This is a genomic window from Bryocella sp. (assembly GCF_058498515.1).
The window spans coordinates 1-54,573 of record NZ_JBMHYI010000043.1 but is presented as its reverse complement, the minus strand read 5'-3'; the positions used below and the strand labels follow the sequence as shown (position 1 = coordinate 54,573).

Genomic DNA, 54,573 nt, shown 5'->3' with positions numbered 1-54,573 from the left:
CCCGTTCGGACTCGGTGGCCAAAGGTGTGCGCTGGCTGATCGAGCGTCAGCAGGGAGACGGTAGCTGGTCAGAGCTCGCAGCCAATCGCAATGGCGAGAGCTACTACACCGGCACGGGCTTCCCGCGGGTCTTCTATCTCGGGTACCACCTGTACAAGCAGTACTTCCCGCTCCTCGCCTTGACGACGTACAAGAAGGCGATCGAGAAGGAAGCTGCAGAGGCGCTGTAGCCGATTTTGTTTCACGGCAAGGCATCATCCGCAATACCCGCTGACAGCACACTTGCTGAGGCAAAGTCAGTAAACTAGTACGAGCACTCCGAAGGAGCCCAAACCGGCATGGCAGTTCCCGTATCCCAGGCATTTACCGTTGCGACCTACGTCCTGAAGCAGAAGCTGATGGGCCGCAAGCGCTATCCGCTGGTGCTCATGCTGGAGCCGCTCTTCCGCTGCAATCTGGCGTGTGCGGGCTGCGGCAAGATCCAGTACCCGCCGCACATCCTGAAGGCGCAGTTGACGCCGGAGCAATGCTTCAAGGCGGTCGATGAGTGTGGCACGCCGATGGTGTCTATCCCCGGCGGCGAGCCGCTGCTGCACCCTGACATGCCCGAGATCGTTGCGGGTCTCGTGGCGCGCAAGAAGTACGTTTACATGTGCACCAACGCTCTCCTGCTCAAGGAGAAGCTGCACCTCTTCCAGCCGTCCAAATATCTCTCGTTCTCCGTGCATCTCGATGGCGAGAAGGAACACCACGACCTCGCGGTCTGCCGCGAAGGCGGGTGGGACATCGCGATGGAGGGCATCCAGGCAGCGGTTGATGCTGGCTTCCGCGTAACCACCAACACCACGCTCTTCGACGGCGCGGATCCGAACTCTGTGCGGCGTCACTTCGATCAGCTGATGGCCGCAGGTGTGGAGTCGATGATGGTCTCGCCTGGCTACACGTACGACAAGGCGCCGGACCAGCAGCACTTTCTCGGCAAGGCGAAATCGCGCCGTCTGTTCCGCGCGATTCTCTCGAACCGCAAGAAGGAGTGGGAGTTCAACACCCACCCTCTGTTCAGCGAGTTCCTGATGGGCAAGCAGAGCTTTGATTGCACGCCCTGGGGTATGCCGACGTACTCCATCTTCGGCTGGCAGAAGCCTTGCTACCTGCTGCAGGATGGCTACGCCGATACCTTCGACGAGATGATGGAGTCGACCAAGTGGGAGGAGTACGGCGCGAAGAGCGGCAACCCGCGCTGTGCGAATTGCATGGTGCACTCCGGCCACGAGGCCTCGGCGGTGGACTACAACTTCTCTTCGCTGAAGGGCTTCATCGAGACGGCGAAGAAGTACATGTTCCGGCCGACCTACGCTGACGATGGCGCGATGAAGATCCTCAATGAGTGGCAGAGCGATTCGCACGGTCCGCTGGTGCAGATCAGCAATGGAGCGAACCCGGTGGTGGTGAACACCTCTGTCAACGAGTCAAGCGCCCACGTCGCCGGCGACTAGGCTTTCGCCGTCGCTTGGTTGACAGACCACTCCGAATCTATCTCGCGTCCATCGCGACGCATCGAGGACTGATATGGCTACTGCCCAGCAGGAACATCTGAAGATCGAGCAGCTCCAGCAAACCTCCGCCGATGATATTGAAGTCATCGCAGGCCGCGACCGCGAGAACCTGCAGGGCTGGATTCCGGAGCTCGCCAGCGAAGGTGAGATCCGCGAGGCGCTGGAGAAGGCCTTTGACTATCGCGGCGATGTCACTATCACGCGCAAGGACGGCTCGATCGTCGAGGGCTATCTCTACGACCGCTTCAACGCGGCGACGCTGGACGGATCGCGCGTACGCATTATTCCTACGCCGAAAGAGGGCGTGCCGGTGGAGCGTGTGAACATCCCATACTCCGAAGTCGCTCGGCTTGAGTTTACGGGCGCGGATCGCGCTGCGGGCAAGCGCTTCGAGACCTGGGTGAAAGAGTACTGGGAGCGCAAGGCTGCCGGGGAAAAGAACATCCAGATCGCTCCGGAGAAGTTGGACTAGAGCATCGAGAGGTATCGCATGGCTGCGCATCCCATCGTTACGATCCACGACGGCAAGGTAGAGATTCCCGATGAGCTGAAGGATGATCCGCGTTTTTGTGACGGCGCGAGGCTGGAGCTGGTGCCCCGGCCCGAGCACAAACCGCAGACGAATGCGGAAGCCTGGGAACGGTTTCGCGAGTTGCAGGGGATCTTTGCAGACTACCCCGGAGATGCAAACCTGACGCTGGAAGAAGAGCGACAGGCGGAACTCCGCCAGGAAGAGCAGTGGAGCCATGGCTGACACCCCGCCTCGGGTGTTAGTCCTTGACGCTTGGCCCATTCTTGAATGGTTGAAGCACAAAGAGCCGGCATCGTCTGCGTTCGATGAGCTCTTGGTCCAGGCGGAGTCAGGAGCCGCCCGCTTCGTTATGTGCCGGCTTAACTTTGGTGAGATCGTCTATACGATCCGCAAAGAATCGCATTGGCCGGAGGCAGAAAAGCAAAGAACTCTTGCAGTAATTGCTCTTCTCCCAATTGAGCTCATTTCTATTTCCGACCAACTCGTCGATGCAGCTGTGGATCTGAAGTCCCGTTATCGGATCTCTTACGCAGATGCGTTTGCTGTCGCACTCAGCAGGGAATTACGGACGTCTTTGGTCACAGGGGATAACGAGATTCGTACGCTTGAGGCAGACCAGGTTGTGCAGCTTCATTGGGTAGGGCTATGAAGCTCTTTCTGACGGGTTCAACCGGATTTGTCGGATCGCATGTGGCTCACCGTGCGGCGCTCGAAGGAGCGTCGCTTCGACTTTTGGCGCGGCCTACTTCGAAGATTGACCACCTGCCGCAAAGCGCCGAGCTGGTCATCGGTGACCTTCGCAATCCTGTGGCGTTTGCCTCGGCTTTGCGTGGCTGCGATGCTCTCGTGCATGTGGCTGCGGATTATCGTCTGTGGGTCCCCGACCCTGCCGAGATGTACAAGGCCAATGTCGAGGGTACGCGCGAGCTGCTGCGCCTTGCGCGCGAGGCGGGTGTGCCGCGTGTGGTCTATACGTCGAGCGTGGCGACGATGGGCTTCCACGGCAACGCGATCGTGGATGAAGACACTCCAGTGAGTGAGGCCGCAATGATCGGCCACTACAAGCGATCGAAGTGGCTGGCTGAACAGGTGGCGCTGGAAGCGGCGCGCGCGGGGCAGAACGTCATCCTGCTGAATCCCACGACGCCCATTGGGTCGATGGACGCGAAGCCCACACCGACAGGGCGCATCGTCGTTGACTTCCTCAACAGGAACTTCCCGGCATACGTCGATACAGGCCTGAACCTCGTCGATGTCGAGGAGATCGCGCGGATGCATCTCGCGGTGCTGGAGCCGAACGAGGTCTGCCGGCCGCGTCCGGGCGAGCGGTACATCCTGGGCGGTGAGAACCTGACGCTGAAACAGATCCTCGACCGCCTGGCCATGATGACGTGGCTGCCTTCACCGAAGCACAAGGTGCCGCATGCGGTAGCGACGGCGTTCGCGTTCTTCGATGAGACGATTACCGGCAAGCTGCTCGGCAAGGAGCCACGGGCTACCGTCGAGGCTGTGCGCATGGGGAAGAAGATGATGTTTGCCTCGAGCGCGAAGGCGGAGCGCGAGTTGGGCTTCCATGTGCTTCCTGCAGACAATGCGCTGCGCGAGGCGTGCCGTTGGTTCCTCGCGAATGGCTACGCTCCGCAGCCGCCGAAGAGCGTATAACGGCGCATCCTGCCGGACGCCTTGGGCATCTGTTCGAGAGGCACTCGAAAGAGCTGTGCCGCCCGCGCAACGTAGAGGCTAGGATCAAGATCAATGCAGACCAGGCTCGCCATCATCGCAGCTCTGCCACGCGAGATTGCCTCGCTGGTGCGGGGCCTCAAGCCGCACCCGGCGTTTCGGCCACGTGCGGTATTCCTGTACGAGATTCCTGGTGCCATCGTCGTCGCTGCAGGCATGGGGCGGGGCCGCGTGACGCTTGCCCTCGAAGCGGCGCGGACCATTGCTCCGATCGAGACGGTCATCTCGACGGGACTGGCCGGGGCCTGCACCGCGGAACTGCTTCCGGGAACGGTCGCGGGTGCGTGCACCATCATCGATATGCACACCGGCGAACGGTTCTTTGCGAGTGAGCCTTCGCCGCACACGCTGGTGACCAGCGACAGCATTGCGGGGATCGTGGAGAAGAAGCGATTGGCTGACACCTACAGCGCGGCCCTGGTTGACATGGAGGCCGCGACGCTCGCGCGCCTGGCGCACGCACATTCGCTACGCTTCCGCGTACTCAAAGCCGTCTCCGATGGCCATGACTTCGAGCTGCCTTCGCTCTCGCTGTTTGCCGATCGCGATGGCCACTTCCGCACTGGCGCCTTTGCGCTGCACACGGCACTGCATCCCAGCGAGTGGCGACGGGCTGCGCTGCTGGGGCTCGAGAGCTCGCGGGCGTTGAAGGCGCTCGACGTTGCGCTGCGCGCGACCATCGCGGAGCACGAGTAACGGTCTCCCCGCGTCGATCTAGAAACGGTCAGCTAGTAGATGGTCCGCGACGCGAATGGCGTTGGCGATGATCGTCAGCGATGGGTTCACCGCACTCGACGAGGGGAAGAAGCTGGCATCGACGACATACAGGTTGTCGAGCTCGTGCGCTTTGCAATTCTCATCGAGCACGCTGGTGGCGGGGTCGTGGCCGAAGCGGCAGGTGCCGTTCTGGTGGCCCACGCCTTCGAGCGGAATGCGCTTCTTGAAGTAGGCGTGGAAGGGAAGCGAGGCGTCGGCGTGGCCGGCGCGCTTGAGTACATCGACCCAACGGTCCTTGAGGCGCTCGAAGCTCTTCGTGTTGTTCGGCGTGTAAGTGAGGCGGATGTGGCCTGGCGTCGCGGTCGTGACCGCGGAGGCCATGTTGGAAGGACTCTTGCCTGATGCGGGATGCGCTCCCGCGACGCCGGGGGAGATGTCGGTGTGGGAACTCGGGGATGCGTTGCGGAGCGTTACGCGATTGTTGGGATCGGGAAGGTCCTCGGTGGTAAGCCACCAGGGAACGGCGTGGTGGCGCATGCCTTCGAGGACGAACTCCGGCGTCATGGGCGGAGCATCGCCTTTCATCATCTCGTGATGAAAGCTGCCGACGGGCTGCACCTGGCCGAGGGGATATGGGTACGCCGGATCGGGATCACGCAGGTAGAAATCGTTGGTGCCCCAGGTCTTCATGTAGGCGTCTTCGTTGATCTTGGTGGAGATCGCGAGTAGGGCATCCGCCTGGTGATACATGAAGTTGCGGCCTACCTGTCCGGAGCCGTTGGCAAGGCCATTGGGGTGCTTGTCATTCGCGGACTGCAGCAGGACCACGGCGGAGTTCACGGCTCCGGCACAGAGCGCGACGATGTGGCCTTTGTACTGTTCGATGCTACGAGAGTCGGCGTGCTGGACCTCGACCGCGGTGACGGCCGTGCCGCTGGCGTTGGTGATCAGACGGAGCACGCGGGCGCCGGTCAGCAGCGTCACATTGTCGAGGTGCATGATCTCGCGAATGCAGTTGATGTCCGCATCGGATTTAGCGTGGACGAGGCAGGGGTAGCCGTCGCAGGTGTCGCAGCGCACGCATTTGGAGGCCACGGGATCCGTCGCGTCGCGTTTGAGACCCAGCGGGATCGGGAAGGTGCGCACGCCCAGCTTGCGGACTTCGGCCTCAATGGCGCCCATGCGGTCTTCGTTGCTGAAGGCAGCGTAGGGGTAGGGCTTGGAGTGAAAGGGTTCGGTGGGATCGAATTCGCTCAGCTGACCGCCGGCGACGTGAGCGCCGTTGCCGAGGTCGCCATGGACGTGGAAGAGTTCCTCGGCACGAGTGTAGTACGGCTCCATGTCTTCATAGCGGATGGGCCACGCTGGCGAGATGCCACCCTGGTGGATGACTTCGCCAAAGTCTTCGGCGCGCATGCGGAACATCGCTGCGCCATAGACCTTGGTCTGCCCGCCGACGAAGTAGGCCTGCTGAGGGTGAAGCTCCTTGCCGTCGCGGTCGTGCCAAACCTCGTGGGTGTGGTAACGGTTGTCGAGGAAGACAGCAGAGGTGTCCCAATTCAGCTTCTCCTGAGGGAGAAACGGACCTCGTTCGAGGATGAGGATGCGTTTGCCTGCGCGTGCCAAGTGCAGCGCCAGCGTGCCTCCGCCTGCTCCGGAACCGATGATGATCGCGTCGTACGGATTCGCCATAAAGGCTCAGATGCAGGTCGCGGGGTACGTCGTCGAGTTCACGGCGCTCAGTTCACGAGCCAGTCATACTGTTCGTCGCTGAGCGGCACCACGGAGAGCCGGAACTGACGGAAGAGCAGGGAGCCCTGGAAGACGCCTGCCTCGCGGATCTCCGCGAGCGGTTTCTCGCGCTTGAGGCGCTTGCCAGCCTTCAACGTGACGATGGGCGTCTTGCCATCCTCGGCGAGCTTCACGGAGACGACCTTGGCCGTGCCGATGGCAGCCTTGCCTACGTTGGAGTGGTAGATGACGGCCATCTCGCCCTTCTTCATGTTGCGAAGGGTGATGAGCGCTTGCGGGTTCTTGATGCCATCCCACACGGTCTCGCCGTCGCGCAGCAGGTCGTCGTAGGAGTACTTGTCGGGCTCGCTCTTGAGGAGGTAGTGCATGGGTATACGTTATCCGTTATGCGTTATGCGTTGTACGTGTCGAGGCTGCCTGCGGGTCACTCTACGCACAACGTAGAACGTATCACGCACCTCGCTTTGGCCTTCAGCCACCGAGATCGAGCAGAGTGACTGGCGGCATGGGCCGCCCAAGGAAGTGGGTTCCAAGCCGCTGGAACTTCTCGACCGAATCCGTAGCGAAGCACTCGAAGGTTGCGGGAGCGAGGGGAGTTGCAGGCCCGTGGGCTCCGAGCGCATGCGACGTGACCTCCGCGGTAGCATGCGCGGCATCGACCACCACAGCATCGGAGCCAAGTTCGCGAAGGGCAGCCTCGATCGCCGGCGCGATCAGCGGGTAATGCGTGCAGCCGAGGATGACTGCCCGGGGAGCGCAACGGCTTAGAGCCTCGGCGAGGTAGATCCGAATCACGTCGCGGGTTACGTGATGGTCCGTCCAGCCTTCCTCGACCAAGGGCACCAGGAGCGGACAAGCGACTTCCACGGCGCTCAGGTCAAGCTCCGCGCAGGCTTCCAGGTAGGCGTGGGATTGCACCGTTGCAGTGGTGGCCAGGACAAGAACCTCGGGGCGCGTGGCTTCGATGCTGATCCCGGCGGAGCGGATGAGATCGTGCGCGGATTTGGCTCCGGGCTCGATGACCCCGATGACGGGGATCCGCACAGCGGCGCGGATGTCTTCCAGCGCGAGGGCCGTGGCGGTGTTGCAGGCGATGACCAGCATCTCCGCGCTGCGGGATTCGAGGAAGCGCGCGGCCTCCACGGCATAGCGCGCGATGGTGGCCCGGGATTTGGCGCCGTAGGGAAGGCGTGCGGTGTCGCCCAGGTAGACGTAGTGCGCGTTGGGGACGAGCGGCAGCAGGGCGCGCAGCACCGTGAGGCCGCCAAAGCCGGAGTCGAAGACGCCAAGAACGGGCATCGCGCTAGTGACCTGAGGCTGCGGTGGTGGTGTCGCGCACGGGATACAGCCGCAGGAGGTCCGCGTGGCCGGCAAGCGTCTCGCGCGGCTGGCCGTCGACAAGGAAGCGCACCTGTTCGATCTGCGGCAGGTTCGCATGGAGCGTGCCGATGATCGATTGCAGCGTGAGCTGCTCGACCTCAACGCCTGAGGGGTGCGAGTTCACGAAGGAGCCGCGAAGGTTGATGACCGCGAGCTCATCCCCGGGAGATTGCGGTTGCAGCGCGCCGGCTTCCGGCGCGACGAGGCTGGTCGGAGTGCGGCCGTCAGCTCCGGTTTTGGCGGAGGGATCAATGCTGTAGCCCACGACCGGCAGCGGGACGAAGAAGACATCGTCCACCATGGCGCCCGGAGACAGCGGATGCGACGAGCCTTCAAGCGCATATTCCGCGGCAAGATGGTCGAGCAACGCGCGGGCGCGGGCCGTCACTTCGCTGGGCAGAGCGATCTGCCGCTGCTGGGCAGTGATGCTGCCGTCGTCGTCGCTGGCGAGGTCCATGGTGATGGACTCGGTGGTGGTGTAGGGGGCGTCGATGGGGGTGTTGTCCGCCAGCTGCGAGACGCGGTCGCGTGCCTTCTGGCGCTCATAGAAGAGCAGCAGGCCCATGCCTACGATGCACGCGACCAGGCACCAGAAGACGATTCGCTGATGTCGCTGGATCATGGATTGCTCTCCGCCGGTGTCGTCGTGGCCGGGGTTGCGGTCGGAGCGGGCGCAGGCAGAAGGCGCACTGGCGGCTGCGCCTGGTGCTGCCAGAAGACCATGGCTCCGGCGATCGCCTCACTGATCTTCTGTTGATACGAGGAGTCGGTGATGGTGGCGGGGTCGTCACCGCTGGGAGCCAGTTCGACGACTACGGCGGGGCAGGTCAGCGAATCGACGGGGCGGACGGCGGCGTTGCTCGAGACGAGGACCACGCGGGAACGATCCAGTGCTGTGGCGATCTGCCTCCCGAGCTTGCCGCTCTCGCCAACCCAGGCGGCCTGCGCGGTGAGCCAGGGCTGCAATGCGAGTTCCCCAGCGGAGGGCGCGATGTCCGAGGTGTAGAGGTGGACTCCCGAGCCGGCCCCTGTAGCGTGCAGTAGAAGGCAGGCGACGGGGCGCTGGTGGTTGGCGATGCCGGCACGGTCGTCAAGCGAAAGAGGAGTCGAAGGGGAGCTGGGTGAGGTCGCCGCATCGCTGTCGCGGGTCATCACGACCGTGAAGCCGCGCGAGGTGAGCAGCGAGCGCAGCTTGAACGCGAAGGCCAGCGTCACGTCTTTCTCCACCAGATTGTCGCTGAGGCGAGACCCGCTGTCGATGCCGCCATGTGCGGGGTCGAGCACCACGACGCCGCGGTTCATCGGGACGGAGACAGGCTGCGCAGGCGCGGCGCTGGATGCAGCCGGACTCACTGCCGGCGTCGCGTTCTGCGCGAGCAGCGCCGTCGAGGCGATCAGGAGTAGCAGGAAGGCGGCCGGTCGGCGCTGGAGGTCTGGGAAGGGCATGCGGGCGTCGGGTTGATTGTAGCGGGTTACCTCCCGTTTGGATGCACATCCGGCTCCGGCCGCTGCCAGCGCCCGGTAGAGTCCGTTAGACTCGTCCCTATGCGGGTCTTCGGTGTCGATTGCGGGACGGAGTTCACCGGCTACGGCGTGGTGGAGACCGACCGCGAGTCTCGCATGCCGAAGCTGCGCCCGCTGTGCTCCGGAGCGGTGCGGCTGAACAAAAAACACACCACGGCGGTACGGCTCGCACAGGTGTACGCCGAGCTGACCGCGCTGATGCAGCTGTGGCAGCCGGAGATCGTGGCCATCGAAGAGGTCTTCTTCTCGGCGAATGCGAAGTCGGCGCTGAAGCTGGGGCAGGTGCGTGGCGTTGCACTGCTGGCTGCCGCCAACTGCGGGTTGCCGGTTGCGGAGTATGCTCCGCTGAAGATCAAGAGCTCGGTGGTGGGCTATGGCCTCGCGGCCAAGGAGCAGGTGGGATTCATGGTGGCGCGGCTGTTGGAGCTCGATGAAGTGCCGCAGCCGGCGGACGCTGCGGATGCGCTGGCGATCGCTATTTGCCACATCCACCATGCGCAGACGGCCGAGGCGCTCAAGCGATGAAGGCCTGCGTCGCTGTCGCGGGTGGCGCGATGCTGCTGGCGCTGGCTTCGCTGGCGCAACAGCCGATGTCGCAAGAGATCCCGTTACCGCGTAATCTTTCGACGACGCTGCTGCTTCCCATCGACACCATCGTCTTCGACTTTCAGCGCGCCGAACTGGAGCCGAGGCGCTGGGGGTTCGAGATTCATGCCGATGGACACGGTCGCTACTACGCGCAGGCTGCGGAAGCGATTGCGGCACCTTCCTGGCAAGAGGTGACAGCGAGCAAGCCCACGATGGAACGGCTGCTGGCCGGAGCGCAGCACGGCGAAAGCTGCGAGACCAGGGCAAAGCACATTGCCAGCACCGGGCAGAAGACCCTGAGCTATGTGCATGGCGACGCGTGGTTCACCTGCACGTTCAATTACTCCGATAATGACGCGGTGATGAAAGCATCGGACGCTTTTCAGGCGATGGCAGCGACGATCCAGTTTGGCGTGCGTTTGCAGCGGGAGCAACGATTTGACCGGTTGGGCCTCGATGCGGAGATGACGAGCCTGGAGGATGAGGTCAAGGCGGGCCGCGCGCTGGAGCTTGCGAACATCGCTCCCGTGCTGCGCTCGCTTGCGGAGGATGCGCGTGTCATCGACCGTGTACGCCGCAGGGCCGCGCGCATGCTGGAAAGTGTGGCTGCGGAGCAAGACAGCGCGAAGGAGGCGCCGGCGCGATGAAGAGGATGATGTGGCTGCTGCTGGCGATGGGGTTGACGGCGCTGGGTGCTCGGGCTGGACGCGCGCAGGAGACGGTTTGTCCGTTGCATGGGACGGGCACCGAATCAGCCCACACAGACCGTTGCCTCTACTTCACCATGGAGCGCTTCGGCGTGATGGTGCCTGCATACACCGTTGCGGTGCGTGAGGATGGCAAGCTGAAGTACTGGGAGAATGCCGATGCGGGCTCCGCCCTTGCGCAGCGCAATCCATGGCTGCCGTTGAGTGCTGGGACGACCCAGCTGCTTCTGGCTGCCGAGGCCAACGTACGCTCCGGGGCCTGCATGGCGCATGTGCGCAACCTTGGCTTCGGCGGCAAAGCAACCATGATCGCGTGGTCTTCCGCAGGGCGTGCGACCTGCAGCTTTGTGAGCTCCAGCGATCCGGCGGTGAGCTCGGCTGCGACTACGTTTCAGGCCATCGCGGAGATGCTGCAAGGGGGCGAGCGGCTCGACCGCGATCATCACGGCGACCGGCTCGGCATGGAGCGGGACCTTGATGAGCTGATCGAAAAGGCGAAGGCGGGGAAGGCCATCGAGCCGCAACTGATCGCGGTCGCATTGGAGTCCATCGCCAACGACGATGCGGTGGTCGACATCGTGCGCCAGAAGGCCTTAGGGCTGCTTCATCCCGCCGCAGCTTCGGCTTCGAGCGCGCGATAAAGCTTGGCCATCAGCTCCAACGAGACAGCCTCGGAACGCACCTGAGACGCCAGTTCGGCAGGCCAGGCTGCGGCGAGTTGCTGCGACGTGTAACCCGCAGCACGCAGGTTGTTGGTCAGCGTCTTTCGCTTCTGCGCGAAGCTCGAGCGCAGGAATTTGTTGAAGCCTTCGGGCTCGACCTGCAGCTCGTCGAAGCGCGGGGCGAAGTCCAGCCGCAGCACCGTGGATTCGACTTCTGGCGGCGGCGAAAAGCTATTTGGTCCAAGCGTAAACAGGTTCACGACGCTGGCGTGCAGCTGGGTGAAGGCCGAGAGCGGACCGTAGTCGCTGGAGCCGGGGCCCGCAGCGATGCGCTCCGCGACCTCGCGCTGCATCATCACGATGGCTCGCCGCAGCAGGCCTTTTCGTGCTGCGGCGAAGAGATGCAGCAGGATATCCGAGGTGATGTAGTAAGGCAGGTTGCCCACAACATCGATCGTCCCGGTGACACCGTCCGAGTCCTCGGGAACAAACGCGTTGAGGTCCGTTTCCAGCACATCGCCGTGGTGGATGGTCACGTGCGGCTGCTCGCGAAAGCGGAACGTCAACTCGCGAAAGAGCGCGTCATCGAGCTCGATGCAGTGCAGGCGCTGAGCGCGCTCGGCCAGCAGCGCGGTGATGGCGCCGTGTCCGGGGCCAATCTCGACGACGGTACGGTGACTGATATCGCCGAGCGAGCCTGCAATGCGGATGCATGCGGCCTCATCGACGAGGAAGTTCTGGCCTAGCTTCGGCTTCTTCACATCTATCAGGATAGTTCAGGGCGTTTCACGATAGTGGAGTCAAGGGCTTGCGGCGAATCCCATAGTACGCGGGGATTCCCGCGAGGATCACTCCGGCTCCGAGCGTGGAGGTGAGCGGCTGGTCGAAGAAGCTGAAGACCAGCAGCAGCGCGGCCGCTGCGATGAACAATGCTGGCACCACGGGATAGCCGCTCACGCGATACGGGCGCGGAGTGTTCGGCTCGCGATGGCGAAAGACAAAGACCGTCGCGGTGGTGAGGGCGTAGAAGAGCCACTCCGAGATGATGGCCAGCGAGAGCAGCGCCTGAAAGCGCCCCACTACGAGCAGGAGGATCGTGCTCAGCGCAGCTTGCAGCAGCAGGCTTACCCACGGTGTGCGAAAGCGTGGCTGAATGCTGGCGAGCGCCTGGGGTAACAGGCCGTCCTGCGCGGCAGCGAAGGGCACGCGAGCCCCCGAGAGGGTGCTGCCAACGAAGGTTGCGGCAATGCTTACGGCCATGCCGATGCTCACGAGCGCCGCGCCCCAGGGACCTGCGACGAGTTGGAGTGCCTGGACTGCGGGCCGCTGCGACTGGGCGATCACGCTGGCTGGAAGCACATACTGGATAGCCGCGTTGGTCAGCATGTACAGCACGCCGACGAGCGCGACGCCTCCTACGAGGGCGCGGGGGAGCGCACGTTGGGGATCTCGTACCTCGCCTGCAAGCTGCGAGACGTCCGACCAGCCGTCATAGGCCCACAGGGCCGCGACCAGGGCGATCATGAAGCCGGCGAAGCCGCCGCGCGCGCCTGCGAAATGCGTGCTGAAGTTAGCGAAGCTGCCGTGTGAGCCTGCGGCAAAGCAGAAGCCCGCTATAGCCAAAATCAGGGAAACTTTGAGCCATGTCAGCAAAGTCGCCAGATTTGCAGACTCCAGCGTGCTGACGATGTTGAGGCCGGTGATGAGCCATGTCGCGGCGATGGCCATGACCTGCGCCCAGGTCATGTGCAGCGCTGCATTGTGTTCGAGGAAGGCGAAGGCAGGGAAGTTGCCGAGCACGCGCATCAGCCCGGCTGCGATGGTGGCGATGGACGCGGGCTTGGCGATCAGCGTCCACGTCCACGTATAGAGAAAGGCTGTGAGCGGGCCATAGGCGTCGTGGAGGAAGGCGTACTCACCGCCGACGCGTGGCTTCATCGCGGCCACTTCGGCATAGCTCATCGCGCCGAAGAGCGAGAGCAGGCCGCCGACGATCCACACCGCGTAAACGCCGCTGGAACTGCCTACCGCGGCCATCATCTCGCGCGGGACGAGGAAGATGCCCGAACCGATGATGATGCCGACAACGATGGCCGCGGCGTGCTTCGTCGTCAGCAGACGCGGGAGTTCGTTGTGGCCGGGGCGCTCGCTCATGCTGGTCGGAGGAATCAGCTTGAGGGTAGCACGCTGTCCTCGGGACAAAGCTAGATGTAGAAGCGTTCCTCCTTCCAGTCAAATGGAGCCGAGGGCTTGCGGCCGCGCAGGAGGTAGATGTTGTGGTGCTCGAAGGGCATGGAGTAGGCGTCCTCCATCTCGCCGACGATCGTCACGGAGTCGTACTTCTGGGCGAGTTCTTCGGGCTTGTCATGAATCAGTGCGATGACGAGGTTGGGATCGCAGCCATGCGTGCCCCAACCCCAGTAGCTGTTCTGTCCGCTCAATGCGGGCGGCAGGCCGAGGTGGTCCTTGCGACTGAAGAAGTCAATCGCACCGGCTTCGCCATAGTTGCTGCCGAAGATGCACACCCGCTTTTGATCGGCAGCGGAGAGTGAGTCATACGTGCGCTTGACGATGCCGACTTCGCGCTCCCAGCCGAAGCGGTCGGCATAGAACTGCGGTAGCGGCCCGGTGGCGGAGCGTTCCGTGTTGTCGTGCGGCAGATGCATTGCTGTGGTGTAGCGGACCCAGGTGGCCGGTGCAAGCACAGGGCTCGCCATGGGAAGGATGAGCAGCGTGGTCACGATGAGCACGGTCGTGAAGATGGGGAATCCGACAAGGCGTTGCTCTCGAACCCGCGTGGTGTCGCGGAAGCGATGCTCCCACGCAATCGCGCCCGCCGCGAAGAACGCGGGGTAGATGCCCTCGAGGTAGTAGTCCTTGGCGTGAGCAGCGAACATGATGGCGTAGAAGAAGAGCATCGTTGCGCCGAGCCAGCGGCCATTGCGAATCGATTTTCCGCGCAGAAGCGCCACCACGCCAGTGATCCAAAGCAGCGCATTGACTGGCTGCATCGTCGAGAACTGGGCAAGGAAGAACGGGATGGGGCCGAGGATGACGTTCTTGTGATGAAGGCGACCGTTTTCGAGAAACTCAAGCGTGGGCCAGTGGTTATGGATCTGCCAGAGGACGTTGGGTAGAGCGATCAGCAGCAGGAGTGCGACGGCGAGTGCGGCCCAGCGAGTGAAGAGGATCTTTCGCTGTGGTGTAACCAGCAGGCCCAGCCCCAGCGCTACCAGGAAGAACGTCATTGAGGGTTTGTTGAGCAAGCCGACGCCCGCCACGATGCCGAAGAAGGTCCACCAGCCTGCGGATGATTCTCCGCGCAGGATCATGATGATCGCGAGTACGCACGCAGACCAGAACGAGGCCTCGCAGGAGTTCATCGAGAGGAAACCATCGACGCCGATGTACTGAGGTGTGAGCATCAGCCCCAGCATCGCGAGCGCCTGCGCGGGACGATGGCCGCCCAACGCCCAACAGATCATGCCGCCGAGAAAGACCATCACCGCACCGGCGCAGGCGGACAGCACCCGGATACCGAAGACCGAGGTGCCGAAGAGCATCTCCGTGAGCCGCGCTTGCACCGCGACGATGGGGCCCTGGTCGACATAACCCCAGGCGAGGTGATGCCCGCAGGCGAGGTAGTAGAACTCGTCGCGGAAGTAACCGTAGCCTATATGCGTGCTCCAGAGGGTGAGCGCAAAGGTGAGGAGCAGGTTCGCTACGGCAAAAGTTGCGGCGAGACGCAACGCTGCACTGCGCTCGAGGTCGTAGGGGCGCACAACGGTGGAAGAGGCCATCACAAGAGAGAGTACGCTGACGATGCGCGGAGGTTCCGTAGGAATTTTTGCAAGCCCTCTGGCGCATCCTACAATCGACTGGCAGCGCATCCCCTTGCATTCAAGGGGTGAGGCACGGAGGTAAGGCATGGAGTGGACGCCCGGAAACATGAGCGGGGACATTGAGGACCGTCGCGACGACTCAGGAGGAGGCTCGGGAGGTGGCGGATTCGGGTTCGGTGGGGGAATCGGGATCGTCGGCTTCCTTGTGCTGCTCGTCATCAGCCTGTTGACCGGTCGCAACTTCCTGGGGGCGTTCCTGCACGGTGGCTCGGTGGCTCCGGTGGAACAGACGCAGCATATCTCACCAACGCCCCGGGCGGGGACCGGCGAGGATCGCGATGCGCACCTCATCAGCTTCGTCCTTGATGACGTGCAGAAGACGTGGACGCAGGAGTTTGAGCAGCAAGGCAAGACCTATCGCCACGCCAAGCTGGTGCTCTTCCGCGGATCTACCTACTCCGGCTGCGGTACAGCTCAGGCTGCCACGGGTCCGTTCTACTGCCCGGCCGATGAGAAGGTCTACATCGACCTCGACTTCTGGGATGATCTGAAACGCTTCGGCGGAAGCACGGCCGACTTTGCGCAGGCCTATGTCATCGCACATGAACTGGGGCATCACGTGCAGAAGTTGCTGGGCACGGAACAGAAGGTGACGCGGCTTGAGCAGCAGGAACCATCCCAGCGTAACCATCTCTCGGTTGACGTGGAGCTACAGGCGGATTGCTATGCCGGTGTTTGGGCGCACTCGGCGCAGCAGCGAGGCATTGTGGATCCGGGGGATGTTGCGAATGCGTTGAACGCGGCTGCGGCGGTCGGCGATGACCATCTGCAGAAGATGTCCGGGCGCGCTGTAAGTCCGGAGAGCTGGACGCATGGATCAAGCGCTCAACGGCAGCACTGGTTCACGCAGGGTTTCCAGAGCGGCCAGATTTCCAGCTGCAACACCTTCGGTGGGAGTCAACAGTAGTCACGAGGATGCGCCTCGCCGGCGCCATGGGTAGAGAACCGTGTAGGAGGGAATCGCCGTGGCTGTGGCTTTCCGGACGCTGAGCAGCTTCCGCTTCACGAGCCACTGCACGGAACTCTGCGCCGAGCTGCGTGACAACCCCGTGCTCTCCGCGAGCTCCTGATAGCTGATTGCGACGGTTGCGGTCCGTCGGGCAGTCTCCCCGGCTAGCCACAAGTACACGAGGAAGGCCGCAGGCTTGCGGTCGTGGCCGGTGAGGTCACGGAGCAGTGTGTCCAGGACGTAGTGATCTATGGCAACGGTCTTGTCTGGAAAGGCAGTTTTGTCTGGCATCGCTATACCGATTACGAGTATAGCGATGATTGGACAATTGCGGCGATGCGAAGGCGCCCCTATTCTCCAGTTCAAGGAGGAAGGCATGATTCGTGGCATCAAATTTGTAAGCGTTCCCGTTCGCGATCAGGACGCAGCGCTGGAGTTCTGGACGGAACGGTGTGGGTTCAAGGTTTCGACCGATCAGCCGTTCAATGAGAAGCAGCGGTGGATCGAGCTGCTCATTCCGGGAGCCGATACCGGCCTTGTTTTGTTTACCCCGGAAGGACACGAAGATCGTATCGGAGGCTTTCAGCCGATCTCATTTCACTGCGATGATGTGTTCGGTACAGCGGCGGCGATGAAGTCGAGGGGCGTGGAGTTCGCTAAAGACCCCAAGAAAGAACCGTGGGGCACGAGCGCGATCTTCAAGGATCAGGACGGGAACATGTACGTACTGAGCAGTCGCTGAGACCACGCTGCGGTTCTCGATGCTAGGATGCAGCCATGCGATGCCTTCTCCTCTGGATCATGGCTGGCGCGGCATGGTCTGTATGTTCGGCGCAAACCATTACACGCGTCATCGTCTTCGGCGACAGCTATTCGGACATAGGCCGCGGCTATGTGGATGGCAATGGTCCTACAGCGGTCGCGTACCTCGCGCAACACCTTGGCTCGACGATGGTGCCGTCGAACGCGAAGAAGCTCCAGGGCAAGAGCGTGAACTTTGCCGTGAGTGGCGCGCAGACGGGCGAGGGGAGGGGCTTCGACACCGGTGGCTTCCTGCTCGGCTTCGGCATGCAGGACCAGGTGCAGGAGTTTGCGGAGATGTTGAAGAAGGGAAGCCTGACCTTCGATCCTGCGACGACACTGTTCTTTCTCGCGGGAGGGCTCAACGACGGAAGGCGCACCACCGACGACACCGTTAGTAACCTGACCGGCGAGATTGCGATCCTGTATTCATTGGGAGCGCGGCGATTCGAGGTCGCGGACTTGCCTGTGAGCATACCGGGGTTTCACAACGTTGCCGCGCGCCTGAACCCTTCGCTGGTCATGATTCCAGCGATGATGAAGCCGAAGCTGCACGATGCTGTCATCCGCAACTCGCAGTGGGGAGACTTCTTTGATGAGGTGATGGCACATCCAGCGAAGTATGGAATCACTAACACGACGGACCGCTGCGCCGGCCGCGAGATTCGTCACGAAGACACCACGCCGTGCCCGCGCCCGGATACGTACTTCTACTACCACGCCGAGCATCCCTCGACGGCGACCCATCGGGCCGTGGGCGGGATGTTGTACGAAGAGCTGAAGCGGTACGGAGACGTTGCGTCGAGATAGCCCGAGGAGCGCTAGCTTTGGATATTCACCAACTCGCCTGCGCCGTTTCCGTCCTCACGCTCGGCGAAGTGCCGGCGGATCTTCTCCGTCGTCGCTTTGTTGGTGACGGCGAGTAGAGCGTCTGGGTTCCGCTGTGCGGCCTGCTGCAGCGCACGCACACTGCCGAAGTGCTCCAGCAATCGCTGCCGCGTGATGGCGCCCACGCCCGGAATCTCATCGAGTTCGCTGGTGCGATCGCGCATCTCGCGCCGCTTGCGGTGATAGTTGATGGCGAAGCGATGGCTCTCGTCGCGGATCTTCTGGATGACGTGCAGCACCGGCGACCGGCGATCGAGAATGACCGGCTCATCCTCCTGGCCATAGACGTAGATGATCTCTTCTCTTTTCGCGATGGAAGCCAGCGGCTGCGTGGTCAGGCCTAGCTCCTCGAGCGCGTCCGCCGCAGCATGCAGTTGCCCCAGGCCACCATCGATGAGGATCAGCGACGGCAGCACGGAGTCCTTACCTGTGGGCTGCGCTCCGTTGGCGAACTTCGCATAGCGGCGCAGCAGGATCTCGTGCATGGATGCGAAATCATCGACCCCGGTAACCGTCTTCACCTGGAATTTGCGGTAATCGGCCTTCTTCATCGCGCCCTTTTCCCACACGACCATCGACGCCACGGTCTCGGCGCCCTGGATGTGCGAGATGTCGAAACACTCGATTCGCTCAGGAAGTTCTGGCAGCGTGAGTGCGTCCTGCAGCGACTCCTGGATCGCCTTGATCGACGGTTGCAGCACGCGGAAGCGCTGATCGTAGGATTGCTTTGCGTTCTGGCAGGCGAGGTCTACGAGGGAGCGCTTGTCGCCGCGCTGCGGCACCGCAAGCTCGATCTTGCTGCCGACGCGTTCGCGGAGAGCCTCGGCCAGGAGATCGCGGTCCGGGAAGTCCACTGGAGCATAGATGTGCTTCGGTACGTAAGTCTGATCGAGATAAAGCTGCTTGAGCAGGGCAGAGAAGAAGGTGGCTGGAGAGAAGTCTGATTGAGTTGGGAGCGGAGAGTCTTGAGTTGCGAGTTGATTTCCTGCTTCGAAGGGCGAGGCGAGCACGGAGTGTTCTTCGCTGATCTCGGAGTCAGCGGCGATCTCAGGTGCACTGTGGTCAGGTTCGGGTTCGAGCGCGCGGTCGCTGGTAAGGTCGGAGTCTTCGGTGCTATCAGAGAGTGCGTCCTCGTCGGAGATGAGGCTGATGTCGGCGATCTCTGGCAGCTCTTCCCAGAACATCTCGCGACGGTCGACGATTTTTCCTCCGCGCAGGTGAAAGAGGTTCACGGCGAGCATCTGGTTCTCGAAGTGGAAGCCGAAGACGTCGACGTCTTCCTCGTCGGTGGAGGCCACGCGCTGTCGGTCCTGCGCCTGCGATACGGTGATGAGCTGGTCGCGCAGGCGGGCTGCGAGTTCGAACTGCATGTTCTCCGCGGCGACCGCCATGCGCTCGTGGAGGCGTGCTTCGAGCTCCGTGGATTTGCCTTCGAGGAAGAGCTGCACGTCGCGGATGGCTAGGCGGTAGTCCTCGGTAGAGATCAGATCTTTGACGCAGGGCCCGAGGCAACGCTTGATGTAGTACTGCAGGCAGGCGCGCGGGTGATAGCGATTCAGGTCAACCTTGCAGCTGGGGATGAGAAAGCTGCGATGGATCAGGTCGACGAGCCGATGCGCGAGATTGCCGGGAAAATACGGGCCGAAATACGCGGAGCCATCTTTGCGCAGACGCCTTGTGACGAAGACCTTAGGGTGACGGTCCCCGAGCGTGAGCTTGATGTACGGGTAGGTCTTGTCGTCGCGCAGCAGGATGTTGAAGCGCGGCTTGCGCTGCTTGATGAGGTTGTTCTCGAGCCCCAGCGCCTCGCGCTCGTTGCCAACGAGGATGTACTCGATGTCGACGGCTTCGCGCATGAGCGAGCCGGTCTTGGCGTTGGCCTGGGAGGCCGCGAGGAAGTAGCTGCGCACGCGGGCGCGCAGGTTCTTTGCCTTGCCGACGTAAATGACCTCGCCCTCGGCGTTCTTGTAGAGGTAGCAGCCAGGTCCTGTTGGCAGTGTCCGGATTTTAGCGAGCAGGTCCACGCGTCGTCAGCCCATCTTCTAGTGTAGATGGGGCTGCGAAAAGTCGCCTATTCAGAGCGCAGCTGGAGATACACGATCCACAGAAGCGCCGAGGTCACGATGACCCAGGCGAGCTGGTACCAGTAGAAGAAGGGGAAGCCCAGCAGTGCGGGCGTGGCGCGGTTGTACATCTGCGGGAAGCAGAGGAAGACGTACGGGAGCGCTAGCAGAAAGGCGATAACACCCTTCTGCGTAGCGGACTTCTTCGCCCTGGTGGGTTCGCTCATCGTCGACTCCGTTGCGTCCTTCCCCAGCAGCTTACCATCCGCGCAGCCCACGGCTGTACGATGGAAGAGATGAAGGAACAGGAACTTCCGCGCGATGCGGAGCTCGAGGCCAGCCTGGGGCGTGCGGCAGCGATCATGGCCCGGTTACGTGCTCCGAATGGCTGTCCCTGGGATCTAGAACAGACCTTTGACAGCATTAAGCGGCACACGCTGGAGGAGGTTTACGAGGTCTTCGACGCGATCGAGCGGCGCAACTTTGCGGACCTCAAGGATGAGCTCGGCGACCTGCTGCTGCAGGTGTTGTTCTATGCCCAGATAGCCTCGGACGAAGGCCGCTTCACGCTGCGCGAAGTCGCGGACAACCTGAGCGCGAAGCTCATTCGCCGTCACCCTCACATCTTCGGCGATGTCGAAGCAGCAACGCCCGATGCGGTGCTGCGGAACTGGGAACAGATCAAGGTTGAGGAGAAGAAGGCGAAGGGTGAGGACGCCGACGGCCCACGCTCGCTGCTGGACGATGTTCCTCGCTCCATGCCCGCGATAATGGAGGCGACGAAGATTGGCTCGAAGGCCGCGAAGGTGCACTTCGACTGGCCGGATGCGCAGGGTGTGCTGGCGAAGGTGGATGAGGAGCTGGCGGAGGTTCGCGCCGAGCTCGAGGCCAACGATCGCGAGCGCATCGAATCCGAGATCGGCGATCTGCTGTTCTCGGTGGTGCATCTTGCGCGGCATCTCAAGGTCGATCCGGAGCAGGCACTGCGCGGGACGAATGCACGGTTCCGCGCTCGATTCGCAGCCATGGAGCGCGCTGGCGAGGCGAAGGGGATTGAGCTCGCGGGAATGAGTGCGGATGAGCTCGAAGCACTCTGGGCTGAGGCCAAGCGTGGCCTCGCGAAAGATCAAGCTGTACCAAAAGAAGGAGAGCGCGCATGAGCGCTATGGAAGCGGCTCAGACCGCTGTTGAAAGATCGTCGCCGGAGATCGAGATCCGCGCCGTTACAAGGCTGGACGAGTGCCTGGAGTGTCTGGAGATCGAGCGCGAAGTGTGGGGCTACGATCCAGAGGATCTGATCCCGTCGCGCATGTTCCTGCTGGCGTCGCGCATCGGTGGGCAGGTGCTGGGAGCCTACGTCGATGGCAAGCCAGCGGGCTTTGCGATGGCTTTGCCAGGCGAGCGCAATGGCCACCCGTATCTGCATTCGCACATGCTGGGCGTGCTGGCTGAATATCGCAACCTGCGCATCGGTCAACGGTTGAAGCTGGCGCAACGCGACGAAGCCTTGTCACGCGGTTTCGAGCTGATGGAATGGACCTTTGATCCGCTGGAGATCAAGAACGCGCACATGAACATCACTCGCCTGGGCGCTGTGGTGCGGCGTTATGCTCCGAACTTCTATGGGCCTTCGAGTTCACCGCTGCAGGGTGGGCTGCCCACTGATCGTGTGTACGCCGAGTGGTGGCTGCGCTCGGAGCGTGTGGAGCGCGTGCTGCGGGACGATGCGCCAACGTACGAGATCGTCGAGCGAGTTGAAGTGCCGAGCAAGATCTACGAATGGAAGGCGCAGCCGGAGCATCGCGACGAGGCGCTGGCGGTACAGAGCCGCAATGCGAATGCGCTGCAGGCGGCATTTGCTCGTGGGCTTGCTGTGGTTGGATACGATCGCAAAGCTGACGGCGATGGAGCGTATTTGCTGGGCGTGTGGAGCGATGCTCCAGCCAATGTCGCGGACTACAGCAAGTAAGTGCTGAACAAGATCGAACGTAACGAAGGAAGTTGGGGAGAGACCATGAAGATCGATGCCATCCACATGCGTGAGCTGAATATGCCGCTCGCGCACCCGTTCGAGACAAGCTTCGGTGTGACCACCGGCCGCCGCGTGTTGCTCATCGAGATTGAAGCCGACGGCCTGAGCGCTTGGGGTGAGTGCGTCGCCGGCGAGCACCCGTACTTCTCCGACGAGATGATCGACACGGCGTGGATCATCACCGAGACCGAGCTGATTCCGCGGCTTCTGAAGGCCGAGATCGGCAGCGGACGCGACTGCCCAGCGATCTTCGAGCAGGTGCGCGGGCATCGCATGGCCAAGGCTGCGCTGGAGAACGCGGTGTGGGAGCTGCACTCGCTTGAGCGCGGTATCCCGCTGGCGAAGCTGCTGGGCGGCACGCGGGAGAAGATCCCCTGCGGTGTGTCCATCGGGATACAGTCCTCACCCGAGAAGCTGATGGAAGTCATTGCGCGCGAGGTTGCGGCGGGTTACCAACGGATCAAGCTGAAGTGCAAGCCGGGTTGGGACGAGACCATCTTCGCGATGGCTCGCGAGCGCTGGTCGAAGATCATGCTGAGCTGCGACGCAAACTCCTGCTATCGGCTCGAGGACGCAGACCGCATTGCCAAGTGGGATCGCTTCAACCTGCTGATGATCGAGCAGCCGATGTGGTACGACGACTTCTACTTCCATGCGACGTTGCAGAAGAAGATGAAGACGGCGATCTGCCTGGATGAGTGCATCCGCAATCGCCGCGATGCGCGAGCTGCGCTGGAGCTGGGTAGCGGCAAGATCATCAACATCAAGGTAGGCCGCGTAGGCGGATTCACGGAAGCCATCGCCATCCACGACATCGCGCGAGAGAAGAACATTCCCGTGTGGTGCGGTGGGATGCTGGAGACCGGCATCGGTCGCGCGCAGAACATCGCGCTCTCGTCGCTGCCAAACTTCTCGCTGCCGGGCGATGTCTCCGCGTCGGCTCGTTACTGGTCGGAGGACATCATTGAGCCGGCTGTGACCGTGAGCGCGCAGGGTGAAATCGTTGTGCCGACGACGCCGGGCCGTGGCTACGAGATCGTGCGCGAGCGCATCGAGCGCCTAACCGTGCGTCAGCGGACCTTGCGGCGCAATGCCGCGGTCAGCGCATAAATCGAGAGACGTTATCGCGTCGCCACCTGCATGGAGAGCAGCAGCTTCACCGCTTCTTCCATGCTTACCGGTGCGGGAAGCGCTTCGAAGTCGCTGGCGGTCATGCGGTCGTTCATGGCGATGCTCTTCACTACCACGCGCATGTTCAGGTGCATGTCCAGGCGGGAGTAGACCCAACGGTCTCCGGCGGGATTGGCCTGCTCCAGCGCGAGCGTGCCGCCGGGATAGATCTTGCCCACGATCCCCCAGCCAAAGCTGACGGGCTTCAAGACATGGGCTTCGATGCGGACGACGCGACCTGATCGCGCATCGATCCATAGGCGGCCTTCAATGCCAGTGAGCATCTCCGCAGCCATCGACGGTGGGTGGAATGCCGGGTTCGGCTTGAAGTCGATGGCGACTTGTAGCCCCGTGTACCCCTGCCATTGCGGTTGACCGGGCACGTAGCTAAAGAGCATGGCGGCAGGCATCTGCTTGACCAGCGACAGTGTGTCCTGGCGGGTGCCAGCGTCGCGCTTGTGATGGCGCGCGAACTCGGCAGGATGATCCAGGACGTCGCGCAGGCGCTGCTGCTCTGCCGCATCCTCCGTGGCCGTCAAGGGCTGGCCGTTGCGTTCCACCAGCCGTGCCACGCCGCCCTGAGGAGTCTCGATCTCCACCCGCACAGTGTCGGACTTGGCGTCGATTTTATGGACGCGGAAACGCAGCGGCTGGTGGCCGTCATCGTCGATCACCTTGAGTTCATGGGAGACGGCGGCGTCCACCCAGGAGCGTGGCGGTCTGCTGAGTGGACCTGACGATGTGGGTGCATTGGCTTCCTGCGCGGCGCGCTCTGCACCTTGCAGGAAGAAGCCAGTCGCCCAGGCGACGTGTTGCGCCAGGATGAAAAACATTGCGGTACAGAGAACTCCAGCCGGGGTGCAGAGACCCTTTCCAGTACGGACATCCTCACTGCGAGCCAAGGGAATCTGCTTCGAATCGGTCAACCCAGCGTGCCTCTCTCTTAGTTTGACGCATGATCGCCGCCGAGGACGGATTGTGCGCACTTGCTCTGGGGCAGTATAGTTGCGGCAACAGCAGTCCTGCGGAGACACCTTCAGCCTTGCGGCTGTGACGGTGCCGTCGCCCCCGGCGCACGGGCCGAGGGGGAAGTGTGCCTGACGGCAACGCAGATTGCATCCAACCTCTCGGGCGGGTCCACCTCCGTGAGTCACAGGGAAGGGCGAAGTCGAATGAACTCAACCGAAGGCGCGACGATCATCGGTGCCAACACAAAGGTCCAGGGAGAGTTGAGCGGTACGGAGAGCCTTCTGGTCCAGGGAGAAGTCGAAGGCACGATCAATCTGCCTGGCGGCATGGTCACCATCGGGGAACAGGGCCGCGTACGCGCCAACATCTTTGCGCAGGACATTCTTGTCTCGGGCCGTGTTCACGGCGACCTGCTGGCCACTGGCTCCGTGCAGCTCCGCTCCAGCGCGATGGTCCTGGGTGATATCACCTCTCCGCGATTCACGATCGAGGAAGACGCCATGCTGCGGGGCCATGTTGAGCCCGCTGTAGCCACCGGTGTCGCCGTGGCCGAGACTGCAACACATCACGAAGGTGGAACGTTGCCGGCGGCTCTAGCTGCGGCGGAACGCCAGATCCACGAATCGACCACAGGTGCATCGAGCGACCACGATGGCGACCTGTTCACGACTGGCGGGAGCGACGCTCCCTCGCACTCCTGATCGCGGGCTACGCTTCGCGGAGGCAACGATCGCATGTTGGGGATCTTTCGTAGGGATCAGTCCAATGCTGCCAGGCAGCCGGAACGCTCGTCGCGGCATTCGCGCGGATGGACGGGGCTGCACAAGCATCTGCAGTCGCACGAGTCATTGCGGGTGCTGGACTTCGGGGCGACTTCGCCCTCGAACATCAACTATCTGACGTCGATGGGGCACAGCGTTTACATGGCCAACATCGTGCAGGACGCGAGCCGCCCGGAGTGGTTCCTGCCTGCAGTCGAAGGCGCAGCGCCGGAGTATGACGTCGAGCGCTTTGTCGCGTCGAATCTGGACTTCTCCGGACGCGACTTCGATGTGATTTTGTTGTGGGATACGGCGGATTACCTGCCCAAACAACTGGTGTCCGCGGTGTTTGAGCGGTTGCGCGAGGTCCTTCGTCCGGATGGCCGCCTGCTGGCGTTCTTTCATGGCAAGGCGGACGGTCCGGGCACTGGATTTTCGCGGTACCAACTCACCGACACCGAAAATCTGGACTTGATCGAGACCGGTGAGTTTCCCATCCTGCAGGTGTATCCGACGCGCCAGATCGAGAAGTTCTTTGAAGGCTATGCCAACACGCACTTCTATCTCGGCAAGGACAACGTGCGTGAGGTTATCGCGGTCCGATAGTTGGAACATGGTTCCCCGGACAAGAAGAAAAGCCGCCAGAAACGGCGGCTTTCGTTCCTGATCGAAAAAACTAAAGATTACTTAGCCGAGGAGTCAGCCTTGCTGGTCTTCTTGCGGCTCTCGGCCCAACGACGCTTCTGAGCCTCCGCGATGCGCTTGCGTCCCTCCGGCGAAAGCTTACGAGTGCGCTTGGTGGTGGGCTTGGGTGCATTTGTGCTTCCCTTTGGCCGGCCGCGGCGCTTGGTAACAGTGACAGTGGTGCCGCTGATAGTGACCAGAGCCGATCGGGCCTCTTGCAAACGCTTAATTTCGGCGTCGATCTCACTCAAAATCTTGCTTACATCCATTGGAATTCCTTCCAGAAGTCGATATTTTGCAATCCAGCTCCGCCAAATTTTGCAATGACATTAACTCTATGCCAGCTGCACGGCATGCGCAATGAGGTGGAACCTAATCTTATCCCTAATAAGACGCGGGTGGGGCGTAGTGAGTTAGCCGCGAGATACGTTTTTGTCACGGGATGCGGTTCGGCATGCTTTGTGGAGGTGCGAGACGACTCGACTATCCCCCGTTCGGCCGTTGAGCGGCAGGTGTCATCCAGAGTGCTATTCTCAACGCGATGCGTGCGATACCTCTTCGAGTCTGGCTGCTAACAGTGCTCTCCGGAGTGCTGCAGGCTCTTCCGTTTCCCATGGAGGGCGCAGTGCCAATATGGCGCAGAGCTTTCTGCTGGGTCTGCCTGGTGCCGCTCTTGCTTGCGGTACGAGAGCTTGTGCGTGTGGGTGAGAGTTTCCGCTGGTTTCAAGCTGCAGCGGTTGGCTATGTGTGCGGCGTGGTTTGGTACTTTAGTAATTGCTACTGGATCCAGGGCACGATGCAGCTCTATGGCGGTCTTCCTGCGCCAGCCTCCTGGGGCGTGCTGCTTCTCTTCTCGCTGTATCTCGGCCTCTATCATGCACTGTTTGCGGCTCTTTTGTGGCAGGCGCATCGGCGTTACGGCTGGTCAAGCTCTCTATTGCTCTCTCCCATGCTTTGGGTCGCGGTGGAGTTGGCGAGGACCCAGATCACGGGCTTTCCCTGGGACTTGCTGGGTTACACGCAGGTGGACCATCTTCTTCTCAGTCGATTAGCTCCGATCACCGGCGTCATGGGACTTTCGCTTCTCGTCGCCGCGGTAAACATCCTATGGTTGCTGCCTTCCGCGCGGGGCATGTCGATCACCGGCCGAAGGCTTGGATTCGTTGCTACATCCGCGCTGGTCTTGCTGCTGTCGGTTTCGGCGCGATGGTTTCCGCCGCCGGTGGATCCCCAGGGACATTCTGCCGTGTTACTGCAGGACAACCTGAATATCGGAGGGGTGGCGCAGCCACTTAACGGTCGCGAGGAGACCAGGTCGCAAATGTTCGAGTCTTTTGTGGCCCTCAGCGAGTCTCCGGCGGTGAGCGCGCAGACACAGGACCACGCGGGCTATCCGGACGTAATTCTCTGGCCTGAGGCTCCAACAGACTTCTTTGACGAAGATCCGCAGTTTCGAGCGATTCTAAGATCGCTGGCGGCGAACTCGCATGCCACGGTCATCGCTGAAGATGTAACTGCAGCGCCCACCGATCCTGACGGCACTCGTCACCTGTATAACTCGGCGCGCCTGACGCCTCCAGCGGCTGGCGATGGCGGGCGCTACGACAAGATGCACCTGGTTCCGTTTGGCGAGTACACGCCGTATAAGCCATTGTTTTTCTTTGCTGGCAAGCTGCTCGATGACCTCCCCTTTGTGCCCGGGCAGTCGCGCCATGCACTGGAGAGCCAGGGGCACCGCTATGGTGTCTTTATCTGCTATGAATCGATCTTCGGGGATGAGGTGCGCGATCTTACCCGGGACGGAGCGCAGGTCCTCGTGAATCTCTCGGATGATGGGTGGTACGGAGATTCCAGCGCGCCATGGGAGCATCTCGATATGGCGCGCATGCGGGCGATCGAGAACGACCGCTGGCTGCTGCGCTCCACCAACACCGGGGTGACCGCCGTCATCGATCCCCACGGGCGGATGACGGCACAGCTTCAGCGCCACGTGCGTTCTTCGCTGGCTGCGAACTTCGGATTTCGGGATGGCCTCACGATCTACGCGCGCTTTGGCGACTGGCTCGGCTGGTTGTGCGCCGCGGTTTCCGGAGCGGTCGTGGCTGCAAGCTTTTTCGCTCGTCGGCCGGTACACTAGAAGGATTGCCGCGCCTGTCGGCGCGCAGAGTTACCACCGTTCGCAGAAAGATTTGATTGATGCTGAGTGACCTTGAATTTCTCTACTCCCCGGTTCGCGAGAAAGTGCGCGATCTGCGGGAGTATCTTTGACTCGTCTCGCCGAAAGACAGAACTAGCCTCCGTCGAGGAGAAGATCTCCGACCCGTCCGTGTGGGCCGATGCGGCAAAGTCCCAGCCGTTGATGCGCGAGCGCAAGCGGCTCGAATCTCAGATAGCGCATGATGCCGAGCTCGAGCGCCGCACCAATGACATCGACGCCTACTTCGAGTTGATGCGCGAGGGCGAGACGTCTGTTGAGCCCGAACTGCAGCGCGAGATCGAAGCGCTGGCCAAGCTCACCGAAGAGCTTGAGTCCCGCACGATGCTGAGCGAAGAAACCGATGCGCTCAACGCGATCGTCACGGTGCACCCCGGCGCCGGCGGCACGGAGAGCCAGGATTGGGCCGAGATGCTCATGCGCATGTATCTGCGCTGGGCCGAGCGGCAGGGCTTCAAGACCGAGATCAACGAGCTGCAGGATGGCGACGAGGCCGGCATCAAGTCCGCGACGTTCACCATCACGGGCGAATACGCCTTTGGCATGCTGACGGGCGAGACGGGCGTGCATCGGCTGGTGCGTATCTCACCGTTCGACTCGGCCAAGCGCCGCCACACCAGCTTTGCCAGCGTGTTCGTCTCGCCGGAGATCGATGACTCCATCATCATCGACATCAAACCGGACGATCTGCGTATCGACACGTACCGCTCGGGAGGTAAAGGCGGTCAGCATGTGAACACCACGGACTCGGCGGTGCGCATCACGCATCTGCCAACGGGCCTGGTTACTGGCTGCCAGAATGAGCGCTCGCAGCATAAGAACAAGGAGCGCGCCATGAAGATGATGCGTTCCAAGCTCTACGAGTACGAGCTGGACAAGAAGAAAGCGGCCACGCGCAAGATCGAGGATACGAAGCTGGAGATCAACTTCGGCTCGCAGATCCGGAGCTATGTGCTGCAACCGTATCGCATCGCCAAGGACCTGCGCACGCGCGTAGAAGTGGGAGATGTGGATGCGGTGCTCGATGGAGCGCTGGAGCCGTTTATCCGTGGCTTCCTGAAGATGCGCCGTGAGGGCGGCGTTCCGGCAGCTATCGTGGACGACGACGAGGTATAGAGGAACGGATCACGCCTGAGATCTGGAATCCCTAAGATCCAGGCGTGGCCTAGTCTCCCTTGCCCTCGAGCCAGCGATGCAGCCAGCTGATGTGCAGGTTGAACCTTAGCGCGGTATAGCTCAGGATTTCGTGGAGTATGCGCTCGGTCGCGTCGATGTCATCGAGGTGGCCGATGACTTCGCGGGGTGAGGTGTAGACCTCAAGCCCGGCGCGCTCGCACAGCAACTGGATCCTGAACAGGTGCGTGCCGTCGCTGACGACGACGATCTTGTTGAAGTGCTCGCGCTCGGCGATCTCCTTCAACCGTGCGACCTGCTGCTCGGTGTCGAAGGACTGTGTCTCCGCGATAATGTGATCGAAGGGCACACCCTGTGCAAGGAGATAGTCCCGGCCCACGCCGCCTTCCGTCTTGCCGGAGTCTTTGTCGCTGCCGCCGCCGAGGGTGACGATCATGGGCGCGATGTCGCGGTTATAGAGCGAGACCGCCTTATCGAGCCGCGCGTGTAAGACCGGAGAAGGACGGCCGGCGTACTCTGCAGCACCAAAGACGGCGATCGCGTCGGCGTGTTGGGCATTATCGACCTGCGCCGTGGTTTGGATCTGGTGATAGACCCAACCGAACCAGCCCGCGGTGATGAGCAGGCAAAGGATCACAAGGTCGCGAAATAGGCGACCGGCCAGACTCGATTTGCGGCGTTTGCCGCCGGATTTAGTGTTGGCGCTCATCGTTCGTATGCAGCAGTGCGCATGTGCGGGAGTCTGTGTAGTATCGCTTGCCGATAGCCCGCATGACCAGCCGAACTCGTACGCACAGGCATTGGATGATGGCTGTGCGGCTTCGGCTGTTGGCTGGATGTGATTCAGGCAAGTTTTTGCAACGTCAGAGCAATCTCATGGGTCGGGATTGCGCCCTCACGAAGGATCATCCAGGAGTTTCCTCCACCGCTGAGGTCGACGATGGTTGTTCCGACCGAGCGGGTGGTGGGACCCCCGTCGACGATCATCTGGATCTTGTCGCCGAACTGCTCGCGCACACAGCCGGCGTAGCTGCATTCGGGCATGCCCTGCAGGTTCGCAGAGGTCGCGGTAATGGGTAGGCCGAGGGCCTTGACGACCTCACGGCACAAGGTGGAATCGGGCACGCGGATGGCGACATTGCCGGTGTTGGCGGTTACGCGCAGCGGCAGTTTGCTGCCGGCTTTCACGATGAGCGTGAGCGGACCGGGCCAGAAGCGTTCGGCGAGCAGGTCGAAGGCGGTGTCGATGTCGCGGGCGAGCTCGTATGCCTGTGAGACATCCCCGATCAGCAGCGACAGAGGCTTGTGCCGCGCGCGGGTCTTCAGCTCATAGATCTGGTCGACCGCGCGAAGGTTCACCGGATCGACCGCGAGGCCGTAAAAGGTGTCGGTCGGAAGAGCGATTACATGCCCGGAGTTCAGGGAACTCACCACCTCGGCGATGAGGTGAGGCTCCGGCTCGTCAGGATGAATGCGCAGCATCTCAGCGTTCAAGTACAGGCCCTCAACCGAAACGATACCGCATCTTGCTGCGGACATGGTGCAACGGGTCACAGCGTATTGGAGCCAGGGTCCGCAATGGGGCCAGCGGTACACTTGAGATCGCATGGACCGTATCGACCTTGGAGCACCGATTACCAGCAGGACGAACGCGCGCGTGAAGGCGCTGCGCGCGGCGTTGAGCGGCAAGGCCTCGCGAGAAGGAGATTTGCTCGGTCTAGAAGGCTGGAACCTCATCCGGGAGGCACAGGCAGGAGGACAGACGCTAGAGGCTGTCTACGTGCGCGAGGGCTATCAGGATAAGGTGAATCGCTCTTTGCGTGAGAACCTCACGGCCAAGGAGTGGCACCTGCTCAGCGCCGAGGTCTTCGACAGTGCCGTTACCACCGAGACTCCGCAGGGCATTGCTGCGACCTGGAGGATCCAACAGATCGTGGGCCGGCAGACGGCGACGACCGTTGTCCCGGTGCTCGAAGATGTGCAGGATCCAGGCAACGTTGGAACGCTGATCCGGTCAGCCGCAGCGTTTGGGTCCAATGAGCTGATCCTGACGCCCGGAAGCGCGAGCCAGTGGAACCCGAAGACTCTCCGGGCCTCCACCGGGTCCGTCTTCCAACTTCCGGTTCGGCGACTTCCGCTCGAGGAGGCCGTTGCGTCGCTGCGGGGGCACGGAGCGAGGATCTTCGCGGCAGTGGCAAGGTGGAACACGCCATTCATCCGTCTCGCGCCACACGGCGCTCTATTCGGTCGCCAGCGAAACGAGGATGCAGAGTTTGCGCGTCACATCGTTCTTCCTGACGGGGCGAGCGAAAAGTGGGCCACCGGCACAGATGGACCGCATGCCTCGGCATCCTTCGACGCTGACTTCGAGGCCCCTTGTGCGATCCTGATTGGCAATGAAGGGGCGGGCTTGTCCAAACGCGCTTTGGAACTGGCCGACGAGCACGTGCTGATTCCGAGCAGCGTTGAGTCGCTGAACGCAGGTGTTGCTGGGTCCATCCTTTTGTACGAGGTGATGCGTCAGGTCCCGTTACGGGTGTGGGCCCAGCGAAAGGGGCTACGACCATGAGCCTCTTCGATACCACCATGCCGCAGCAGCAGGGAACACGCTCAGGAGCGCCGCTGGCGGAGCGCATGCGGCCGCGGACGCTGGATGAGTACTTCGGGCAGTCGCACCTGCTGGGACCGGGGAAGCCGCTGCGGCTGCAGATTGAGGCAGAGGCTGCGGGTGGCGCGGCGAATGCGGCGTCGATGATCTTCTGGGGACCTCCTGGAGTTGGCAAGACGACGCTGGCGAAGATCATCGCGGGCGTGACCAGCTCGACGTTCATCGAGTTCTCCGCGGTACTGTCAGGTACCAAGGAGATCAAGCAGGTGATGGTCGATGCGGAGAAGGCATCGACCTATGGCTCGAGGACGATCCTGTTCATCGACGAGATTCACCGGTTCAACAAGGCGCAGCAGGATGCGTTTTTGCCGTATGTCGAGCGTGGATCGATTCGGTTGATTGGCGCGACGACGGAGAATCCTTCCTTCGAAATCAATGCGGCGCTGCTGTCGCGGTGCCGCGTTTACACGTTGCGGGCGCTGGAGCAGGAAGAGATCATGGCGCTGCTGGACCGGGCGCTGAAGGACAGCGAGCGGGGGCTTGGCGCACAGGGCCTGGAGATTGGCGAGGGTGCGCTGGAGGCGATTGCGTCGTACTCGTCGGGCGATGCACGGAATGCGCTGAACGCGCTGGAGGTCGCTGCGGGACTGGCGACGGGGCGCGGTGAGGCGATCATCACTCGTGAGATTGCGGCCGAGGCGCTGCAGCAGCGGGTGCTGCTCTACGACAAGAAGGGCGAGCAGCACTATGACCTGATCAGCGCGCTGCATAAGAGCGTGCGAAATTCCGATGCGGATGCGGCGCTGTACTGGCTGGGCCGGATGCTGCAGGCGGGTGAGGACGCGATGTACGTCGCGCGGCGCGTGGTGCGGATGGCGGTGGAGGACATTGGGTTGGCGGCTCCGGAGGCGCTGAACCTGTGCCTGTCGGCGCGGGATGCGATGCACTTCCTGGGCTCGCCGGAGGGTGACCTGGCGCTGGCGCAGGCGGTGGTGTACCTGGCACTGGCTCCGAAATCCAATGCCGTGTACACGGCTTATGGAGAGGTGCTGGCGGATATTGAGTCGCGGCCGGCGGAGCCTGTGCCGCTGCACCTGCGGAACGCTCCCACGAAGCTGATGAAGGAGCTCGACTACGGCAAGGGCTATCAGTACGCCCATGATGTCGAGGGCAAGGTGGCGGCGATGGAGTGCCTGCCGGCGGGGCTTGCGGGGCGGCGCTACTACCAGCCGACGCAGGAGGGTAGGGAGAAGCTGCTGGCCCAGAGGATGGCTGAGATCGAGCGGCTGCGCGGCGGGGAGTAGTCCCCCCCCTCCCCCCAAGGTCCGGGGGTAAAGTCTTTGTTTTCAATAGACCGCCTATAAATGTTCATTCGAGATGGTTTACGAGCAAAGTCTTCATTACACAGGGGTTCTCCGAAAATTGGGGGGGTCGTTGGGTAAGGGACATGCAGCTTCGTGGGTTCGGGGCGCAGGAACGGCTGTTTCCAGGATATCGGAGGCGATGGAGTGAATGCGCAGGGGCGTCTGGGGCGAATCGCCAGTGTCGGCGGGGGTTTCGTGATTGGGACGCGTGTCCGGGGCTTGACGGGAGCCTGTGAGGTCTTACTGGGCGCGTAATCGGGCCGCAGCGTTGAGCCTTAGCCCCTCAACGGCTGGAGCCGGGTTTCTGGGTGGGTTTGATTGTCATGGCTGAAGCCATGACCTGCCGGTCTGGGTGGGCCATTGGGATTCTTGGAAGCCCGGGTCCAAGAATCCGGACCCGGGGCACCCAAACGCGGAGCCGGCGGGCAAAGGCCAGAAGCAGATCCTCTTCGAGGAGGACAACAAGAAAGACAAGAACGCCGAAAAGAAAAGCCAGGGCAACAGAGGGCTGGGCGCGGAGAGAGCAACTCCGGAGCCGTCGCCACAGTCGAACTGACTTATTCTGCAAATCAGGTGATGGCTACACATGGCATTAGGGAATGCGAGACAGATCCTTCGGACGACTTCGGGGTTGACTACGTTCAAGCTGCTGGCGCTCACGGCGCAGTACAGCCGGCCTCCGCTGGCTCCGCTTTTTCGGGCCTTGCTGGGGCCGTTTACGGAGAAGGATGCGATTCCTGTGAGCTATCGGCAGGGTGGGCGAGAGCTTCGGATGCTGATTCGCAATGCGGACCAGGAGAGCGACCTGCACAGCGTGCTGGAGGTGGTGGCGCGGGTGGTGTATCCGCTGGACCTGGCGTTCGATCCGGACCTGATTATTGATGGAGGAGCGAACATAGGGCTGTTCTCGATGCAGGCGGCGGCGGTGTATCCGAGGGCGAAGGTGGTGATGTGCGAGCCGCTGCCGCGAAACATTGCTCAGTTGGAAACGCACATGAAGCTGAATGGGCTCGATGCGGAGCTGCTGCCGGTGTGCCTGGGTGGGACGCATGGCGTGATCCCGTTTTACTGCCGGCATGCGAATGGCAGCAGCTTCGACCCGGAGGAGCCGTACCAGAGCGTGCTGGAGATCGAGGTGCTGCGGCTGGCGGAGATCCTGGAAGGCAGGTCGGTGGAGAGGATCCTGCTGAAGCTAGATATCGAAGGCATGGAGGTTGGGGTGCTGCAGGACTTTGTGCCGGGAGAGAAGCGGGCGGTGGTGATCCTGGGGGAGCTGCATCACCAGGTGGAGACGCGGCCAGCGATGGAGCGGCTGTTTGCGGAGCATGGGTGGTCGTTCCGGCTGGGAGATCTGGCCGGGCGGGATGCGATTTTTGAGGCGCGGTCGCCGGCGGCGCGGGCGTTGGGGTTGCGGGAGATGCCGTTGCATTGAGGTGGGCGGTGCGAGCCCACATCTCTTCGAGATATGGGGCACCCGATTTTGTCGCCGTGAACGATACCCCCACCCGGGTTAGTTGCCGTACTTGACGCTGCAGCCGTAGGCGGTGGTGACGGGTTTGGCTACGGGCTTGCCGGCTAGGGCTTCGGTGAGAGCGGCGCTTAGGTAGTTGTGGGCGGCTTTGATGGAACTGGGGTCGGGGGTGGGCTGATCGTCGATGGCGCCTTCGTAGACCAGCTTGCCTTGCGGGTCGATGACGAAGATATGGGGCGTGGTTTTGGCGTCGTAGAGGCGGCCGAGGGCTCCGGTGGGGTCGAGGATGGCGGCGGTGGGCGCGGCTTTCATCTTCGCGAGGTAGTTGTTCTCGACCTCGGGTGTGGCGTAGCCCTGCTGGCCGGGCGCGGAGGAGAGCACGGAGAGCCAGACGACGCCTTTGGCGGTCCACTCGTGCTGGAGGGCCTCCATGTTGCCGGACTCGTAGTGCTTCTTCGTGTAGGGGCAGTCGCGGTTGGTCCACTCGAGGACGACGAACTTGCCGCGGTACTGGGCGAGGGATTCGGTCTTGCCGTTGGAGTCGGTGGACTTGAAGTCGGGGGCGGTTTCGCCGGGCTTGAGGGCAAGGGCGGTGGTGGCCAGGGTGAGCGTAGAGAGAAGAGCGATGCGGGGCAGAGTCTTCGTCAGGGTCTTCATGGGGGAGTCTCCTGCGCAGAGATGAGATGAGGATGTGGGGTCGGCGTGGAAATTCACGGACGGCCATGAGATTGGACGCGTCGCAAGGCCTGAGGGGTTTCGCGCGACAAAAACATCCTCCGACTCACCTTTCTTCGGGATGTAGGGCACTCCGTACAGGGCGGTCGCACCCAGCACCCGGTGGGCTTCTGTCCAGCGATGAGCTATGAGGATTTGAGCGAAGAGGGATTGCGCGATCACGCGCTACAACTTTCCTAGCATGGCCGCTGTGGGACGGCGATGTTATTCAGAGGTGATCCCACGCAGTCGCCAGTCCATGTGCAACGCATGTCTCGCGGTCCTCGTGTGTATGGGGAGGCTATGCTGCTGAGACAGAAGAACCCTGCGGGAACCAGTCAAGATCAAGGCCTCACCATTGCCTTCCAGCCGATCGTCAGCGCTACGGCCAAGGGCGTCTTCCTTTATGGCTATGAGGCTCTGGCCCGGAATGCGGATGGCATTTGCCCGCCGTTGCTGAGTGGCGCGCGCGCCTCGGAGAAGGCGTATGCCCTCTCGTTCCGGTGTCAGCATCTGGCGCTGGCGATGGCGCAAGAGCTGGGTTTGCAGACGAACCTGTCGATCAATGTCACGCCGGGGTCTATCTGTCACCGCCGCTACGGCATTGGGAAGATGATGGCGTTTGCGCGCGAGGTCGGATTTCCTCTCAACCGGCTGATCCTGGAGATTACGGAGCGGGAGTACATCGCGGACTATGCTCCGATACGCCGTGCGGTGGATGAGTTTCGCGCCGACGGGCTGCGGGTCTCGATGGATGACTTCGGCTCGGGCTTCAACGGGCTCAGCACGCTGCTGGAACTTCAGCCAGACATTGTGAAGGTGGATATGAAGTTGATCCAGCGGATCGAGACCGATCAGAGCCGGCAGGCGCTGATGTATGGAATCTGCTCCGGAGGCGAGCGGCTGGGGATGCGGCTGATTGCTGAGGGCGTCGAGACATTGGATGGGGTGGAGACGCTGAGCCGCGGCAACATCGACCTGATGCAGGGTTATATCTTTGCGTATCCCGAGATCGGGGTTCTTGCGCAGGTAGATCCGCTCCGGCAAGAGCAGGTGCTGCGTGTGCTCCGCCGGGAGAACGGACTCTTGACGGAGATGGGAGACATGACGGGTGCGGAGATGAGCCTCGGCACCCTGGGGTAGGCGCAGAGGCTCAGTCGCGTTGAGACCGCTTCAGTGCTTCAGGTCCTTGGCGATTTGTTTGATCACGATGTCCTTGGTGAGGAGTTCGGGGAGGACGTCGGGATTGGACTTGTCACCAGCGGGATAGATGACGTAGGTGGGGACACCGCTGCGGTTGAGGGTTTGCAGGGACTGGGTGATGTTGGCGTCGTACTGGGTCCAGTCGGCGCGGAGCAGCACGAAATGGTTGGAGCCGAGGAGTGCGTCGACGTCTGCTGAGTTGAGGACGGCGCGCTCGTTGACTTGGCAGCTTAGGCACCAGGCGGCGGTGTAGTCGACGAAGATGGGTTTGCCGGAGGCGCGGGCGGCGGCGAAGCTGGCGGGCGTCCAGGGCTCCCAGTGCAGCTTGTCCTCGGTAGGCTTGCGGAGCGGAATCGCGAGTGCGAGGAGGATGATGACGATGGCCGCGATGGTGGCCTTCAGCTGGGCGGGCCAGCGGCCGAGGACCCAGCCGGCGATCGCCAGCACGAGGTAGCAGCAGAGCAGGGCGACGATACGGTCGACGCCTTTGGGGCTGTAGAGCTGGCCGAAGACCCAGGTGAGCCAGATGGCAGAGCCGAAGAGGAAGAGCGAGGTGAACTGCTTGAGGGTCTCCATCCAGGCGCCCGGGCGGGGAAGGATGCTGGTCCACTGGGGCTGCATGGTGAGCGCGAGGTAGGGCAGCGCGAGGCCGAGGGCGAGCGCGGTGAAGACGAGGAAGGTGACGTAGGGAGGCTGCGCGAGAGCGAAGCCGACAGCGGCTCCCATGAGCGGGGCCATGCAGGGCGTGGCGACGACGGTGGCGAGGACTCCGGTGAAGAAGCTGCCGGTGAGGCCAGGTTTCTCCGCGAGCTCACCGCCGGCGGAGGTGAGGGTGAGGCCGATCTCGAACTGGCCGGCGAGCGAGAGTCCGAGGAAGAAGAGCAGCGAGGCGAGGATGGCGACGAAGCCGGGCGACTGGAGCTGGAAGCCCCAGCCGAGCTGGCGGCCTCCGGCGCGGAGGATCAGTAGCGCGGCGACGATGGCCCAGAAGCTGGCCAGGATGCCGAGGGTGTAGATGATGCCGTGCATGCGCTGGCGGGAGCGTTCTTCGCCGGAGCTGTTGACGAGCGACAGGCCCTTGAGGAAGAGCACAGGGAAGACGCAGGGCATGAGGTTGAGGATGATGCCGCCGAGGAAGGCGAGTCCGAGGGCTCCCCAGAGGCCGATCTGGGTTTGCGGGCCGGAGGAGGCGTCGGGAGCGCTGCCGGATGCGACGAAGGCGGGGGGCTCCCCGGGGGTGACGGGCAGGGTGACGTCGTAGGCTTCGGTGTCGGAGAACTTGACGAGGACGTGGAGGTCTTTGGGCAGCGCGGTGGAGTCGGGGGCGCGGGCGAGCCAGACCTGAATGCCGTCGGGGATGGACTTGGTGTGCTCGGGCGCGGGGTTGTCGATCACGTCCTGATCGAAGGGATAGATCTCGGCTTCGGACTGGCTGTCGCCGGTGTGGAGCGTAAGGAGGAGGGTCTTGGCGCCGCCGGTGACCGTGGTCTTCCAGCTGTAGGGCGGGGGCTTGGGCAGATTCTTCATGGCGCTGCCGAGGGCTCCGACGAGCGCGGGGGCAGGCAGCGGGCCGGGGACGATGTTGACATCGAGGCCGAGGTGAGCCTTGCCGGGGATGCAGACGCTTTCGCAGACGAGCCAGCTGACCTTGGCGTCGAGGTGGACTTTGCCGGGCTTGAGGGAGGAATCGGCGGTGATGGTGAAGGGGAAGACGGCCTGGTCTTCGTAGCCGAAGTCCATGAGCGGGCCGAGAGGGAGTTGGTCGGGCGGGGTGAACTGGAGCGGCCCGGCGGTGAGGCCCTTGGGCAGGGTCCAGGTGATGCGGGGCGGCTCGCCGGAGTCGCCGGCATTGAGCCAGTAGACGTGCCAGTGCTCTTCGAGCGAGAGAACGAGGCCCGCCTGGAGTGTGCCGCCGGAGGCGAGCTGGTTCTGCGGGCTGAGCGTGGTCAGCTCGGCGGTGAGATGTTCGGCTTTGAACGGTCCGGGGCCTCCGTCACCGACTTCGACGATCTGGGCTGAGGCGACGCTGACGAGGAAGGGCAGGATGAGCCAGCGCAGAATGCGGAGGTGTCGGGGGAGCGTGTGGCTTGGATGCGGCATCGAGCGCTGGGCGAGCATTGTGGCTATTGTAGGGCGTTTGGAGTGTGGTGGCGTATCGGGCCCATGGGCCGACCCCACCCTTTCACGATGAAGCTGTGTGAAAGGATGGGCCACCCGCATTTGTGGTCGCGAATCGCGCGGTTCTATGGCTACGAGGCGATGTCACGCGAAAGCCGGCGATGTTCGATGAGGACGCAGCGGTCCATGACGACGCGGATGCCTGCGGCTTCGGCCTTGGCGGCGGCTTCGTCGTTGACGATGCCGAGTTGCACCCAGAGGTTCTTGAGGCCGAGCTCGATCATCTCGTCGACGATGGCGGGGATGAATTTGGGGAGGCGGAAGACGTTGACGACGTCCGGGGTGACAGGGAGAGCGTGCAGGCTGGGGTAGCTGGTGACGCCGAGGGCGGAGGGAATGGCGGGGTTGACCGGGAGGATGCGGTAGCCGTGGTCCTGCATGTAGCTGGTGACGGAGTAGCTGGGCTTGGCGGGGTTGTCGGAGAGGCCGATGACGGCGAGGGTGCGAAAAGTACGGGCTCCGCGCTTGAGGCCTTCCGGACCTCCGAGCATGTCGAGGATCACGGCGGGTTCGTTCATGCAGGCTCCTTGCATTATGTGGGGGAGGATGGAGGCGGAATTTCCGGGCGCAGCGCAAACTCGGCCGGGATGAGGGTCAGATGCTTTCCTTCGGTGTTCGGGTGCAGTCATAGGATGGTCGCCGCATGTCCGGAGCCGATGGGGGAGGGTGACGCGCGTGGGAGGAGAAGGTTATGCGTAGCTTGGCGAAATTTGAGGTTCCTCTCTGTAGACGGGGGAGATACGGGCCAGGCTGCGAGGTGGGCGCGGGAGGGAGTGGGCGTTCGTTTACAATGAGAGCCGTAGGGGCCTGCTATTGGCACCTTCGTGGAGCACTTTTGTACTCTGTTGGGAAGCATCCTGTTGTAAGCGCTGGTCTGCCATCGCTCGGTGTTGTTGCAGCCTTTGGCTGTGCGCTGCTTCTGACCGGCTGCGGCGAGACGTACCGCCCAGTGGTCAGCGCGATCAATCCGGTTGGGCCCGCGGGCCAGCCGACGAAGTATGCGGTCGCGATCTCGAGCCCGAGCTCGACGCAGCCGGGCCTAGCGACCTTCGTGGACTTCGCTGGCGATACCGTGCTTTCCACGCCTCAAATTCAGGTGAACCCGAGCTACTTCGCGGTGACGTCGAGCGGCTCGCAGGGTTTCACGATCAATCCGGCCGGCGCTCTGGACACGTTTCCTCTCTCGAGCCCGACGAGCCTGCTGACGCAGAACATCGTGCAGGCGACGCTACCGGCGAATCTTACTCCGGTGAGTGTCCAGGCGATCACGCTGACGGGTTCTGCTACGGATCTCTTCATCCCGGAGACACAGACTTCCAGTGCGGCGGCTTCGATTGCGGTGCTCAGCTCGTCGGGACCATCGTTGCTGGAGCAGGTTGCGGTTCCCGATAACCCGGTGTTCGTGGTTGGCGCGCAGGGTACGGCGCGTGTCTACGCGATCAGCCAGGGCAGCGTTGCGGGAGCGAACGGCTCCGTGGCGGCGCTCGAATCGGCCAGCCCGATTGCGGTGTCGGCGACGATCCCGGTTGGTGTCACGCCGGTGTATGGCGTGATGACGTCGGATGCGCGGCGCGCGTTCATCCTGAACAAGGGTTCGGGAAACGTCTCGGTCATCAACGTGACCAACAATGCGACTGACTCGACGACGCCGACGATTCCCGCGACAGGTGCGCTGGGCGTCAACCCGGTGTGGGCGGATCTTTCGCCGGTGACGACGCAGCTGATCGTGCTGAGCGCCGGTAACGGCACTACAGCAGGCACGCTGAGCATCGTCGATATTCCTCTGTGTACGATCAATACGGTTGTGGGCAATCCGGGTTGCGACACCTCGAATCCTACCGATGCCACGGCGTTCGGAACGATTGCGGCGACGATCAAGGTGGGCATCAACCCGTCGATGGTCTCAGTGCTGCAGGATGGGTCGTACGCTTACGTGATCAACCAGAAGGACTCGACGGGGACATGCGCCACGGGTGAGGGTTCGGTGAGCGTGGTGAGCCTGCAGACCGACACGGTGGTGACGACGATCTGCGGGATCTCGACTACGGCTGGAACGTCTTCGGCGACGTCGTCTCCGGGGCTGATCTACGGGCATCCCAACAGCGTGATCGCGACGACGGGCTCGCCAACGGGCAAGGTGTACGTGACGTCGGGCGACAACAACTACCTCTCGGTGATCTACACGGATACGAACACGGTTCAGCAGCACATCAACCTGCAGGGGACTGGCGTGCGGGTGCTGATTACGGCTCCGTAGTTGTGGATCGATTTAAGCAACAGAAAGGCCGCCTTATGGGCGGCCTTTCTGTCTTCGCGAGAATGTATTTCGTGGACGGGTGAGGCCTTCAGAGAGGATCAAGACTTACGAGAGGGCACGGAACGAGATTGAGCTAAGAGACGTCCGATCAAGTCCCGTGCATTCCCTCAGCGGCTAAAGCCGCATTGCAATCCCTGCCCTTATGGCGGGACTGAAGTCCCGCCCTGACAAAGCACTGCTTGTGCAGGGTTCCTTGAGCACAGCCCGGCTGGCTATTCCGTGCCGACGAGGACGATGGGTTTGGTGGGGGTTTTGGAGCCGCCGTCGTCTTCGATGGTGACGCCAAAGCCGGTGGCGGGGACGCCTTTGGGCAGGTTGGGCATGATGACGTTGGCACTGCCGTTGGCATCGGGCTTGAAGATGCCGGCGGCGATGGGATCGTGGCCATTCGCCGGTAGGACCCACAATTCGTAGGTCTTGTACTCGGGGAGTGGCTTGAGGTGGTCGGCGATGAAGACCATGGCTCCGGTCTCAGCGACGTAGGCGACGTGGCCTTCGGGCTGAGGTGGCGGCTTCACTCCCGAGGGCGGAGGAAGGTGGAGCGCGACCTGCACGGCTCCAATGCCGGTGAGGGTCTTCATGGCATCCTGCGCGCGGGCGGCGTCGGGGTCAGGAGCGGGCACCTTGTTGAGCTTCGCTGTGAGTGAAGAGACCGTCTCCTGCATTTTCTCGCGCTGGTGGAACTGGAGGCCGGCGAAGACCGCAATGCCGGCGGCGACGGCCCATCCGGCCCAGGCGATGGCTCCTGTAGCGGACTTGGTGGAGGGCTCCTCGATGTGGTCGGCGAAGAGCAGGCTGTTGCGGGAGGCGAGCATGGGCTCGCCGGCGGCCTGCTGGGGCTGCGGCAGCAGGGAGCGATCGGTGGAAACCAGAGAGGCGAGGGGGACGAGCTTCTTTTCGCGCTGGACCTGCTTGAGGAGGCGCTCGCGGGCGGCTGCGGGAGGCGAGTGCGTCTCGGCGGTCATGGCGTAGGCGACGAGATCGCCCTGGACTTCGGCGACCTTGACGCGGCATTCCTCGCACTCTTCCAGGTGAGCGACGACGGGCTTCTGGTCGTCCTCGCTGAAGAGCTGCAGCGCGAACAACGCGAGGTCGTCTTCGGAGAGGTGGTTTGCGTTATTCATGCCGGGAATGCCTTTCTCAGCGTGATCAGCGCGCTGCGGATACGGGTCTTGACGGTGCCGAGCGGGTCGCCGGTCATCTCGGCGATCTCGGTGTGGGTGAGGCCATCGAAGAAGGCCATCTCGAGGGTCTTGCGCTGCTCTGCGGGAAGCTGGGTGATGGCGGCGCGGGCGCGCTCCATCATGAGGGAGCGTTGGGCTTCGTCGGCGAGGTTGGTGGGAGATGCGAGGATGGCATCCTCGACCTGTTCGGTGGGGCGCTTGCGACGCAGGGCGTCGATGGAGCGGTTGCGGGAGACGATGGCGAGCCAGCCGCCGAGGCTGCCGCGCGTGGCGATGAAGCGATCCGGATTACGCCACAGTTGCATGAAGATCTCCTGCAAGATGTCTTCGGCTGCCGAAGCATCCCGCAAGACGCGCAACGCTACCGAATAGACGACGCGGGAGTAGCGGTCGAAGAGCGCGGCCATGGCCTGCTCGTCTCCACGCTCCACGCGGCCTAAGAGCGTGGCGTCGTCCTCGAGGGGCAACGCTGCGCCGATCGGTCCCTGGTACCCGCTATTCATAAAACGCACCTGGCCTTATTTCGGATTGCCGTTTGAGCTTTCTCTATGGGTTACGGCCACGTATCCGGAAGCCCAGTGTACGTCATGCGGAAGGGTGATTGACGGGACGGCGAAGGCGGGATATGGCCTGGTCAAACGTTGCTTGCGCTGGCGTTGTGGGGGTCGAGGTGAAACGATGGACGTTGAGTGTGGCAGGAATGAAGCTTCGTCTGGACAGGGTACTGGTGGATCGAGGGTTGTTGCCCTCGCGCGAGCGGGCGCAGGCGATGATTCTCGCCGGGCGCGTGATGGTCAACGAGCAGAAGGTGGAGAAGCCGGGAGCGTCGGTTTCGGAGGACGCGAACATCCGCCTGCTGGGCGAGGATATGCCCTATGTGAGCCGCGGGGGACTAAAGCTCGAAGGGGCGATTGAGGCTTGGGGGATCAAGCTGGATGGACGGCGGTGTGCGGACATTGGGGCTTCGACCGGTGGGTTTACCGACTGCATGCTGCAGCGCGGAGCCACGAGCGTGCTCGCAGTGGATACGGGCTATGGGCAGATCGCGCACAAGCTGCGGGTGGATGATCGCGTGACGTTGTTGGAGCGCACGAATGCGAGGCTGCTGGAAGTGGGTGAGCTGGCGAAGCTGGTGCGGGGGCGTGTGACGTTCTTTGCGATGGATGTGAGCTTCATCTCGGCGACGCTGGTGCTGCCGCCGGTGTTGAAAGCGCTGGTGCCTGTGGGGTCCGAGGGACAGGCGCAGGCGCTGTGGCAGGGCGAGGCGGTGATGCTGGTGAAGCCGCAGTTCGAGGCAGGACGCGAGCATGTGGGCAAGGGTGGGATCGTGCGCGATCCGGAGGCGCATCAGCTGGCGATCGATCGCGTGAAGGATTGCATCGTGGAACAGGGCGGTGAGGTGCTGGCGCTGATGGATTCGCCGATCCTGGGGACCGAGGGGAACAAGGAGTTCCTGCTGCATGCTCGGTTTGGGTGAAGGCTAGAGCAAAGGCAAATCGCTTGATCGAGTTTGGAGCTGTGAGTTGCCAGTTCTGAGATGAGTGCTTGAGAGCTACGGCCATTTACACTTGGAACCATGCATCGCGCCGCATTGATCGCCAAGCCGCAGAAGCCAGAGCTTGCTCAGCTTCTTCCTGAGCTGATTGCCTGGCTGCGAGAGCGCGGCTATGAGTCTCTGCTGGATCCGGAGAGCGCGGCGTATCTCGAGGATGTCGAGACGATCGATTCGGTCGACCGGGCGGAGCTTCCGAAGGAAGAGCCGAGCATTGTGATCTCGCTGGGTGGGGATGGCACGCTGCTGTCGGCGGCGCGGGCGTTTGCGCACACGAATACGCCGATCATTGGCGTGAATCTGGGCTCGCTGGGGTTTCTGACTGAGGTTCCGGTGAACGAGCTGTATGAGACGCTCGAGGCCTGGATGGACGGGACGGCCGTGGTGGACGAGCGGCGTCTGATGTCCGCGGAGCTGGTGCGCGATGGGCGGCGCTTTCGGCGCTGGGATGCGCTGAACGATGTGGTGATCGCGAAGGGCGCGATTGCTCGCATGGGCGAGTTCACGATCAAGCTGGATAGCCAGCTGGTGGCGAGTTTTCGCGCGGATGGCGTGATCGTGTCGACGCCGACGGGCTCGACGGCATACACGCTGGGCGCGGGTGGGCCGATCCTGATGCCGCAGCTGGATGCGATGGTGCTGACGGCGATCTGTCCGCACCTGCTGACGATTCGGCCGATTGTGGTGCCGGGGTCTTCGGAGATCAAGGTGACGGTCGATGTGGTGCCGCATGAGACGTACCTGACGGTGGATGGGCAGGAAGCGGTGGAGCTGCTGCTGGGCGATACGATTCGATGCCGGCGGTCGAACCTGAGCGTGACGCTGCTGCGGCTGCATCCGAACGGCATCTTCAATGTGCTGAAGCAGAAGCTGAGCTGGGGCGAACGCTAGGCCAGCGCTTTTTCATCGCGCGCAAATCGCGTTCCACGCAAAGACAACCTGCGCATCTTCGTATCACTCCCAACTGATAACAGCGCGGTTCGCTCTGTTGTACGCATTTCAAAGCAGTGGGAGCGGATATGAGTTCAGAAGGAAAAGTTTCTCGTCGTGACATGATGACCAGCCTTGGAGTTGGAATTGCGGGTGCTGCGGTTGCTGGTTCGGCGGGTGCTGGAGCGCAGTCGCCGAATGCGACCGCAATGAATACGGCCGCGCCGTTTGTGGATCCTACGAAGAAGTATCCGAAGCCGCCGTATGACACGACGCAGCAGCCGTGGCCGGGACTGGCGAGCAAGATGATGCCTCCGCCGGACCATGGCGAGACGAGCTACAAGGGGTCGGGACGACTCACGGGCCGCAAGGCGCTGATCACGGGCGGCGATTCGGGCATGGGACGTGCGGCGGCCATTGCGTATGCTCGCGAAGGCGCGGATGTGGCGATTGTGTACTATCCGACCGAAGAGCCGGATGCGAAAGAGGTCGAGAAGCTGATTCACGCTGAGGGGCGGAAGTGCATCAAGATTCCGGGAGATCTTCGCAATGAGAAGTTCTGTGTGGAGTTGGTGCAGAAGGCCGTGGATGGTTTGGGCGGCCTGGACATTCTGGTGTCGAATGCAGCTCGTCAGACACAGAGCAAGATGATTACGGATATTTCGAGTGAGTTGTTTGATTCGATCATCAAGACGAATGTGTATGCGCCGTTCTATATCGTTCGCGCGGCGGTGGCACACTTGAAGCCCGGGTCGGCCATCATCGCGACGACATCGGAGCAGGCATACGACCCGCTGCCGGAGCTGTATGCGTATGCGCAGACGAAGGCGGCGACGATGAACTTCGTGAAGTCGCTGGCGAAGATGCTGGGGCCGCAGGGAATTCGCGTGAATGGCGTGGCGCCGGGGCCGATTTATACGCCGCTGCAGATTTCGGGCGGAGCGACGGTGGAGCACTTTCAGAACTTCGGCGCGGATTATCCTTTGAAGCGCGCGGGACAGCCGTGCGAGCTGGCTTCGATCTATGTGCAGCTTGCGGCGAACGATGCGAGCTATACGACAGGGAATGTTTATGGCGCGGGCGGCGGTAAGGGGCAGCCGTAAGGCCTAGAAGAAGCGGCCGATGATCTGGTTGGTCAGCAGCGCGGCGGTGTACGCGACGATTGTCATGTAGGCAAACTGCGCTGCGGGCCACTTCCAGCTATTGGTTTCGCGGCGCACGATGGCCAAGGTCGAGGTGCATTGCATGGCGAAGGCGAAGAAGACGACCAGAGCGATGGCGCCACCGATGGTCATGTCGTGGCGGAGAGCCAGCTGCAGATTGACGGCGTGCGTTGCGGGGTCGACTCCGTAGAGGGTGCCGAGGGTTCCGACGATGACTTCGCGGGCGACGATGGAGCTGAGCAGACCGATGCCGATCTTCCAGTTGAAGCCTAGTGGGCGGATGACGGGTTCGACGAAGTGGCCGATGTGTCCGATGACGCTGGTGGTCAGGTCGCTGAAGTGGCCTCCGTGGACTGGAAGCACGCTGAGGAGCCACACGATGAAGGTGCAGGCGAGGATGATGGTTCCGGCCTTCTTGAGGAACATGGCTCCGCGGTCGTAGAGGCGCAGCGTGAGCGACTGGAAGGTGGGCCAGCGGTACTGCGGTAGTTCGATGACGAAGGGCGCGGAGCTGGCTTTCATCACGCGCGAGTTCATCAGTTTGGCGGTGCCGAGAGCGGCGAGGAAGCCGAGGCCGTAGAGGCTGAGCATGACCATGGCGCGCAGGCCGATGAGGCCGCCGAGGAAGTGGACGTTCGGGATGAACGCCGCGATGATCAGCGTGTAGATCGGCAGACGCGCGGAGCAGGTCATGAAGGGAGCGACCATGATCGTTGCCAGGCGTTCGCGCTTGTTTTCGATGGTGCGTGTGGCCATGATGGCGGGGACAGCGCAGGCGTAGGCGGAGAGCAACGGGATGAAGGCCTTGCCGTTCAGGCCGATGGCGCGCATGACGCGATCGGCGATGAGGGCGGCGCGGGCGAGGTAGCCGGAGTCTTCGAGGATGCCGATGAAGAGGAAGAGCAGAAGGATCTGCGGAAGGAAGACAAGGACGGATTGGACGCCGTTCCAGAGTCCGTCGCGGACGAGAGCGCGAATCCAGTTATCGGGCAGGGCGATGGCGGCGTGGGCGCCGAGGTTGGTGAGGAGGTTGCCGAGGCCGTCGGATAGTGGCTGGCCGATGGTGAACACGACCTGGAAGACGGCGAAGACGACGGCGAGGAAGATGAGCGGGCCGAAGACGCGGTGGAGCAGAACGGAGTCGAGGCGGCGCGTCCAAAGGGCGGCGGCAGGGGCCTGGTACTTGGTGCGGCCGGTGACCTGCGTGGCCCAGGTGCGGCAGGAGGCGGCCGACTGAAGGATGGGTAGTTGGACGGGGCGGGAGCCTACGTCTTCCTTGCTGCCGGCGCGGAGGAGGAAGTCGGGGATGACGTCGAGGCCTTTGCCCTGGGCGGCGCTGATGAGAGCGACGGGGTGACCGAGCTCCTTGGCGAGTGCGAGGGTGTCGATCTTGCCGCCGCGGGCTTCGAGCTGGTCGGACATGTTGAGCAGCACGAGGGTGGGCAGTCCGATGGAAAAGACCGGGGCCGCGAGCATGAGCTGGCGGTTCATGTGGGTGGCGTCGAGGACGAGGAGGACGCAGTCGGGGACGGGAACTCCGGGCATCTTGCCGGTGAGGACTTCGACGGCGACGCGGGCGTCTTCAGAGTAGGTGGCGAGCGAGTAGATGCCGGGAAGGTCGATCAGCGTGAGATCGCTGCGGCCGATGGACTTCATCTTGCCGGAGTGATGCTCGACGGTGACGCCGGGGTAGTTGGCGACCTTTTGGCGCATGCCGGTGAGGCGATTGAAGAGGGTGGACTTGCCACAGTTGGGTGGGCCGATGAGGGCTACGGTGCGGAAGCGGACCTTGGCGCCGGGGACTACAGGCGCGGGCGGTTCTTCGACCAGGACTTCGGCGGGAGCGTGACAGGAGCTCATGCTGCGTCCTTGGTCTGGGCTTTTGCGAGCTTCAGAAAGATGTGCTTTGCGGTCTCGTTGCGGAGGCCAACCTCAACGCCATCAATGCGATAGACGCGGGGGTCACCGGCGGGGGCGCGGCGTAGAACCTCGACGTGCGTGCCGGGGAGAAAGCCCAGGTGGGCCAGATGATGGCTCACTTCTTCAGGGAGATCGATGCGTTCCACCACGCCCGCACTGCCCACCTTCGCGTTACTTAATGCTGTGACTTCCATGTCTGCCTATATCCGACCAAACGAGTCCTCTTTATTCTACGACATTCGATGCGCTTGTTGCACGGGCGTTGCGCCGGGGTGAAGCGGAGGCTCAGTCGGGAAGGATTTGCGGCCTTTCTTTAGAGGCCGTGGAGCGGCGAAAAGGCGCAGAATCTCAGATCGGCAGGCGGGTGGTAGCGGTTTTCTGAACCAGAAGTATTAACGTCTGTTCGATAACTTGTTGATTTGATCAAAATTGATCATCTTTCGGTGGGTACTTGAGTAATGATCATTTGAAGATCACCTAGACCGCTGTTCGTACCGCAAGTTCTGGGCGCGTCGAGCAAGCCGCCATGAAAACCTGCTTTGTTAGCGTTGCAAGACATATATCTGCCGGACTTTCTGTATGTTCACCCCTGATACGGGTGGGGCCGTTTTCCGTTAGGACAAACTGCCATGAATAAGCCAGCAGTGATGCATCGACCCAGCGAGGATCAACAGTCCGAAGCGAGATATCGCGGACTGCTCGAAGCTGCGCCCGATGCGATGGTGGTGGTGAACCAGCTCGGGGAGATCGTGCTGCTGAACGTGCAGGCCGAGAAGCAGTTCGGCTACCGTCGGGATGAACTGCTAGGGCAGCTGGTAACAAACATCATTCCGGAGGGGTTTGCCGAGCGGATTATCGCGGACGGAACGCGTACCGCCGCGGAAGCGCTGGCGCAACAGATTGGGACAGGGATTGAGCTGCTGGGGTGTCGCAGGGACGGCAGCATTTTTCCGATCGAGATCATGCTGAGTCCGCTGGAAAGCGACGAAGGCATTCTGGTAACGGCGGCGATTCGCGATATCAGCGTGCGGAAGGCCGCAGACCGGCATCTGGCGCAGATGGAGAACCGCTATCGCGGGCTGCTGGAAGCTGCTCCTGACGCAATGGTGGTGGTCGACCAGCTTGGGAAGATCGTGCTGCTGAACGTCCAGGCGGAGAAGCAGTTTGGCTATAGCCGCGACGAACTGGTCGGGCAACGGGTTACGAACATTATCCCGGTGGGCTTCGCGGAGCGGATTATCGCTGATGGCACGCGTACCGCGGCTGAGGCGCTGGAGCAGCAGATCGGTACAGGGATCGAGCTGAATGCGCTGCGCAAGGATGGGACCGAGTTCCCGATTGAGATCATGCTGAGCCCGCTGGAGAGTGCGGACGGGATATTGGTTACCGCAGCGATCCGGGATATCACGGTTCGCAGGGAGTCGGATGCGCGCTACCGCGGGCTGCTTGAGGCGGCGCCGGATGCGATGGTCGTCGTGGATCAGGCGGGTGAGATCGTTTTGCTGAACGTTCAGGCGGAGAAGCAGTTCGGCTACAGCCGCGACGAGCTTGTTGGCCAGCCAGTCACAAATATTATTCCCGTGGGTTTTGCGGAACGGATTATTGCAGACGGTACCCGCACTGCCGCCGAGGCGTTGGCGCAGCAGATTGGTACTGGTATTGAACTCAATGCGCTGCGTAAGGATGGCACTGAGTTCCCGATCGAGATCATGTTGAGTCCGCTGGAGAGCGCTGACGGGACATTGGTAACGGCGGCGATCCGGGATATCACGGTGCGCCGAGAATCGGATGCGCGGTATCGCGGACTGCTCGAGGCGGCGCCGGATGCGATGGTCGTCGTGGACCAGGCGGGTGAGATCGTTCTGCTGAATGTCCAGGCGGAGAAGCAGTTCGGCTATAGCCGCGATGAACTTGTGGGACAGCCGGTTACAAATATTATTCCCGTGGGTTTTGCGGAACGGATCATCGCTGACGGTACGCGTACCGCGGCAGAGGCGTTCGCCCAGCAGATCGGTACAGGGATCGAGCTTAACGCGCTGCGTAAGGATGGCACTGAGTTCCCGATCGAGATCATGCTGAGTCCTTTGGAGAGTGCTGATGGCATCCTGGTAACCGCTGCAATTCGGGACATTACGGTGCGCCGAGAGTCCGATGCGCGATATCGCGGGCTGCTGGAGGCGGCGCCAGATGCGATGGTGGTGGTGGATCAGAGCGGCGAAATTGTGCTGTTGAATGTTCAGGCGGAAAAACAGTTCGGCTACCGCCGTGATGAGCTGGTGGGACAGCGGGTAACGAACATTATTCCGGTGGGCTTTGCGGAGCGGATTATTGCGGACGGCACGCGCACCGCGGCTGAGGCGCTGGCGCAGCAGATCGGTACGGGAATTGAGCTCAATGCGCTGCGCAAGGATGGGACCGAGTTTCCGATTGAGATCATGCTGAGTCCGCTGGAGAGTGCTGACGGCATATTGTTCACGGCGGCGATCCGGGACATCACGGTGCGCCGGGAGTCCGAGGCGCGCTATCGCGGGCTGCTCGAGGCAGCGCCGGATGCGATGGTGGTGGTCGACCAGCGTGGCGAGATTGTGCTGTTGAATGTTCAGGCCGAGAAGCAGTTTGGCTACAGCCGCGACGAGCTGGTTGGGCAGGCGGTTACGAACATCATTCCGGAGGGGTTTGAGGAACGACTCATTGCCGATGCTCTGCGGTCTACGGAAGATGCGCTGGCGCAGCAGATCGGCACAGGCATTGAACTTTATGGACAGCGCAAGGATGGGAATAGATTTCCAATCGAGATCATGCTGAGTCCGCTGGCGAGTGCGGGTGGTGTGCTGGTGACGGCAGCGATCCGCGACATTACGCTGAGACATGCGGCGGACGAAGCGCTACGGGTTGCGCATCGTAAGTCGGAGTCGGTTCTGAACAGCTTGAACGATGGGCTGGCGGTCCTGGATAAGAATTGGGTCTATACCTACTTCAACGAGCAGGGCGCCAAGATTATCGGAATGCGTCGCGAGGAGTTGATGGGGCGCCACATATGGGACCTCTTTCCGCAGCTGGTGGGTTCGAAGTTTTATGAGAACTATCATCGTGCCGTCGATACCGGCCAGTCGGTTCACTTCGAAGAGTTTTTCCCTGACCCGATCAATCAATGGCTGGAGTGCCATTGCCATCCTTCTCCGGATGGGCTATCGGTTTACTTTCGCGATGTGACCCTGGCCAAAAAGGCAGACACAAACCTTGTGCTGAAGGTCGAGGAGCTGAAGCGGTCCAATGAAGAGCTGGAGCAGTTTGCGTACATTGCTTCGCACGATCTGCAGGAGCCCTTGCGGATGGTAGCCAGCTACACGCAGCTGCTTTCGCGCAAGTACAAAGGGCAGCTAGACTCCGATGCGGACGAGTTCATCGCCTTTGCCGTGGACGGCGCCACTCGGATGCAAGCGCTGATCAAGGACCTGTTGGAGTTCTCCCGTGTCGGCACCAAGGGGAAAGAGTTCGTGGCGGTTTCAAGCGAGGACGCGTTGAAACAGGCGTTGAGAAACCTTCGCGGCGCCATTGAAGATTCCGAAACGGTGATCGCCCATGATCTCTTGCCGATGGTTTCCGCCGACGAAGTCCAGTTAGTGCAGCTATTCCAGAACCTTGTTGGGAATGCGATCAAATATCAGCAAGGCAAAGCTCCGCGGATAAACATTGCAGCCTTCAAGAACCGGAGCAGTCGATGGGAGTTCTCCGTTGGAGACAACGGGCTGGGCATCGAACCGCAATATTTCGAACGAATCTTTGGAATGTTCCAACGGCTGCATAAGCGAGAAGAGTTCGCGGGCACCGGCATTGGGCTGGCCATCTGCAAGAAGATCGTTGAACGTCACGGCGGATCCATCAGCGTTCAATCGACTCTCGGCGAGGGCTCTACCTTTCATTTTGACCTTACCGCTGTAGAAGGGAGTGCCGCATGATTGCGCTTCTGGAGGAAGTTATGCCCGTAGAAGTTTTGTTAGTCGAAGACAGTCCTGGGGATGTGCGGTTAACCCGGGACGCATTTCGTGAAACCAATGAATCCATCAGGCTTCACGTTGCTGTAGACGGCGTGGAAGCGATGGATTTTTTGAGACAAAGGGGAGCGTTTGTGGGCTCACCGCGGCCTGACTTCATCCTGCTGGACCTGAATATTCCGAAGATGGATGGCCGTGAGGTCCTTGCTCAGATCAAGAGGGACAATGACCTGAAGACGATCCCCACGATCATCCTGACTACCTCAGATTCGGAGGCGGACATCAAGAAGAGCTATGAGCTGCAGGCAAACTGCTATCTGAATAAGCCTGTACAGTTAGAGGACTTTGAAAGCGTTGTGAAGAGCATCAACGATTTCTGGACAATGAAGGTCAAATTGCCGCAGCAGAGGTAGGAGCGTATGGTCAAGAGCTCTATCAATACGGTGCTGCTCGTTGAAGACAATGCTGGAGATGCTCTCTTGCTCCGACGCATGTTCCGTGAAGAGGGATTTCGCGGGATGGAAGTGATCCATGTGGAGCAGATGAGCGAGGCAGAGGCTTGCCTTGCGACCACGGCCGTGGATATCGTTTTGCTGGATCTGGGTTTGCCGGACGCTCGCGGGCTGGAGGCGCTGCGCCGGGCCCGTGCCGTGTCACCCCATATGCCGCTGGTGGTGCTTTCCGGGCTGGACGATGATGCAGTCGCGCTGCAGGCCATGCAGGAAGGCGCGCAGGACTATCTGACAAAGGGCCAGATCGAGCCGCGGGAGCTGTTGCGCGCCATGCGCTATGCGTTCGAGCGCAAGACGATCGAAGAAACCTTGTTTGCCGAAAAAGAGCGTGCGCAGGTGACGCTCAACAGCATTGGGGACGCCGTTCTCTGCGCGGACATCGAAGGAAATGTTACGTTTCTGAATCTTGTTGCGGAGACGATGACGGGATGGTCTTTGCCCGAGGCGTGCGGCAGGCCGATGGGGGAGGTGCTTCGGATCATCCATGCGACGACTCGTGAAGCGATCCCGGATCCCATGGAGCGCGTGATGGAGCAGAATCGCACGGGTCACTTGCCGTCGGATTCGATATTGGTTCGGCGCGACGACTCCGAGGTGCCGATTGAAGATTGCGTGTCTCCGATCCGCAATCGTGAGCGGGAGGTCATTGGCGCGGTGATTGTGTTTCGGGATGTGAGTGTCGCGCGGGCGATGACCGAGCAGATTGCGCACTCGGCGGAGCACGATTTCCTTACGGGTCTGCCTAACAGGTTACTGCTGAACGATCGTGTGAATCAGGCCATTGCTTTGGCGCAGCGCCACCAGTACCTGGTGGCAGTGCTGTTCCTGGATCTGGATGGGTTCAAGCACATCAACGATTCGTTGGGGCATCCGACGGGGGACAAGCTGTTGCAGTCGGTGAGCGAGCGGCTGGTGGGTTGCGTCCGCGGGGTAGACACGGTGAGCCGGCAGGGTGGGGATGAGTTTGTGATGCTTCTGCCGGCGATAGAAAAGGCCGAAGATGCCGCGATTGCCGCGAGACGAATGCTACAGGCCGTAATAGAGGCATATTCCATTGACGGGCGCGATCTGCATGTGACGGCAAGCATTGGGGTGAGTGTCTATCCAGCGGATGGGCCCGATGCGGAGACGCTGATCAAGAATGCCGATACGGCGATGTACCAGGCCAAGGAAAATGGTCGGCAAGGCTACCAGTTCTTTGAGCCGGCGATGAATGTCCGAGCGGTTGAGCGGCAGTCGATTGAAGAGAACCTGCGGAGGGCGCTGGAGCGAAAAGAGTTTGTGCTGCACTACCAGCCGAAGATCAACCTAAAGACCGGGGCTATTACCGGTACGGAGGCCCTGATTCGATGGGTCCATCCGACGCGCGGGTTAGTTTCACCGGCGCAGTTCATTCCGGTGGCCGAGGACTGCGGGCTGATTCTGCCGATTGGGGACTGGGTGCTTCGCGAGGCATGCACGCAGGCCCGGGAGTGGGTGGATGCGGGGCTACCCGGGTTGAGTATGGCGGTGAATGTTTCGGCGATGCAGTTTCAGCATGAAGGATTTTTGAAGGGTGTCTTCGACACACTGGAGCAGACCGGCTTTGACCCATCGTGCCTGGAGGTTGAGGTTACGGAAAGCGCGTTGATGAAGCGGGCCGAGTTTACGGCCTCGATTTTGCAGACGCTGCGCGCAAGCGGGATCAAGGTGGCGATTGATGATTTTGGGACCGGTTACTCAAGCTTGAGTTATCTGCGGAAGTTTCCGCTGGATGCGCTGAAGATCGACCAGTCGTTTGTGCGGCAGATTACGAAGACGCCGAATGAGACGACCATTGTGAGCGCGATCATCAGCATGGCGCGGAGCTTGAAGCTGCGGGTGGTGGCTGAAGGCGTGGAGACGGTGGAGGAGCTGGTGTTCCTGCAGGCGCACGAGTGCGAGGAGGCGCAGGGGTATTACTTTGGCCGGCCAATGCCTCCCCATGAGTTTGCCGCGCTGTTGATGAGCCACGAAAAAGAGCTGCAAGCGCATTGGGCTCAGCCCGCGGCAGTCTTCGATACGGCTAGTTTGTAAGGGAGTATGGTGCGCCCGGAAGGATTCGAACCTCCGACCTACTGGTTCGTAGCCAGGCGCTCTATCCAGCTGAGCTACGGGCGCACATTGCGTGAGTGCAACTAAACAAGAATAACCGAAATGGGTGGTGGTATCAACCCTCGCGGGTAGTGCTGGTTGGCGGCTCCGGGATCGAGTCGGTGTTCGGTGCGAGCCACGGCAGAGAAGCAGGTTTCTCCACTGCGCGGGATGATGAAGCCATCCCGCTCCGGTCGAAATGACAAAGTTGTGGGGATGCTGTGATTGAGGCTAGCTGGCGGCGGGAGCGGCGACGGGCTCGGGCGCCGGCTGCGGCGGGATGAGCGAGACGCGCTCGACGACGTCGAGGCCGGAGCGGCGGAGCAGCTGGTGAACGATGGGCTCGGTGAGGCGGGTGGCGTCGTACTCGATGCGGACGGTCTTTTCGGCCTCGTTGAAGGCGAGATGGCGGATTCCGTAGACCTCGCGGATGCGGCCGAGGGCCATCATGGCGGCCTCTGTGGGGGCTGCACCGTAGCGATACATTACGTCAAGCTGCGTCATGGTTTTGATTTTACCAGTGCGGCTTGTGGGAGGGGTTCAGGCGCCGAGGCGGTGGAGGTAGTCGACGATTTCGGGGCTGGTCCAGTCCTGGGCGGAGACGAACTTGCGGCGGAGGATGCC

General features: G+C 62.0%; 54 protein-coding genes and 1 tRNA gene (1 of these 55 only partly in view). 31 read left to right on the top strand and 24 right to left on the bottom strand.

Annotated elements, in window-relative coordinates:
* The 7 genes from shc to AC5E6W_RS12685 all read left to right on the top strand — a co-directional run.
* Positions 1-230 carry the end of a squalene--hopene cyclase gene (shc, locus tag AC5E6W_RS12715; RefSeq protein ID WP_491752680.1) on the top strand. Its footprint begins 1,804 nt before the window's first position, so only the last 230 of its 2,034 coding nucleotides appear in the window; its start codon lies beyond the left edge, outside the window; its stop codon occupies positions 228-230.
* Positions 231-338: 108 nt separating this feature from the next.
* Positions 339-1,496 (top strand): adenosyl-hopene transferase HpnH, encoded by a 1,158-nt coding sequence (gene hpnH, locus AC5E6W_RS12710; RefSeq protein ID WP_491752679.1) that lies wholly within the window; start codon positions 339-341, stop codon positions 1,494-1,496.
* 73 nt (positions 1,497-1,569) lie between these two features.
* Positions 1,570-2,028, top strand: a complete 459-nt coding sequence (locus tag AC5E6W_RS12705; protein ID WP_491752678.1) for a hypothetical protein — start codon at positions 1,570-1,572, stop codon at positions 2,026-2,028.
* Positions 2,029-2,046: 18 nt separating this feature from the next.
* A complete protein-coding gene (locus tag AC5E6W_RS12700) occupies positions 2,047-2,310 on the top strand; it encodes a hypothetical protein (RefSeq protein WP_491752677.1) in 264 nt (87 codons plus the stop codon).
* Entirely contained in the window at positions 2,303-2,737 is a 435-nt protein-coding gene (locus AC5E6W_RS12695) for a type II toxin-antitoxin system VapC family toxin (RefSeq protein WP_491752676.1), read from the top strand. The genes AC5E6W_RS12700 and AC5E6W_RS12695 overlap by 8 nt, the downstream gene beginning before the upstream one ends.
* Positions 2,734-3,750: a hopanoid-associated sugar epimerase gene (gene hpnA, locus AC5E6W_RS12690; protein ID WP_491752675.1), complete on the top strand. Its 1,017-nt coding sequence runs from the start codon at positions 2,734-2,736 to the stop codon at positions 3,748-3,750. The genes AC5E6W_RS12695 and hpnA overlap by 4 nt, the downstream gene beginning before the upstream one ends.
* Before the next feature lie 93 nt (positions 3,751-3,843).
* Positions 3,844-4,524, top strand: a complete 681-nt coding sequence (locus AC5E6W_RS12685; RefSeq protein WP_491752674.1) for a phosphorylase family protein — start codon at positions 3,844-3,846, stop codon at positions 4,522-4,524.
* 18 nt (positions 4,525-4,542) lie between these two features.
* On the opposite strand, the gene AC5E6W_RS12680 is transcribed toward AC5E6W_RS12685, so the two are convergent.
* The 5 genes from AC5E6W_RS12680 to AC5E6W_RS12660 form a co-directional block, all read right to left on the bottom strand.
* Positions 4,543-6,237 carry a GMC oxidoreductase gene (locus AC5E6W_RS12680; protein WP_491752673.1) on the bottom strand — a complete coding sequence of 565 codons (1,695 nt, stop codon included), beginning with the start codon at positions 6,235-6,237 and terminating at the stop codon, positions 4,543-4,545.
* Positions 6,238-6,284: 47 nt separating this feature from the next.
* A complete protein-coding gene (locus tag AC5E6W_RS12675; protein WP_491752672.1) occupies positions 6,285-6,665 on the bottom strand; it encodes an EVE domain-containing protein in 381 nt (126 codons plus the stop codon).
* 103 nt (positions 6,666-6,768) lie between these two features.
* The gene (gene murI, locus AC5E6W_RS12670) at positions 6,769-7,596 is read right to left on the bottom strand and encodes a glutamate racemase (RefSeq protein WP_491752671.1); all 828 of its coding nucleotides are present in this window, start codon (positions 7,594-7,596) and stop codon (positions 6,769-6,771) included.
* Positions 7,597-7,600: 4 nt separating this feature from the next.
* Positions 7,601-8,299: a GerMN domain-containing protein gene (locus AC5E6W_RS12665; protein WP_491752670.1), complete on the bottom strand. Its 699-nt coding sequence runs from the start codon at positions 8,297-8,299 to the stop codon at positions 7,601-7,603.
* Entirely contained in the window at positions 8,296-9,123 is an 828-nt protein-coding gene (locus AC5E6W_RS12660; protein WP_491752669.1) for an N-acetylmuramoyl-L-alanine amidase family protein, read from the bottom strand. Before AC5E6W_RS12660 ends, AC5E6W_RS12665 begins: the two co-directional genes overlap by 4 nt.
* Before the next feature lie 99 nt (positions 9,124-9,222).
* On the opposite strand from AC5E6W_RS12660, the gene ruvC reads away from it, so the two are divergent.
* Genes ruvC through AC5E6W_RS12645 form a run of 3 tightly spaced genes read left to right on the top strand, consistent with a single transcriptional unit; the run spans position 9,223 to position 11,137 of the window.
* Complete coding sequence (gene ruvC, locus AC5E6W_RS12655; RefSeq protein WP_491752668.1) at positions 9,223-9,726, top strand: crossover junction endodeoxyribonuclease RuvC; 504 nt, start codon at positions 9,223-9,225, stop codon at positions 9,724-9,726.
* Complete coding sequence (locus tag AC5E6W_RS12650; protein ID WP_491752667.1) at positions 9,723-10,436, top strand: hypothetical protein; 714 nt, start codon at positions 9,723-9,725, stop codon at positions 10,434-10,436. The genes ruvC and AC5E6W_RS12650 overlap by 4 nt, the downstream gene beginning before the upstream one ends.
* The gene (locus AC5E6W_RS12645) at positions 10,433-11,137 is read left to right on the top strand and encodes a hypothetical protein (RefSeq protein ID WP_491752666.1); all 705 of its coding nucleotides are present in this window, start codon (positions 10,433-10,435) and stop codon (positions 11,135-11,137) included. Before AC5E6W_RS12650 ends, AC5E6W_RS12645 begins: the two co-directional genes overlap by 4 nt.
* On the opposite strand, the gene rsmA is transcribed toward AC5E6W_RS12645, so the two are convergent.
* From rsmA to AC5E6W_RS12630, 3 genes are read right to left on the bottom strand one after another with little or no spacing between them, the layout of a single operon-like run.
* A complete protein-coding gene (gene rsmA, locus AC5E6W_RS12640) occupies positions 11,101-11,919 on the bottom strand; it encodes a 16S rRNA (adenine(1518)-N(6)/adenine(1519)-N(6))-dimethyltransferase RsmA (protein WP_491752665.1) in 819 nt (272 codons plus the stop codon). The two genes, AC5E6W_RS12645 and rsmA, sit on opposite strands and share 37 nt — an antisense overlap.
* 25 nt (positions 11,920-11,944) lie before the next feature.
* Positions 11,945-13,312, bottom strand: coding sequence for an APC family permease (locus AC5E6W_RS12635; RefSeq protein ID WP_491752664.1), 1,368 nt, complete (start codon positions 13,310-13,312; stop codon positions 11,945-11,947).
* A 50-nt stretch (positions 13,313-13,362) separates the two neighbouring features.
* Positions 13,363-14,958, bottom strand: a complete 1,596-nt coding sequence (locus tag AC5E6W_RS12630) for an ArnT family glycosyltransferase (protein ID WP_491752663.1) — start codon at positions 14,956-14,958, stop codon at positions 13,363-13,365.
* A 127-nt stretch (positions 14,959-15,085) separates the two neighbouring features.
* Between AC5E6W_RS12630 and ypfJ the strand changes: the two genes are divergently transcribed.
* The gene (ypfJ, locus tag AC5E6W_RS12625; RefSeq protein WP_491752662.1) at positions 15,086-15,967 is read left to right on the top strand and encodes a KPN_02809 family neutral zinc metallopeptidase; all 882 of its coding nucleotides are present in this window, start codon (positions 15,086-15,088) and stop codon (positions 15,965-15,967) included.
* Here ypfJ and AC5E6W_RS12620 read toward each other — a convergent pair whose 3' ends face one another.
* On the bottom strand, positions 15,968-16,300 hold the full coding sequence (locus AC5E6W_RS12620; protein ID WP_491752661.1) for a helix-turn-helix domain-containing protein: 333 nt from the start codon (positions 16,298-16,300) through the stop codon (positions 15,968-15,970).
* Positions 16,301-16,385: 85 nt separating this feature from the next.
* On the opposite strand from AC5E6W_RS12620, the gene AC5E6W_RS12615 reads away from it, so the two are divergent.
* Both AC5E6W_RS12615 and AC5E6W_RS12610 read left to right on the top strand, forming a co-directional pair.
* Complete coding sequence (locus AC5E6W_RS12615; protein WP_491752660.1) at positions 16,386-16,751, top strand: VOC family protein; 366 nt, start codon at positions 16,386-16,388, stop codon at positions 16,749-16,751.
* A 35-nt stretch (positions 16,752-16,786) separates the two neighbouring features.
* Complete coding sequence (locus AC5E6W_RS12610) at positions 16,787-17,620, top strand: SGNH/GDSL hydrolase family protein (RefSeq protein WP_491752659.1); 834 nt, start codon at positions 16,787-16,789, stop codon at positions 17,618-17,620.
* A gap of 11 nt (positions 17,621-17,631) precedes the next feature.
* Here AC5E6W_RS12610 and uvrC read toward each other — a convergent pair whose 3' ends face one another.
* On the bottom strand, positions 17,632-19,722 hold the full coding sequence (gene uvrC, locus AC5E6W_RS12605; protein WP_491752658.1) for an excinuclease ABC subunit UvrC: 2,091 nt from the start codon (positions 19,720-19,722) through the stop codon (positions 17,632-17,634).
* Positions 19,723-19,769: 47 nt separating this feature from the next.
* Complete coding sequence (locus AC5E6W_RS12600) at positions 19,770-19,988, bottom strand: DUF3311 domain-containing protein (protein ID WP_491752657.1); 219 nt, start codon at positions 19,986-19,988, stop codon at positions 19,770-19,772.
* Positions 19,989-20,057: 69 nt separating this feature from the next.
* Here AC5E6W_RS12600 and mazG point away from each other — a divergent pair, with 69 nt between their 5' ends.
* Genes mazG through menC form a run of 3 tightly spaced genes read left to right on the top strand, consistent with a single transcriptional unit; the run spans position 20,058 to position 22,903 of the window.
* Positions 20,058-20,921 carry a nucleoside triphosphate pyrophosphohydrolase gene (gene mazG / locus AC5E6W_RS12595; RefSeq protein WP_491752656.1) on the top strand — a complete coding sequence of 288 codons (864 nt, stop codon included), beginning with the start codon at positions 20,058-20,060 and terminating at the stop codon, positions 20,919-20,921.
* Positions 20,918-21,730, top strand: a complete 813-nt coding sequence (locus tag AC5E6W_RS12590) for a GNAT family N-acetyltransferase (protein ID WP_491752655.1) — start codon at positions 20,918-20,920, stop codon at positions 21,728-21,730. The genes mazG and AC5E6W_RS12590 overlap by 4 nt, the downstream gene beginning before the upstream one ends.
* Positions 21,731-21,775: 45 nt before the next feature.
* Positions 21,776-22,903, top strand: coding sequence for an o-succinylbenzoate synthase (gene menC / locus AC5E6W_RS12585; RefSeq protein WP_491752654.1), 1,128 nt, complete (start codon positions 21,776-21,778; stop codon positions 22,901-22,903).
* 11 nt (positions 22,904-22,914) lie between these two features.
* Here menC and AC5E6W_RS12580 read toward each other — a convergent pair whose 3' ends face one another.
* Positions 22,915-23,796 carry a hypothetical protein gene (locus AC5E6W_RS12580; protein WP_491752653.1) on the bottom strand — a complete coding sequence of 294 codons (882 nt, stop codon included), beginning with the start codon at positions 23,794-23,796 and terminating at the stop codon, positions 22,915-22,917.
* A 339-nt stretch (positions 23,797-24,135) separates the two neighbouring features.
* Between AC5E6W_RS12580 and AC5E6W_RS12575 the strand changes: the two genes are divergently transcribed.
* Complete coding sequence (locus AC5E6W_RS12575) at positions 24,136-24,633, top strand: bactofilin family protein (protein ID WP_491752652.1); 498 nt, start codon at positions 24,136-24,138, stop codon at positions 24,631-24,633.
* A gap of 33 nt (positions 24,634-24,666) precedes the next feature.
* Positions 24,667-25,299, top strand: a complete 633-nt coding sequence (locus AC5E6W_RS12570; RefSeq protein ID WP_491752651.1) for a class I SAM-dependent methyltransferase — start codon at positions 24,667-24,669, stop codon at positions 25,297-25,299.
* Positions 25,300-25,376: 77 nt separating this feature from the next.
* Here AC5E6W_RS12570 and AC5E6W_RS12565 read toward each other — a convergent pair whose 3' ends face one another.
* Positions 25,377-25,646 (bottom strand): hypothetical protein, encoded by a 270-nt coding sequence (locus AC5E6W_RS12565; protein WP_491752650.1) that lies wholly within the window; start codon positions 25,644-25,646, stop codon positions 25,377-25,379.
* Positions 25,647-25,918: 272 nt separating this feature from the next.
* Between AC5E6W_RS12565 and lnt the strand changes: the two genes are divergently transcribed.
* Both lnt and prfB read left to right on the top strand, forming a co-directional pair.
* Positions 25,919-27,514 (top strand): apolipoprotein N-acyltransferase, encoded by a 1,596-nt coding sequence (lnt, locus tag AC5E6W_RS12560; protein ID WP_491752649.1) that lies wholly within the window; start codon positions 25,919-25,921, stop codon positions 27,512-27,514.
* A gap of 59 nt (positions 27,515-27,573) precedes the next feature.
* Positions 27,574-28,708 (top strand): peptide chain release factor 2 gene (prfB, locus tag AC5E6W_RS12555; protein ID WP_491752648.1). Its coding sequence is split into 2 segments (ribosomal slippage): positions 27,574-27,642 and positions 27,644-28,708, totalling 1,134 coding nucleotides; the frame shifts between segments, so codons are not numbered across the junction.
* 49 nt (positions 28,709-28,757) lie between these two features.
* Here the strand turns inward: prfB and AC5E6W_RS12550 are convergent.
* Positions 28,758-29,435: a YdcF family protein gene (locus AC5E6W_RS12550; RefSeq protein ID WP_491752647.1), complete on the bottom strand. Its 678-nt coding sequence runs from the start codon at positions 29,433-29,435 to the stop codon at positions 28,758-28,760.
* Between the two features lie 134 nt (positions 29,436-29,569).
* Positions 29,570-30,220: an L-threonylcarbamoyladenylate synthase gene (locus AC5E6W_RS12545; RefSeq protein WP_491752646.1), complete on the bottom strand. Its 651-nt coding sequence runs from the start codon at positions 30,218-30,220 to the stop codon at positions 29,570-29,572.
* A gap of 112 nt (positions 30,221-30,332) precedes the next feature.
* On the opposite strand from AC5E6W_RS12545, the gene AC5E6W_RS12540 reads away from it, so the two are divergent.
* From AC5E6W_RS12540 to AC5E6W_RS12530, 3 genes are all read left to right on the top strand, one after another.
* A complete protein-coding gene (locus tag AC5E6W_RS12540) occupies positions 30,333-31,295 on the top strand; it encodes a TrmH family RNA methyltransferase (RefSeq protein ID WP_491752645.1) in 963 nt (320 codons plus the stop codon).
* Positions 31,292-32,638, top strand: a complete 1,347-nt coding sequence (locus AC5E6W_RS12535; protein ID WP_491752644.1) for a replication-associated recombination protein A — start codon at positions 31,292-31,294, stop codon at positions 32,636-32,638. Before AC5E6W_RS12540 ends, AC5E6W_RS12535 begins: the two co-directional genes overlap by 4 nt.
* Positions 32,639-33,284: 646 nt before the next feature.
* Positions 33,285-34,130, top strand: a complete 846-nt coding sequence (locus tag AC5E6W_RS12530) for an FkbM family methyltransferase (protein ID WP_491752643.1) — start codon at positions 33,285-33,287, stop codon at positions 34,128-34,130.
* Between the two features lie 78 nt (positions 34,131-34,208).
* Here the strand turns inward: AC5E6W_RS12530 and AC5E6W_RS12525 are convergent, their stop codons facing one another.
* On the bottom strand, positions 34,209-34,826 hold the full coding sequence (locus tag AC5E6W_RS12525; protein ID WP_491752642.1) for a thioredoxin family protein: 618 nt from the start codon (positions 34,824-34,826) through the stop codon (positions 34,209-34,211).
* Between the two features lie 360 nt (positions 34,827-35,186).
* On the opposite strand from AC5E6W_RS12525, the gene AC5E6W_RS12520 reads away from it, so the two are divergent.
* Positions 35,187-36,026, top strand: a complete 840-nt coding sequence (locus AC5E6W_RS12520; protein ID WP_491752641.1) for an EAL domain-containing protein — start codon at positions 35,187-35,189, stop codon at positions 36,024-36,026.
* Positions 36,027-36,056: 30 nt separating this feature from the next.
* Here the strand turns inward: AC5E6W_RS12520 and AC5E6W_RS12515 are convergent, their stop codons facing one another.
* Both AC5E6W_RS12515 and AC5E6W_RS12510 read right to left on the bottom strand, forming a co-directional pair.
* On the bottom strand, positions 36,057-38,204 hold the full coding sequence (locus AC5E6W_RS12515) for a protein-disulfide reductase DsbD family protein (RefSeq protein ID WP_491752640.1): 2,148 nt from the start codon (positions 38,202-38,204) through the stop codon (positions 36,057-36,059).
* Between the two features lie 131 nt (positions 38,205-38,335).
* A complete protein-coding gene (locus tag AC5E6W_RS12510; protein ID WP_491752639.1) occupies positions 38,336-38,782 on the bottom strand; it encodes a CoA-binding protein in 447 nt (148 codons plus the stop codon).
* A 317-nt stretch (positions 38,783-39,099) separates the two neighbouring features.
* Between AC5E6W_RS12510 and AC5E6W_RS12505 the strand changes: the two genes are divergently transcribed.
* Positions 39,100-40,521: a YncE family protein gene (locus AC5E6W_RS12505; RefSeq protein WP_491752638.1), complete on the top strand. Its 1,422-nt coding sequence runs from the start codon at positions 39,100-39,102 to the stop codon at positions 40,519-40,521.
* A gap of 272 nt (positions 40,522-40,793) precedes the next feature.
* Here the strand turns inward: AC5E6W_RS12505 and AC5E6W_RS12500 are convergent, their stop codons facing one another.
* Both AC5E6W_RS12500 and AC5E6W_RS12495 read right to left on the bottom strand, forming a co-directional pair.
* Positions 40,794-41,705, bottom strand: a complete 912-nt coding sequence (locus tag AC5E6W_RS12500) for an anti-sigma factor domain-containing protein (RefSeq protein WP_491752637.1) — start codon at positions 41,703-41,705, stop codon at positions 40,794-40,796.
* Positions 41,702-42,268 carry an RNA polymerase sigma factor gene (locus AC5E6W_RS12495; RefSeq protein ID WP_491752636.1) on the bottom strand — a complete coding sequence of 189 codons (567 nt, stop codon included), beginning with the start codon at positions 42,266-42,268 and terminating at the stop codon, positions 41,702-41,704. Before AC5E6W_RS12495 ends, AC5E6W_RS12500 begins: the two co-directional genes overlap by 4 nt.
* Before the next feature lie 197 nt (positions 42,269-42,465).
* On the opposite strand from AC5E6W_RS12495, the gene AC5E6W_RS12490 reads away from it, so the two are divergent.
* The 3 genes from AC5E6W_RS12490 (at position 42,466) to AC5E6W_RS12480 (ending at position 45,350) form a co-directional block, all read left to right on the top strand.
* The gene (locus tag AC5E6W_RS12490) at positions 42,466-43,242 is read left to right on the top strand and encodes a TlyA family RNA methyltransferase (protein ID WP_491752635.1); all 777 of its coding nucleotides are present in this window, start codon (positions 42,466-42,468) and stop codon (positions 43,240-43,242) included.
* 99 nt (positions 43,243-43,341) lie between these two features.
* Positions 43,342-44,208 (top strand): NAD(+)/NADH kinase, encoded by an 867-nt coding sequence (locus AC5E6W_RS12485; RefSeq protein ID WP_491752634.1) that lies wholly within the window; start codon positions 43,342-43,344, stop codon positions 44,206-44,208.
* A 161-nt stretch (positions 44,209-44,369) separates the two neighbouring features.
* Positions 44,370-45,350, top strand: a complete 981-nt coding sequence (locus AC5E6W_RS12480; protein ID WP_491752633.1) for an SDR family oxidoreductase — start codon at positions 44,370-44,372, stop codon at positions 45,348-45,350.
* Positions 45,351-45,353: 3 nt separating this feature from the next.
* On the opposite strand, the gene feoB is transcribed toward AC5E6W_RS12480, so the two are convergent.
* Entirely contained in the window at positions 45,354-47,270 is a 1,917-nt protein-coding gene (gene feoB / locus AC5E6W_RS12475; RefSeq protein ID WP_491752632.1) for a ferrous iron transport protein B, read from the bottom strand.
* A complete protein-coding gene (locus AC5E6W_RS12470) occupies positions 47,267-47,524 on the bottom strand; it encodes a FeoA family protein (RefSeq protein ID WP_491752631.1) in 258 nt (85 codons plus the stop codon). The genes feoB and AC5E6W_RS12470 overlap by 4 nt, the downstream gene beginning before the upstream one ends.
* A gap of 435 nt (positions 47,525-47,959) precedes the next feature.
* Between AC5E6W_RS12470 and AC5E6W_RS12465 the strand changes: the two genes are divergently transcribed.
* Genes AC5E6W_RS12465 through AC5E6W_RS12455 form a run of 3 tightly spaced genes read left to right on the top strand, consistent with a single transcriptional unit; the run spans position 47,960 to position 53,892 of the window.
* Positions 47,960-51,289, top strand: coding sequence for a PAS domain S-box protein (locus AC5E6W_RS12465; RefSeq protein ID WP_491752630.1), 3,330 nt, complete (start codon positions 47,960-47,962; stop codon positions 51,287-51,289).
* Positions 51,286-51,738, top strand: coding sequence for a response regulator (locus tag AC5E6W_RS12460; RefSeq protein ID WP_491752629.1), 453 nt, complete (start codon positions 51,286-51,288; stop codon positions 51,736-51,738). Before AC5E6W_RS12465 ends, AC5E6W_RS12460 begins: the two co-directional genes overlap by 4 nt.
* Before the next feature lie 6 nt (positions 51,739-51,744).
* Positions 51,745-53,892 (top strand): putative bifunctional diguanylate cyclase/phosphodiesterase, encoded by a 2,148-nt coding sequence (locus tag AC5E6W_RS12455; RefSeq protein WP_491752628.1) that lies wholly within the window; start codon positions 51,745-51,747, stop codon positions 53,890-53,892.
* Positions 53,893-53,899: 7 nt separating this feature from the next.
* Here the strand turns inward: AC5E6W_RS12455 and AC5E6W_RS12450 are convergent.
* Together AC5E6W_RS12450 and AC5E6W_RS12445 are read right to left on the bottom strand one after the other, a co-directional pair.
* Positions 53,900-53,976 (bottom strand) — tRNA-Arg (locus AC5E6W_RS12450).
* 204 nt (positions 53,977-54,180) lie between these two features.
* The gene (locus AC5E6W_RS12445; RefSeq protein ID WP_491752627.1) at positions 54,181-54,453 is read right to left on the bottom strand and encodes a hypothetical protein; all 273 of its coding nucleotides are present in this window, start codon (positions 54,451-54,453) and stop codon (positions 54,181-54,183) included.
* Positions 54,454-54,573: the final 120 nt, after the last annotated feature.

Excerpts from the sequence above, each read along its gene's own strand:
- AC5E6W_RS12445 (WP_491752627.1), bottom strand. The coding sequence starts at position 54,453 with ATGACGCAGCTTGACGTAATGTATCGCTACGGTGCAGCCCCCACAGAG.
- AC5E6W_RS12570 (WP_491752651.1), top strand. The coding sequence starts at position 24,667 with ATGTTGGGGATCTTTCGTAGGGATCAGTCCAATGCTGCCAGGCAGCCG.
- AC5E6W_RS12500 (WP_491752637.1), bottom strand. The coding sequence starts at position 41,705 with ATGAATAACGCAAACCACCTCTCCGAAGACGACCTCGCGTTGTTCGCG.
- AC5E6W_RS12620 (WP_491752661.1), bottom strand. The coding sequence starts at position 16,300 with ATGCCAGACAAAACTGCCTTTCCAGACAAGACCGTTGCCATAGATCAC.
- AC5E6W_RS12485 (WP_491752634.1), top strand. The coding sequence starts at position 43,342 with ATGCATCGCGCCGCATTGATCGCCAAGCCGCAGAAGCCAGAGCTTGCT.
- ruvC (WP_491752668.1), top strand. The coding sequence starts at position 9,223 with ATGCGGGTCTTCGGTGTCGATTGCGGGACGGAGTTCACCGGCTACGGC.
- feoB (WP_491752632.1), bottom strand. The coding sequence starts at position 47,270 with ATGAGCTCCTGTCACGCTCCCGCCGAAGTCCTGGTCGAAGAACCGCCC.
- AC5E6W_RS12510 (WP_491752639.1), bottom strand. The coding sequence starts at position 38,782 with ATGAACGAACCCGCCGTGATCCTCGACATGCTCGGAGGTCCGGAAGGC.
- ypfJ (WP_491752662.1), top strand. The coding sequence starts at position 15,086 with ATGGAGTGGACGCCCGGAAACATGAGCGGGGACATTGAGGACCGTCGC.
- murI (WP_491752671.1), bottom strand. The coding sequence starts at position 7,596 with ATGCCCGTTCTTGGCGTCTTCGACTCCGGCTTTGGCGGCCTCACGGTG.
- AC5E6W_RS12685 (WP_491752674.1), top strand. The coding sequence starts at position 3,844 with ATGCAGACCAGGCTCGCCATCATCGCAGCTCTGCCACGCGAGATTGCC.
- AC5E6W_RS12465 (WP_491752630.1), top strand. The coding sequence starts at position 47,960 with ATGAATAAGCCAGCAGTGATGCATCGACCCAGCGAGGATCAACAGTCC.
- AC5E6W_RS12635 (WP_491752664.1), bottom strand. The coding sequence starts at position 13,312 with ATGAGCGAGCGCCCCGGCCACAACGAACTCCCGCGTCTGCTGACGACG.
- AC5E6W_RS12490 (WP_491752635.1), top strand. The coding sequence starts at position 42,466 with ATGAAGCTTCGTCTGGACAGGGTACTGGTGGATCGAGGGTTGTTGCCC.
- AC5E6W_RS12470 (WP_491752631.1), bottom strand. The coding sequence starts at position 47,524 with ATGGAAGTCACAGCATTAAGTAACGCGAAGGTGGGCAGTGCGGGCGTG.
- AC5E6W_RS12525 (WP_491752642.1), bottom strand. The coding sequence starts at position 34,826 with ATGAAGACCCTGACGAAGACTCTGCCCCGCATCGCTCTTCTCTCTACG.
- AC5E6W_RS12460 (WP_491752629.1), top strand. The coding sequence starts at position 51,286 with ATGATTGCGCTTCTGGAGGAAGTTATGCCCGTAGAAGTTTTGTTAGTC.
- AC5E6W_RS12705 (WP_491752678.1), top strand. The coding sequence starts at position 1,570 with ATGGCTACTGCCCAGCAGGAACATCTGAAGATCGAGCAGCTCCAGCAA.
- AC5E6W_RS12645 (WP_491752666.1), top strand. The coding sequence starts at position 10,433 with ATGAAGAGGATGATGTGGCTGCTGCTGGCGATGGGGTTGACGGCGCTG.
- mazG (WP_491752656.1), top strand. The coding sequence starts at position 20,058 with ATGAAGGAACAGGAACTTCCGCGCGATGCGGAGCTCGAGGCCAGCCTG.
- AC5E6W_RS12550 (WP_491752647.1), bottom strand. The coding sequence starts at position 29,435 with ATGAGCGCCAACACTAAATCCGGCGGCAAACGCCGCAAATCGAGTCTG.
- AC5E6W_RS12535 (WP_491752644.1), top strand. The coding sequence starts at position 31,292 with ATGAGCCTCTTCGATACCACCATGCCGCAGCAGCAGGGAACACGCTCA.
- AC5E6W_RS12630 (WP_491752663.1), bottom strand. The coding sequence starts at position 14,958 with ATGGCCTCTTCCACCGTTGTGCGCCCCTACGACCTCGAGCGCAGTGCA.
- AC5E6W_RS12480 (WP_491752633.1), top strand. The coding sequence starts at position 44,370 with ATGATGACCAGCCTTGGAGTTGGAATTGCGGGTGCTGCGGTTGCTGGT.
- AC5E6W_RS12660 (WP_491752669.1), bottom strand. The coding sequence starts at position 9,123 with ATGCCCTTCCCAGACCTCCAGCGCCGACCGGCCGCCTTCCTGCTACTC.
- AC5E6W_RS12650 (WP_491752667.1), top strand. The coding sequence starts at position 9,723 with ATGAAGGCCTGCGTCGCTGTCGCGGGTGGCGCGATGCTGCTGGCGCTG.
- lnt (WP_491752649.1), top strand. The coding sequence starts at position 25,919 with ATGCGTGCGATACCTCTTCGAGTCTGGCTGCTAACAGTGCTCTCCGGA.
- AC5E6W_RS12600 (WP_491752657.1), bottom strand. The coding sequence starts at position 19,988 with ATGAGCGAACCCACCAGGGCGAAGAAGTCCGCTACGCAGAAGGGTGTT.
- AC5E6W_RS12520 (WP_491752641.1), top strand. The coding sequence starts at position 35,187 with ATGCTGCTGAGACAGAAGAACCCTGCGGGAACCAGTCAAGATCAAGGC.
- AC5E6W_RS12530 (WP_491752643.1), top strand. The coding sequence starts at position 33,285 with ATGGCATTAGGGAATGCGAGACAGATCCTTCGGACGACTTCGGGGTTG.
- AC5E6W_RS12580 (WP_491752653.1), bottom strand. The coding sequence starts at position 23,796 with ATGTTTTTCATCCTGGCGCAACACGTCGCCTGGGCGACTGGCTTCTTC.
- AC5E6W_RS12515 (WP_491752640.1), bottom strand. The coding sequence starts at position 38,204 with ATGCTCGCCCAGCGCTCGATGCCGCATCCAAGCCACACGCTCCCCCGA.
- AC5E6W_RS12495 (WP_491752636.1), bottom strand. The coding sequence starts at position 42,268 with ATGAATAGCGGGTACCAGGGACCGATCGGCGCAGCGTTGCCCCTCGAG.
- hpnH (WP_491752679.1), top strand. The coding sequence starts at position 339 with ATGGCAGTTCCCGTATCCCAGGCATTTACCGTTGCGACCTACGTCCTG.
- AC5E6W_RS12575 (WP_491752652.1), top strand. The coding sequence starts at position 24,136 with ATGAACTCAACCGAAGGCGCGACGATCATCGGTGCCAACACAAAGGTC.
- AC5E6W_RS12455 (WP_491752628.1), top strand. The coding sequence starts at position 51,745 with ATGGTCAAGAGCTCTATCAATACGGTGCTGCTCGTTGAAGACAATGCT.
- AC5E6W_RS12590 (WP_491752655.1), top strand. The coding sequence starts at position 20,918 with ATGAGCGCTATGGAAGCGGCTCAGACCGCTGTTGAAAGATCGTCGCCG.
- AC5E6W_RS12680 (WP_491752673.1), bottom strand. The coding sequence starts at position 6,237 with ATGGCGAATCCGTACGACGCGATCATCATCGGTTCCGGAGCAGGCGGA.
- AC5E6W_RS12540 (WP_491752645.1), top strand. The coding sequence starts at position 30,333 with ATGGACCGTATCGACCTTGGAGCACCGATTACCAGCAGGACGAACGCG.
- AC5E6W_RS12695 (WP_491752676.1), top strand. The coding sequence starts at position 2,303 with ATGGCTGACACCCCGCCTCGGGTGTTAGTCCTTGACGCTTGGCCCATT.
- menC (WP_491752654.1), top strand. The coding sequence starts at position 21,776 with ATGAAGATCGATGCCATCCACATGCGTGAGCTGAATATGCCGCTCGCG.
- AC5E6W_RS12675 (WP_491752672.1), bottom strand. The coding sequence starts at position 6,665 with ATGCACTACCTCCTCAAGAGCGAGCCCGACAAGTACTCCTACGACGAC.
- AC5E6W_RS12700 (WP_491752677.1), top strand. The coding sequence starts at position 2,047 with ATGGCTGCGCATCCCATCGTTACGATCCACGACGGCAAGGTAGAGATT.
- AC5E6W_RS12565 (WP_491752650.1), bottom strand. The coding sequence starts at position 25,646 with ATGGATGTAAGCAAGATTTTGAGTGAGATCGACGCCGAAATTAAGCGT.
- hpnA (WP_491752675.1), top strand. The coding sequence starts at position 2,734 with ATGAAGCTCTTTCTGACGGGTTCAACCGGATTTGTCGGATCGCATGTG.
- AC5E6W_RS12610 (WP_491752659.1), top strand. The coding sequence starts at position 16,787 with ATGCGATGCCTTCTCCTCTGGATCATGGCTGGCGCGGCATGGTCTGTA.
- AC5E6W_RS12665 (WP_491752670.1), bottom strand. The coding sequence starts at position 8,299 with ATGATCCAGCGACATCAGCGAATCGTCTTCTGGTGCCTGGTCGCGTGC.
- AC5E6W_RS12615 (WP_491752660.1), top strand. The coding sequence starts at position 16,386 with ATGATTCGTGGCATCAAATTTGTAAGCGTTCCCGTTCGCGATCAGGAC.